Consider the following 57,671-nt stretch of genomic DNA (forward strand, 5'->3'; position numbering starts at 1 on the left):
GCGAGCGCGGCTTTGGTGCCGAGGACGGCCTCGGTCTTCTGGTAGCTGAGCAGTTCCCGCAGTTGGGGGGCCCAGCCCAGCTCGCCGAGTTCGACCTGGTGGGCGAGGTGTCGGGCGACCCGGACCACCCGGGCATCGATCCTCAGGGCCAGGGCGAGGTCATAGTCCGTGCCGATCTGGATCTGCACGCTGAACCGGCTCGCGAGCGCCTCCGTCAACACCGCGCCGTGGACGCCGGGATTGTGGCCCGCCACCACGTAGAAGCCCGGCTCGGCCTTGATGGTCTCGCCCTTGTGGGCCTTGACCTGGATCTGCCGGCGCCCGTCCATCGCGGGATACAGCGCCGCCAGGACCTTCGGTGAGATCAGGGTGGCATCGTCGATCAGCAGGGCGCGGCCCTCGGTCATCGCGGTGACCAGCGGACCGTACTGGAAGACGTAGGCTCCCGCGTCGTCCTGTGTGTACTCGCCGATCAAGTCGCCGACCGTGGTGTCGCCGTCACCGGCGACGGTGAGCAGGTCCTCGAACGCCGCCTCGACCAGACTCGTCTTGCCGGTGCCCGGAGGGCCGTAGAGCAGCACCGGCACGTCGGCGTCGCGCAGACGGTTCAGCGCCTCGACGTCGGGCAGATCGGCCAGCTCCCGGGGGTGGTAGAGCTGGCCCCCCGCGCGGCGGATAGGGCCGGTCTGCCTGGGCGTGGCTGTGGCGGGAATGGTCGTGCGGGCCGTGGCCGCCTGGGCGCGGGGAGCGTGGGTGCCCGGCGGGCTGATCACAGCCCTCTGCGCGGCTGCGGCGGTTTTCGCGTTCGCGCGGAACTCCGGTTGTCCGGTTCCGCCTTGGTCGGCCTCGCCGCGTCGCACCAGGGTGAGGGCGGCGTTGCGGACGGCGCCGTGGGAGTGGCCCAGCTGCCGGGCCATGTCCCCGATGGTGAGCGTGTCCGCAGGCCGGTCGGCCAGCAGTCGGGCCACCTTGGCCCGTAGTTCGCCGCCCTTGGTGCGCGCTGGAGGGGTAGGCGTTCCGGGTGTGGTCAAAACGAGGGTCCTTCAACAGGTGGGGGTGCGGGCGGGGTTGGCGATGCGCTTCAGAGGCTGGCTGTTCTCGGAGCGGATCACGGACTGTGCCGGCATCGGTGACCGGGCAGGCCGGGGCGTACCGTCGGCGCTCACCGGCCGGCCGAGGGCTCGGTCCAGGGGCAGGGGGTGAGCGGCGACGAGCAGCTCGCTGGCTGCCGAGCAGGCCCGTGCATCGGCTCCGTACCAGGCTCCGTCGCTCGGCAGGCGCAGCCCGGCGTCTCTTCGAAGCCGGCCTGGAGCAGGATCCGCCGGGCGGCGACGTTGTAGCCGGTGGTGGTGATCTCGCCGGTGACGGTGTGCCGGATCGTCATGAACGGCTCTGCTGGTGCTTCGGGCAAGGCGGATCTCCTATCGGTGGTGGCGGGAAAGCGGTGGGGTGTTGGGCGAAGGCGAGGCGGGCCCGGAGCTTCCAGCCCATCAACGGTGCGTGGCTGGCTCACGAACGACGGACAATGACTGCCGACATGCTCCAGGGCGGGCCTCACCGCCCGCAGCTACCTGACTCGCCTCTCCGCACGTTCCGATAGCCGGATCTACCAACAACGGCCATGGCCGGACTCCTACGTGGGATCGAGAGGAAGGTCAGCGCGTTCGACGGGGGCTGGACGGGGCAGCCGGTGAACGCGCTGCTTCGTCCAGCGAAGTGGGCTGCGCTGCCGGGCGGTTGGGGGAGGATGCGAGAGCGGCGCGGGCGCGGGCGGTGTGCGTGACCGACGGAAGCTCGTACCGGGGCAGCAGCGGTACGTCGGCCAGGGTCGGGGCGCCCTCCGGGGTCACGTCCGGCATGACCGCCAGGTCGAGTTGGGCGGTGACGAGCTGGTCACCGAGGAACGCGACGTGATGGGCGATGGTGCGCAGGTGCTGGCCCAGCTCGCGGCCGTTGGCGGTGCCCAGCCGGTTGCACCACGCGGCGGCCGTGTCGAGGAACTCCTCCAAGTCCCCGACAACGCCGTGGTGTTCGTCGAGGATCTGGTCCAGAACGTCGGCGACATCGGCCGAGCGGCGCAGTTCGTGCAGCTCCGCGGTCAGGGCGGTCAGCGACTGCCCCGGCAGCGCCTGACGTGCGGGCACGCTGTCCGGCGTCGGGATCGGCGGCGGCAGCATGATGCTCGGGTCGGCGGCGACCGAGAGGCCGACGTCCTGGAACTCGCGGCTGGCACGAGCCACGGCCCGCACCGCCGTGTTGTGCGGGGTGTCGTCGGCCAGCGTGTAGAGATCGAGGGTGCTGTTGTGGCGGAAGTGGTGCTTGCGCAGCACCTCGTCGAGGAACGGGTGATCGTCCGATACGGCGGCGACCACACCGAACTCCGGGTGGACACCGAAGGCGACGTCGGGCTCCAGTTGCAGTTTCATGCTGAAGGATTCCTTCGGGTTCGGATGGCCTAGCGGGCGCGGGCCGGCTGCCGGGGAGCCTGGGCCGGGCGGAAGGCGACGGTGACGTCGGGCCGCTGCGGCACCGAAGTGCTCGCGCGGGCCGGGGAGATGGCGGTGGCGGTCTGGACCCGGCGCTGCGAGGCCGCAGGAGTCGGATCGGGACGTCCGTTGCCGCGGATGTAGGAGAACGCGTCGAACGCGAGGGCCGTGCTGTCCAGCCGCGTCTCGACGTAGCGCAGATCACCCTCGCCGTGCAGCAGTACGCCTTCGCCGGTGCGGGCGTCGGTGCCGACCGCGCGCAACGTGCCGTCGGGATCGCGGACCTGGTCGTGCACGACGATCCGGGCGGCCCGGATATCGGCGTCGAGCGCGCGGGCGGAGGCGGAGACCGCCTCCCCAGCGCCGAGGAACTCCGGGACGGGGGTGTTCGCCTGCCCGTCGAAGAGACCTCGGCCAGGGCTGGGCCGGGAGACGGGCTTGAGGTCGTACACGGCGTCGGAGGTGACGCTGTACTGCGCGGCACGCAACGACTGAACGGCCTGCTGTCCGCGCCGCGTCAGATCACGGTCCGGCTCGGTCAGGGCGTACAGGCGGCTGCCGGGCAGCCGCTCGAAGCCGACCCGCCGCAGCATGTGATCGGCGACGTGGTTGTCGTGCGACATCGAGGCCACGACGCCGTACTGGGCGTGGTGGGCGACGGTGATGTGAGGGCGTATTTCCGCCACGAGAGGTGCACCTCGCAGAGGTCGGGGCCATGCGGAGGACGAGGATGTGGCCCGAAGACGGATTTGGCGGGGCCGGGGAATGTGCGCTAGCGCGATCGGCGCACGCGGTCGTGCGCGAGGAGGCCGGGCGGCGCCGCAGTGACGGACACCGCTGTCGTCGCGAGGCTCTGCTGGGCTGTATGAGGCGACCGGGCGCGGGCGGCCTGGACCTGCGTGGACTGCGGTGACCTGACCGGTCGGCCGCGCTCGGCCTGGGCCATCTCGACGAGCACGCCGCCGCTCTCGATCCAGGTCAAGGAGTAATGCCAGCCTTCGGCGTTGCGCTCGACGACGGCCTTCGCGAACGCGGCCCCGGCGCGCGGGTGATCCGGCAGGAGCGCGCCGGTGACGAACTCGAAGTCGGCCTGAACACGCGCGCCGCCCTCTAGGGCCTCGCGCAGCACCCGAAGCCGGTATGGCCACCGCCCCTCCGCACGATCCTGCGGATCCAGGAACAGGAACGGGAGCGCCTCCTCGGCGTGGGCGACCAGGGCAGGGCCGTGGTCGAGGAAGGGAGCGAACAGAGCCCACATATCCGCATCCCGTTGCTGCTGGCGCAGGTCGTAGCGCTCATCGAGGGGCCAGTGGTCGGCGTCGCACAGGCTGTCGGAGATCGCGTCCCACTCGGCAAGAACCCGTTCGCCGGCGGCTACCGCCACGGCGACCTCTTCAACGCGTGCCGCACGTACGGCCTGCTCGTAGCGGGGAAGCAGCCGGTCGGCCACCGCCGATGCCGCGCGCGCCGGGTCCGCGTCGACGACGATGCCGTCGGGTGCCTTGACCCGGTCCGCGACGTCGCTGCCGCTTGGCTGCAAGGCGGCGACCAGGAACTCCCGTGTGCGCCGCGGGCGGTCGACGACGACCAGCTCGCGACCGGTGCCGCTGGTGAGCACGGCGTGGCGGGACAGCACGAACTGCTCGAAAGCCCACTTCACATGACCGTCGTCCCAGAGCCGCTCCGCGAGCGGGGACTGATCGGCGTACGCGGCATGGTCCTGGGCGATGACGGTCCAGGAACCGGGCAGTCGGGCGGCGAGATCCTGGGCGAACGTCGCAAGGTCGGCACGCTCGTTGGCCTTGCGGGGAGCGAGGGAGGCCGGGTGGTCTGCGGAAGGAGACGCAGGAGAGCTGGCGGCGGGCGTCGGTATTCGTTCAGACATGACGGAAGCTCGATTCCTGCCCGGCGCCGAGCCGCCGGGATTCGTCGAGGGCGCCGAATGGGCCTGTGGCCAGGGGGATGTAGCCGTGAGAAGCGTTGGCCGCGGTGGCGCGGAGGTAGCGCTGGACGAGCCGATGCATCGCGTGGCGGATCTTGTACTGCTGAGACATGAAGGGGGGCTTCCTAGGAGCGCTCGGGGCGGGAAGACGCGGGGGCCGGGACGTGGCGCCGGCCCCCGCGCGGCAGGATTGATCAAGGACGAGTGATCGCGCCCATCCGGGCGTCCGTGTCGAACAACTCGCGCTCCCGTGGATGCAGAAGATGTTGAGTAATGAACGATCGGCCCGCTACTTTCCACAGGCCACGCCCCTTGGTGAGAGCGGAGACCGCCTGGGTCTCGACGCCGGTGAGCCCCAACAAGGCTGTGGCGGAGGCTAGTTGGTCGGCTTCCTGGCGGTAGATGATCCGGGTGGAGCAGTCGGTGAGCAGGCCCTCGGCCAGAGCTCGACCCCGGGAGCCGGCATCACCGGCGGCCAGCAGGTCGCTGAGGCGGTGGATGACCATCAGGTTCGCGATGCCCAGGCCGCGGGAGAGCTTCCACTGGCTCTGCATCCGCTCCAGCAGCGCGACGTGACGCATGACGCGCCAGGCCTCGTCGTAGATCACCCAGCGCCGCCCTCCGGCGGGGTCGGCGAGGGCAGACTCCATCCAGGCGGAGGCGCAGGTCATGGCCAGGACGAGCGCGGTGTCGTCGCCAGCGCCGCCGAGGCGGGACAGGTCGATGGACAGCATCGGCGCGCTCGGGTCGAAGGCCACGGTGCTCGGCGCGTCGAACATCCCGGCCAGGTCGCCGTGCACGAGTCGGCGCAGTGCGTGGGCGAGGTCCTCGGCGGCGTGCCCGAGACGGCCGGACAGCTCGCCGAGTGCGGCGTCGAGGCGCTCGGGGGAGCCGAGGACGTAGGCGACCTCGCCCAGCAGTGGCGTGGTGCCGTTGGCCTCGGCGTAGGCGACGACCTGGTCGAGCGCCACGTCAAGGGCGGTGTGCTCCATGGGGTGCAGCTCGCGCCCCAGGACCGTCTTCGCGAGCGAGCCGAGCAGCAGCAGGCGCCGCTTGCGGACCTCGGTGATCCAGTCTTCCTCGCTGACGCCGTACGGCCGGGCGGGCGCGTCCAGAGGGTTCAGGCGTCCCGGCAGGCCGGGGCCGAGGGCGATGGTCTGTCCGCCCAGCTCCTGGGCGACGACGGTCCACTCGCCCTTCGGGTCGCACGGCACGTAGATCCGGTAGCCGAAGGCCACGGCGCGCACCGCGAGGGACTTGGCCAGGGCGGACTTGCCCATGCCGATGATCCCGGCCAGCAGGATGTTGGGATTGGTGAAGCCGTCGAGGCGCCCGTACAGGGCGAACGGGTCGTAGGTGAACGCCGCTTCCGCGTGCACGTCGCGGCCGATGTAGATGCCCTGCGCGCCGAGACCGCCTTCCGCAAGGAAGGGGTAGGCCCCGGAGGCGGTGGCCGTCGTCATCCGGTGGGCGGGCAGCTTGAGACGGCCGCCGCGGGCGGAGGCCGGCCCGGGACGGCCGGCGGCCGGGTAGGTGGCCCGTAGCTCGGGGTCGAGACCGGGCGCGGTCGGGCGCGCTGCGGGGCGTGCGGCGTGCCGGGCCTGGTCGCGGGCAGCGGCGAACTGATGACGGGCGGCGCGTGCCGTACGGCGGTCGCTCTTGCGCGGGACGAACAACGGGCTGGCGCTGGCGCGGGTGGTGCGAGAGGCCATGAGGTGGTGCTCCTGATGGTCAGTGGCGGGTGAGGCCGGTGAAGGGGTCGCGCAGGTCGGCCGGGGTGTGGTCACGGCGGACGCGGGTGGCGGTGGCCAGGTGGCGCTGGCACACCGTGAGTTCGGGCGCTCCCTCGGGCCGCCGGGCCCGGCACGCCTCCCGGGTGGGGAGGCGGCCGGTGCCGGGGTGTGGGGCGGCGTGGAAGGCGGCGTGGAGGTGTTCGGCTGCCTGCCACAGCCGGATCCGGCACGCCCGCAGGTGGTCGCCCTCCGCCCTGGCCACCGGGGTGGTGCGGGCGGTGTGGGCGTCGAGCAACCCGTACAGCGCGACGACATGGGCGTGCAGGGAGTCGAGTTCGGCACGGCCGGCGGCGACGGGGGCGACCGGCATGTTGATCGCCTGGTGGAAGTCGAGCGCGGCGGTGGCGAACGGGACGAAGTCCGGAGCCAGTTCGGGCAGGGGCTCGGTCGGCATGGGGGTGCCCTTCGGTAGAGCGCGAGAGGGTGGTGCGGGTGCGCTACGGGCGGGCGAGGGGCAGGGCGGCGTTGGTGAAGGCCTCGGCCTGCTGCCAGGTCAGAAGGCGCAGGTCGACGAGTGCGGCGACGGCGGCCGTCTCGATCGCGGCGCAGGCGGCGTTGAGCTGCTCGTCGGTGTCGGCGCTCACGGTGAGCAGGCCGGTGAGGGCGACGTCGGCGTGTCCGGCGATCAGCTGGCGCTCGCGCTGCTTGATGTCGGCGTACTCGACCGAGTCCTCCTCGGAGTCGACCTGGCCCTTGCGCTGCCGCTCGGCGGCGTCCGCGATCACCGTGGCCTTGCGGCGCTGTACATCCTTGAGCGCGGAGTCCAGGCCCTTGGGCTCGTAGGTGAGCGAGAGCGTGCGGCGCACGCCGGAGGTGAACAGGAGCTGGTGCAGGAAGCCGGGTGAGGTCTCGATGCGGGGCCAGTTCTCGATCCAGAACGTGGCGTGGTGGGCCGAGTCGGTCTGGATCCGGTCGGCCTTCTCGACCAGGACGACGGGTCCGGCGGCAGCGGGTTCGGCCTGCGCTCGGCCCGAGGCCGACCACTGGTCCAGGGCGGCCGACGCCTTCGGGTCGTACGCGGTACGGATTACGGCGGCGATCTCGGACGCGTCCAGCCAGCCGCTGGGTGTGAGACCGGAGTTGCGGGCGGCCTGGTCGAAGGTGGCGGTGAGCTGGGCCAGGACCGCGAAGCTGCCGGTGAGTCCGCCGCCGGCCTGGTTGATCAGGCGGCGGGCGGCCTTGAGGTCGAGGGCGAGCGCGACGTACGCCTCGTGCGGGGCCGCAGCCGGGCCGGCGGCGGCCAGCAGGTCGCGGTAGATGGGGCCGGCGAGGTGGGTCTCGGCGTTGCCGTGCTCGTGCCAGTAGCGGTTGAGCGCGTCGCCGGAATCGGGCACCGTGCGCTCCAGGACCTGGACGCGGGCGATGTGCCCGGTGCGCGAGAGCGCCGCCAGCGTGCGCCCCCAGCCTGCGACGTTGCCGGTCTGGGTGGCCGGGTCGAGGAGAGCGAAGGCGCGTGAGGAGACCTTGACGACCGCGGTGAGCGTGCCGTGGTGCGGATCGTGCACCGCACCGAAGCGACCGCGCGGGGCGGTGACCACCCGCAGGGACGCCGCCGTGCCCGGGAGGTGGAGCAGGCCCTCGCGGCGCGGCCGGGTGGACGGCCGGGCGAGCCAGACCAGCTGGCCCCGGAAACGACGCAGCGCGTACCCCACGGCGACAGGCGCCCAGTCGGCGAGGGACCGCCCGCGATGACGGACGAACACCGCCGCCAGAATGACCACCCACAGCGGGATGAGCTTGAGCGCCCCGGGGACGCCGGAGGTCAGCAGTACCGCGAGCAGCAGCAGCCCGGCGAGGGTGACGACGATCAGCTGGGGAGCCGACAGGCCGAGCAGTACGCCGCGCCGCGAGCGGTGCGGGAACTTCACGGTGGCCGGACCGTCGGGCTGAGAGGTGTCGGAAAGCATGGTGAAGCCGTCCTTGGAACGTGGAGAGCAGGAGAAGAAGCGGGAGGAGACGGGGCGGGCGGTGCCGGAGGCGGCTGCTGCCGCCCGCCCGTCAGGCGAGTACTACGAGTCCGATCCGCCCGGCGGCTCGGGGTAGACCCACCGCTGCGGTGTGGCACCGCCCTGCGGAGACGGTCCGCTCACCGGCCCGGGACGCCGGGATGCTGGCGGATCCAGGTGCGTGATGCGCGGCTGCGCCACCGCCGCGCCCTGGGGTGTCGGCCCTGAAGAGACCGGCGCCGCGTCGGCCGCAGCCTCTTCGCCGGGACGCTGGATCAACGCCTGTCCGCGGTCACCACCGGTGGGAGGCCGCCGAATCAGAGCCCGCCCCTTGTCACCCGTCGCGTTCGGGCCTTCACCGAAGCGGAAGTGGGTCTGCTTCGGCTGGGCGCCGTCGGTGGAACCACCGGTCGGGTCGATGCCGGAGGCGACACCGCCCGAGCCCTGGCCCGGAACCGTCGACGGTCCCTGCGGAGCGCGCATGCCGGTGCCGGCCTGCATCGCGAGCTGGCCCGCGGTCTTCGCCGCACCGGCGGCCACCGCGACTCCGGCGACGCCGGTACGGTGCAGGTCGTCCTGGCCGCCGCCGTCGGCCGCCCAGTGCACGAACTTGTACGTGGCGTAGGGGCACAGCATCACCAGGACCATGACGACGATGCCCGCCATCGCGTCGGACAGGGCGGCGAGCCCGTCGGAGGCGTCGCTCTTGCCCATGGCCGAGACGCCCAGCAGGAACACGATCGTCATCAGCAGCTTGCTGACGATCAGAGTCGCGGTCGCCTCGATCCACCCGCGCCGCCAGCGCCGTGCCACTTCCCAGCCGCCGCCCGCGCCGGCGAACACCGCCAGCGTCACCAGGACCAGGATGCCGACCTTGCGGGCGACCATGACCGCCCAGTACAGGAACGCGCCGATGGCACACCCCAACCCGACCGTGGCGGGGATCATCCAGCCCATCGTGTACATCGGGCCGAGGTTGTTGACCTCGATCACGCGGCGGATCGCGTCACCGATGGACGTGTTCGCCGCCTTGAACAGCCCGGCGGACAGCGCGTCGACGACGGTCAGAGCGACGGTGCTGCAGGCGATCGCGGCGAACGCGAACAGGACGCCCGCCACGGTCCCGGTCACCGCCTGCGCCAGAGCACGCTCGTCACGGCGCCAGGCGGCCCGCATCAGCTGTAGGCAGAACGTGCCGACGGTCAGGACGAGACCGATGGGCAGCAACAACTCGTAGTTGTCGCGAAACCACCCGGCGTTGAGATCGACGGCCGTGGTCTTGTCGACGGCCGTCGAGGCGAGGTCCGCGGCGGACTGGGCCAGCTCGCCCATCGACTTGGCGATCCAGGCACCGATGCCGTCGGTGATCGCCTCGCCGGTCGAACCGACGACACCGCCGACGGTGTCGCACACCGTGTTCATCAGGGGAAGGTCACAAGCCCCCATGGGGGCACCTCCTTTCGGGAATCGGGGGCGTCAGGGCGCGACGGTCGGCAGCACGCCGACCAGGGCGCAGCCCATGTCGGGGCGGCACTGGACGGCGAGCGTGGTGGAGCGGGACTCGGCTCCGGACCCGGAGCCCTTCCAGGAGACGGACTGCTTGCCGGTGACCGTGACGGCGTAGACGTACGCCTCGGTGATTGCGCCAGGATCCTGGGCCAAGGCGGTCTTGAACGCCTGCGGGAAGTGACCCTCGCTGATTTCCGCGGTCGCGCGCTGCTGGTTGTCGTGCATCCGCGACCACAGCACCGGGCTGGGAATCTGGTCGGAGACGGAGTCCCAGTCGGCGTACTTCTTCTCACCGGTCATCCACCGCTTGAGGCCGGCGACGTGCTCGGCACGGGAGAGGGACCGGGTGTCGTACGTCCAGAGCACCTCGGTTGCCGCCTTGGCGAAGACGATCGGATCGCTCGTCTTGGGCGGCGTCGCAACTGCCGTACGTGCGCCCGGAGTTGCCTCGGGCGAAGCAGCGTGCTGCGTGGACGCCGGAGTCGGTGCGGGCTTCGCCGAGACGGGGCTGTCCGCGCGGGTCAGATACGCGAGCAGCCCGGCCACGGCCAGCAGCACGGCGAGGACGAGGCCGCCCAGCAGGGCACGCCGCAGGACCGAGGACGGCGCCCCGTAGGTGTGCTCATGGGCGGAGAGAGAACGTTTCTTCGGCATCAGTGAACCTGGGTCCCCATCGCCGAGAAGAACGCGACGATGCCGTTGGCCGCGCCGAGCAGCAGCGCGCACCCGGCGGCGATGACCGTGCCCTTCTTCCCGTTCGCCTCGGCCTGGTGGCCGCCGCTGTGGTGGCCCCAGGCCCAGACCATGGCGGAGATGGCCAGGGCGCCGACCACCGCGACGATCCCGAAGAGGTTGATCGAGGAGATGACGTTCTTCAGCACGCTGAGGCCGGGAAGACCGCCCTCCTTCGGAGTGATGCCGGGGTTGTACGCCAGATAGTGGGCGTGCTGCATGAGCTTCACTTGGAACTCCAGTTCGATTGTGGGCGGGCGAGGGCCCGAGAGGAGATGGAGTGAGGGGAGGGGGGCAGGGGCCGGTCAGACGACCCGGCGGGCGGCGACGATGTCGGCGCGCCAGTCGGCGAGGGTCGAGATCTTGACCACGTCACCGGTATGCGGAGCCTGCAGAATCAAGCCCTGGCCGATGAACATCCCGACGTGTTCGGGCGCTGCGGCCGTGCCGCGGGTGAACAGGAGGTCACCCGGCTCGAGGGTGTCGACGCTGACCGCCTCGCCCTCCTTGACCTGTGTGTACGTGGTTCGGGAGATCGAGACACCGCCGGCCTTGTACGACGCCTGCATCAGGGACGAGCAGTCGCACCGCCCCATCGGGTCCTGGCCGTGCGGAGCGGAACACGAACCGCCCCACTGGTACGGCGTACCGAGCTGACCAAGACCCCAACGGATCGCCGTACGCACCGACTTGGGTGCGCTGGCCGGGATCTCGTAGCCCTCGGGTACGGCCCCCGCGGGAATCGGGCCGAAGGAGGAACCGTCCTCGCCCGTGCCGCACGCGGTAGCCGTCAAGGAGTCCGTCTGCTCGTCCTCACCGCCCGTGTCGCTTTCTTTGCCGGAACTTCCGTTCTGACCAAGCGACTTGGCGATGGCCTTCTGGAGCGCCGTGGCCAGCGGCTCCCACTTCGCGTACGCGTCGGGATAGCCGCTCTTCTGAACCGCCTGCGCGGCCTGGGCGACGGTCATCGACTGCCAGTCCGCGACCTTGAGTAGGCCCTCGTAGAACTTCGTCGAGGCGTGCACCGGATCGCGAACCTCGGTAGCCGTACCCCAACCCTGGCTGGGACGCTGCTGGAAGAGACCGAGCGAATCCCGATCCCCGTAATCCAGGTTCCGCAGCCCCGACTCCTGCAGAGCCGTGGCCAGGGCAACGATCTGCCCCCGCGCCGGCACCTTCATCGCGACGCCGGTGGCCTGGATCGTCTCGGCGTTCGGTATCTGCTCCTCGGGGTCATCCAGCCCTGAAACGGACACGGATCCCTTGCTGCCGTCCTTGAGGATCGACTTCACCAGCTTCGCGACCGCCGCGCTGTCCACAGCCTGTGCGCCGCCTGCGGAACAGGCAGCCTGAGCACTGCTGGAACCAACGAGAGCGACAGCGACCGGCGCTATCAGCAACGTCGGGCCGAGCGCCACGGCCCCCGCTATGGCAATGGCCTTCTTCACGGACGCGGACCGAACGCCGTGCGGCAGGACAGGGAATCTGGCACCGGGGAGGGGTGTGCTTGGGCATGCTGCATCGGCAGCTCCTAACTCGTAGGCAGCGCGGTGCAGGCGTTCTCGTCGAAAAGGCCACCGGCACCGCGCCGGTTGTGAATTCGCAATCCCTGAGAGAGGCAGGAAACCAGGGCCGGGAGCTGCTGACTCCCGGCCGCTGGCCCCTTACTGGAACGCGGCAGCCAGCCGCGCTCGTAATCTCACTCGCCACATGGGGTTTCCCCCTTCGCTGATCAGGAAGGCGGCCGGTGGAGTGCCAGGCGCGCTGTTCTTTGGACGGATCGGCACGCATCGACACAGCTCAGCAAGTCCGGCGCCGGGTCCGGTCCTGCGAACACGGCGAGACTGTAGGGACGGAATCCGGCCGTACCAAACGGCCCGTGGTTCGGGCAGTTTCGGGGTGCTGAGCTGAGATCTGCCTCATTGGGTGCGGCCGGAATTCGGGGTTAACCTCCAGCGCATTGCTCGCGGCGGCGATTGCTTTCGCAGTTCCGCGGAGTGACTCACGCAGACGTGCGCAACTCTCCGCGAGCGGAGAAACAGGCGTACGACCGCCCCCTGAAAGAGAGAACCGCGCAATGCCGTACACCCTGCACCGAGGCGACGCGCTGACCGCCCTCGCCGGCATCCCCGACAACAGCGTCGATGCCGTCATCACCGACCCGCCCTACAACAGCGGCGGCCGAACGAGCGGCGAGCGCACCGGCCGCTCCGCGCGCGCGAAGTACACCTCGGCGGACGCCGAGCACGACCTCGCCAACTTCCCCGGCGAGAACCGAGACCAGCGCTCGTACGGCTTCTGGCTCACCCTCCTGCTCACCGAGTCCTATCGGGCGACCGTCGAGTCCGGCACCTCGCTCGTCTTCACCGACTGGCGGCAGTTGCCGACGACGACGGACGCGCTCCAGGCCGCCGGCTGGACCTGGCGGGGGATCGCCTCGTGGCACAAGCCGGTCTCGCGGCCGCAGAAGGGCCGACTCAAGCAGTCCTGCGAGTACATCGTGTGGGGCACCAAGGGGCCGGTCGACGCAAATCGGAATCCCGTCTACCTCCCGGGTCTCTACACGGCGAGTCAGCCCCGGAAGGACCGCGTGCACATCACGCAGAAGCCCGTGGAAGTGATGCAGGAGCTGGTGAAAATCTGCCCGCGGGGAGGAACCGTCCTCGACCCGTTCACGGGCTCGGGGACCACAGGGGTCGCCGCGCTGCGCGAGGGGCGCCAGTTCATAGGAGTCGAACTCTCCGAGCACTACGCCGACATCGCGGAAGCTCGGCTTCGAGCGGAGCTGACTCAGGACGACTTCGTCCTGGTGGGGCCGGAGGCATGAGTATGAGAGCGATCGGACCGGGCCCGACGGGCCGCAGACGCGGGGCGGCTGGTGCATCGAGAAACCGAGGCACCAGCCGCCCCCGTGTGTTTCGTCAGGCCACCTCGAACGCCCGCCGGATCAGCGGTCCCGCCTTCTCCAGGTCGGCTGCCGAGGCGATACGCACCTCCAGGTCGCCGGTCCCGAGGTGGCCGATGCCGCGCATGTCGCGTGAGAAGCCCTCGTCCAACTCGACCGTGTCCGGGTCGACCTTGAGGTAGACCAGGATCGCCTCGTGCTTCGGACGGAAGACGACGGAGGCGACGTTCACCATCCGGCGATAGGCGATGTAGTGCCGAAGCTGAGCCACCTCGACCTCGCCCAAAGCGGTGAGGGCCTCGTCCAGCTCGGTGTACAGGTCCTGCAGGCAGCCAGGAACCGCACCTGCGGCGGCAGTTGCCCGACGGGACGTCTTCCCGCCTTCGCGGACGGCACCAGCCGTAGCCTCCCGCTCGCGGCTCTGGCGCCGGTCCGAGACCGGTCTCGTGGATCCGGGCGTGGACTCGATCAGCAGCAGGCTCAGCAACCCACCCTCGAAGACGCGGTAGCGCACCAAATCGACCCGCTCGCGCAGACGGTGCACTGCGACTCGGTCGTGATGCGAGAAGCCAGCGGCGATGCAGACCATCCGCGGGTTCCGCCAGTCGATCGACTCGGCGGCCTCGGAGCCCAGCTTCTCCTTGACCAGTGCCTCGAACTCGTGGCGTGCTGAGTCCAACCACGACAGGTAGGAGACAGCCTGCGACAGGACGCCGCTGTCGGCGCCCTTCTTGTACTCGATCAGCGCAGGCGTGCCGTTCTCGTCCAGACCGAGCGAGTCGATCCGACCCCGGTGCCAAGGCCCCGTCGGGTACTCCGACGCCAGGAAGCGGATGCCGAGCATGGCCTCCATGCCTGCCTCCACTCGCCGCTGCAGCTCCACCTCCAGCGTCACGGTGGAGCCGAGCAGCTCGACGTCCCGGCCGTCGGCATCCAGCCGGAACAGCTTCAGGTCGGTCACCAGCGTCCCCCTCCCGCGATCATCACAGGAGAAGCAATCGAAATCGGCCTGCGGGTATTCCGGTTGATACCTGGACGTGATGCCTTGACGAGCGCTGCTCGTTGCTCTCGGCGGGTGGGACCTCCCGACGGCAAGGGTGAATCTGGCGAACCGATCGCCCAAACCCCTGAGCGCGAGTTGCGAGCGGGTTCGGCATGGCCGTGGACATGTCGGGTCCCTGACGGCGGCCCACATATCTGGCCACCACTGACAGTGCCGTCTCCGCACTATGCCTTGTCAAGCTGGAGGACACCCTTCACGGAGATCATCTAGGCCAGACAAGTCCCGTTCGGTACCATGCTCCGAACGGGGGATTTCGGCTGGCGTGGGACGAGTTGCAGTACGCCCACCACGCAAGACCCAAGAAGTCCTGCCACATGCCGCTCCGCGGAGCGCGCATACGAATCGACCACACAGGACTGACCGGGTACGGAGCGTGAAGATGGACTTTGACGTCGCCGCTCCTGACCCTGCCGGCATGGTGGCGTCGCTCAGTTCGCTCGGCTATTCGCTTCCCGCCGCCGTCGCAGACCTCGTGGACAACAGCGTCTCGGCAGAGGCCAAGAACATCGACGTCGACTTCACGTGGGACGGACAGAGTTCCTGGATCGCCGTGACTGACGACGGCCGGGGGATGACGGAGCCCGACCTGGTGACCGCCATGACGGTGGCGGCGCGCGGCCCGTCCGCCGAACGCAGTGCCACGGATCTCGGCCGATTCGGTGTGGGGCTGAAGTCCGCCTCATTCTCCCAGTGCCGCAAGCTCACTGTCGCCACGGTCAAGGACGGGACCTGGCACGTCCGGACGTGGGACCTCGGTGTCGTGGAGCACTACAAGGAGTGGCGGCTCCTCCGTGACCCGGGCGACACGACCATGACCCTCCTGCGTCGGGTCGCGGGAGGTATGCAGCACGGGACCGTCGTCCTGTGGGAGCAGCTCTCCGGCTACCACAACACCCCCGTGACCAGCGACGACGAAAAGACGCAGGCCCAGTTCTATGCGGAGGCGGAGCGTACCGAATCCCACCTGTCGATGGTCTTCGCCCGATTCCTGCAGCGTCCGGCCAGGTGCCGGATCCGAGTGCGTGGCTCCGATCTCTCCCCGTGGGACCCGTTCCTGTCCACGCACCCGTCGGTACAGCGAATCCCCTGGGAGCCTCTACCGCTGGGATCGCAGTCGGTGCGAGTGGAGCCCTTCGTCCTCCCGACGGCACAGCGACTCTCGGAGGCCGAGTACGAGTCGGCTGCAGGACAGACAGGATGGCTGGGGCAGCAGGGCTTCTACGTCTACCGCCGTGACCGCCTGATCCTGGCCGGTGACTGGCTGGGGATCCGCGGCCTGCGGCGCGAGGAGAAGTACAACCTCGCGCGGATCGCCGTGGACATCCCTGCGGAGACCGACGCCGACTGGGGCGTGGACGTGCGCAAGGCGAGCGTGGTTCCTCCCGTCTCCCTGCGTCGTCACCTGGAGAGGATCGCCAGGTACACCCGCGAGGCGGCCTCCCGTTCCGCACGACAGCGTGGGCAGGTCGTGTCCCGGGCACACGGCGATCCGCTGAAGTTCGCCTGGAACGTGAAGCGTCACGACGGCCGGATCGTTCTGCGTGTCAACAGAAAACACCCCTTGGTGAAGGCAGCGATGGACGACCACGGTGGCAACCCGGACGTCGTCCGCTCGATGATCCGCCTCCTTGAGGAGACGGTCCCGGTCACGGCGCTCCGCATGCTCCATGAGACCGACACGGTCGACGACCCCGAACCCTTCGGCGGTCCGGGGCCAGCCGCTCCGGAGACCGTCGACATCGCCCGCCAGGTGTACGAAGCGCTCCTTGGCCAGGGCCGCTCCCCTGAGGACGCCCGGGGCGTACTCAGCTCCATGTCCCCCTTCGACGAGCAACAAGGTTTCTGGAACTCCTGACACCTGGTAGTCCCCACTTCCAACCGACCCGGCCGCAGGAGGTCGCAGTGAGCACCACCCCCGAGGACAGTCTCGAGAAAGCCGAGCAGACAGCGGTGCTGCTCCTGCCCGGCGACCGGCAGGCAACGCCGGCCGAGGTCGACTTCGCCGTGAACACCGCGGTCAGCATCCTCGCTGCCCAGGGGATCACCGTGGAGCGGGACCAGGTGAGGAAGGTGCTCGAGGCCCGGGCCTCGGTGTTCCAGGCTGATTCCTCCGCAATGAAGAACGACGAGGGCCACGTGCCGTGGCTCGCCGACGCGAAGGCCGACCGGAAGTGGGAGTTCTGGGACCGTTACAGGCGCTACCTCCTGAGCGTCTCCAAGCTCCCGATGCAGGTCGTACGCCGTCTCGACCAGAGCACCGACGACGTTCTCGGCGAGCTGGAAGACCCTCAGCGGGAAGGCGCCTGGCGTCGGACAGGGCTCGTGATCGGACAGGTCCAGTCCGGCAAGACAGGGCAGTTCATCGGGCTTGCCGCGAAGGCAGCCGACGCCGGCTACCGACTCATCGTGGTGTTCGCCGGGATCCACAACGACCTGCGCAGCCAGACCCAGCTGCGTATTGACGAAGGACTCCTCGGGTTCGACACCCAGTACCAGTTCCGCTCGGACGATGACGCGCACCGTCATATCGGTGTTGGCGCGATGTCACATGACAAGCGCCTGAAGGCCGCGTCGCTCACCACCAGCCACGAGAAGGGGGACTTCGCCCGGAAGACGGCGGTCTCCGCGAACGTGCCGGTGGGCAGCGTGCCGGTGGTCCTCGTGGTCAAGAAGAACCGTCGGATCATCGACAACCTGCGTGACTGGGTGATCGACAACCACGGGGTGGAGGACCCGGAGACCGGCCGGATGGTCGTTCCCGACCTCCCCTTGTTCGTGATCGACGACGAAGCCGACAACGCCGGGGTGAACACCTCCAAGGACCCCGACACCAACCCGTCGGCGATCAACAAGGCCATCCGGCGGTTGGTCAACAGCTTCACCAAGGCGTCATACGTCGGCTACACCGCGACCCCCTTCGCGAACATCTACATCAACCCCGACACCGACCACGACGAGCTGGGCCCGGATCTCTTCCCGGAGAGCTTCATCCGCACCCTGCGTGCGCCGTCCAACTACCTTGGTCCCGAGCGTCTCTTCGGTCTGCAGACCGACGGCGACGAGGAGGACATCGAGCCGCTGCCGCTCATCAAGCACATCAAGGACACGGACCTCTGGGTGCCGGACAAGCACAAGTCCTACCATCAGGTTCCCGACTTCCTGCCCGAGTCGCTGCAGGGGGCCATCCGGTCCTTTGTCCTGACCTGCGCGGCGCGTCGAGCACGGGGGCAGGTCGCCGTGCACAACTCCATGCTGGTGCACGTCACCCGCTTTACCGCCGTTCAGCAGCAGGTCCGCGAGCAGATCGACGCCCACGTGCGTTTGCTCTTCGACGTTCTCCAAGACCGCTTCAGCAGCGCCCGCGAAGAACTCGAGGAAGAGCTGCGGCAGCTGTGGGACGAGGACTTCGTCCCCTGCACCGAGGACATGACCGGGGACAGGCTCGACTGGGAGGACGTCGAACCCCACCTCCACGCCGCCCTCGCGAAGATCACCGTCATGGCCGTCAACGGTGCGGCGAAAGACGCCCTCCAGTACTACGAGCGTCGGGAGACCGGCCTTTCGGTCATCGCCGTCGGCGGTGAGAAGCTCTCCCGCGGTCTGACCCTCGAAGGGCTGTCGGTCAGCTACTACCTGCGTGCCTCCAAGACGTACGACACCCTGCTCCAGATGGGGCGCTGGTTCGGCTACCGTCCCCGCTACGAAGACCTGTGCCGCCTGTACACGACACGTACGCTGCAGCGCCAGTACGCGGAGATCACTGCGGCTACCGACGAACTCAGGCGCGACGTCGAGGAGATGTCCGCGGTGGGACTCACACCCCGCGAGTACGGTCTCAAGGTCAGGACCTCGTCGCTCGGCCTCGGCATCACGGCCTCCAACAAGATGAGGCAGGGCACGCGTGTCCGCCTCAGCTACTCCGGCGAGCTTCCCGAGACGACCATCTTCGACCTTTCCGAGAAGTCGGTTCGCAACAACTACGAGACCCTCGAATCGTTCGTCGCGCGACTCGACGCCCACTCCGCGGGGGAGGTGGACGAGCGGAGCGGGAGCATCACCTGGAGCGGCGTCGCACCCTCGGACGTCACCGAGGGTTTCCTCGACTCCTATCTCACCGACCGGCAGGCCCAGCGGGTGCGGCCGGCGTTCATCGCGGAGTACGTACGCCAGTGCGCCAAGCAGGGCGAGCTGGGTAACTGGACGGTCCGCCTGGCCAGCCGACTGACCGAGGGAGCGCCAGCCGAGATCGCCGGCCATTCCGTCGGCCTCATCAAGCGTAGCCACTCCAAGTCCTCGGAGGTTGTCCCCGGTCGCTACACGATCAAGCGCGTGCTCAGCCCCGCCGACGAGCTCTGCGACCTGACTCCGGAACAGTACGACCGTGCGCTGAAGGCCACGCAGGAAGCGGCGAAGGGCAAGCTCAACAGGAAGGGCGAACCGCTCGATCCCGACACCCCCCGCGGTCGGCCCCTGCGTCACCAGCGTCGCGCTGACCAGCCGTTGCTGCTGCTGTACCCCCTCAGCCCTGCCGAGGTTGCCAAGTCGCCGGGGAACCCCGAGCCGGTCGCTCCGCTGGTCGGGTTCGCCATCAGCTTCCCGTTCTCCCGCCAGCAGTTGAAGACCGAGTACGTGGTGAACGACATCTGGTTCAAGCAGGACATGGAGTTCGACGACTTCGAGGACGAAGAGTGATCGACGAGAGCGTGTGGCAGGAGCTGGAAGCTCACCAGCAGACCCCGGGCAGGTCCACCCGGCGGCTCCACCCCGACTCCCCGCACGACATCCAGGTGTCGGTGACGCACCCTGCCCTCCGGCGGATGCTGCTGCTCGGCACGGACGCCAGGACCGCCGACACCGTTCGCCAGGAGATTCATGAACTGCCGGCCACTCGTGGCCTGCAGCTGAACCTGTCGTCGGTGTCCGGCAACCACTACGAGCTCCAGGTCATGCTCACCGACGACGAACTCACGGAGGTGTTCACCCCGCTCGTCTCCGACATCGCTGAAGTGGTGCGGGAAGCACCGACCACCGAGACGGCGGCGGAGGCCGCGGTTCGCCGCTACGTCCGGTGGCAGCAGCTGCTGCGCTCCGTGTCACGCGAGGGCCTGTCCCGACAGGCCCGGTGTGGCCTTTTCGGCGAACTCCACTTCCTCCTTGAGTACGTGCTACCGACTTTCGACCAGCACACCGCCGTCAGCTCTTGGACCGGACCGAGACAGACGAACCAGGACTTCCAGCTGCCCGGTGCTGCGGTCGAGGTGAAGGCGACCACGGCCCGCTCCCCCCGGACGGTTCAGATCGCGAGCGAGCGGCAGCTGGACACGGCCGACTCGACGCCCCTTGCACTGGCCCACGTCGTCCTCGACGACCGGCAGAGGGGGCTCGGCATGAGTCTGAACGCCTTGGTGGACGAAATACGGGTCCGTCTGACCTCACCGTCCGCCTCCCAGCGCTTCGAGAGCCTGCTGATCCAGGCCGGCTACCTGCCGAACCAACGGGATTTCTACGACCACGATCGCTACACCCTGCGGCGCAGCGAGTTCTGGACGGTCGGGGAGGGCTTCCCTCGCATCGTCGAGGCCGAACTGCCGCCCGGAGTCGGCAACTGCACCTACACCATCGACGTGTCGGCTCTGATCACCCACAGCATCACCGCCGAAGCACTGGTCGACATGATCCGAGGAACCCATGGCTGAGCACGACCTCCACGAGTACTCCCGCGCACTGGTCACCGACATCCAGGCGCTGGCGGACGCCGAGGGCGGCTCGATTCCGAACACGTTCACCCAGCACGTACTCGACATCCTCGACGAGGCCGGGGTCGTCACCGACGCGGCACTCGCCTACCACTCCTCTCGGGGACTGGAGATCTACGGCTACGGCCTGCCCGAGGACGGGTCCAGCCTCGACCTCTACACGACGGACTTCAACCTGACCCCGTCGAGCAGCAAGCTGACCAAGGCCGAGTCCGACAGGCTCTTCCGACGGCTGTTCGCGTTCCTGGGCAAGCACGGGGCCATCCGCCCCAACCAGGAGGACAACACCGACGTGCACGACATGTGCGTCGGCGTGGAGAAGGCGTTGTCGGACGTCCCGAGGATCCGCCTCTTCCTCCTCAGCAACCGGGTGAGCACGACGAGTGCCCCAGAGCCCACGGAGTTCCAGGGGATCCCCGTCACCTACGAACTCTGGGACCTCGCGCGGCTTCACCGGCACGAGACCTCCGGAAGCATCGGCGAGCCCATCAAGGTGACCTTCGAGCGCCCTCTTCCCTGCCTGGCGGCGCACAGCGACGAGCCGAACTACTCGGTCGTCCTGGCCGTCATTCCCGGTCGACAGCTGGCTGAACTGTACAAGGAGCACCGGACCCGGCTGCTCGAACTCAACGTCCGGTCCTTCCTCCAGACCCGTGGTGGCGTGAACAAGGGAATCCGCGACACCTTGCTCAAGGATCCGAGCCGCTTCCTCGCCTACAACAACGGCGTGACCGCCACCGCCTCGGACGTGGACTTCGAGACCGACGAGGACGGCAGTCCCGTCGCCATCAGGAGCATGACCGGCCTCCAGATCGTCAACGGCGGCCAGACCACCGCCTCGCTGCACCACGTCCTGACCCAGGACAAGCGGGACCTGGACGGGGTCCACGTGCAGATGAAACTCACCATCGTCGATCCGGCGTACCTCTCCGAGATCGTTCCGAAGATCTCCCAGTACTCCAACACACAGAACAAGGTGACGCTGGTCGACTTCAGCTCGAACCACGAGTTCCACGTCGCCTTCGAGCGTGTCTCCCGCAGCCTGTGGGCTCCTGCAACCGACGGCAGCGGTCAGGAGACACGGTGGTTCTACGAGCGGGCACGGGGCCAGTACACCGACAAGTCCGCTGAGTACGAGACCCGCGCTGCCCAACGCAAGTTCAAGCTGATCACGCCGACACGGCAGAGATTCAGCAAGTCCGACCTGGCCACCTTCGTTCACTCCTGGGAACAACTCCCGTACTGGGTGAGCCGCGGAGCCCAGAAGAACTTCGCCCACTTCATGGAGCGGATCGAGAAGTCCGACCCCACCGTGGACGTGCAGTACTGCAAGCGCGCCATCGCCACCGCCCTCCTCTTCCAGGCCGCCGACCGCATCGCCCGTACACACTCGGCCGGCAGCCACAAACGGCTGATCACGACCTACACGGTCGCCCGGCTCTCACTCGCCGCCGGGAAACGGATCGACCTCGACAGGATCTGGAACGAGCAGGGCACCACGGACGCCCTGCAGGACGCCCTCGACGAGCTCACTCCCCTGATCATGGAAACGGTGATCTCCGGCGACCGGCACGTGTCGGAGTGGGCGAAGAAGCCCGACTGCTGGGACGAGGTGTCCCGTATCCCGTGGACGCTCCCCGACGCCCTGGCCGCCGAGCTCACAGCCGAGCCCTTCGAGATCGCCTCCCCCGACAGCACCGAGTCCGACGAGGCCGAAGCCGCCGTTGAGGACATCCCCAGTGAGGAGTGGCAGGCGCTCGCGGACTGGGCCCGTGAAGGCCGGGCCCTGCGTGCTGTCGACAGACAGCTCGCCGAACGTGTCGCGCAACGTCTGTCCCAGGGACGACGGGTCACCGGGACCCAGGCCAGGCAGGCGATGGAGGTCTACGAAGAGTCCCTGAGGCATGGTTTCCAACCCGCCTCGGTCGGTCTCGACCACGAGATGGCGTGAGCGTGACAGACCCGGAGGATCGGCCCACCTACAGGGTTCCTCTGCCCAACAGGTCGTCGATCGCGTCTTCTGCACGCCTCAGCACGATGCGCCCGTCCCCGTCACTGAATGCCAGCAACCGGGTACCCGGGTTGATGCCTGCTTCGGCGAGGATCCCGAGCGGGAGTTCCACACGGCCTGCCTCGTCGATGTCGAGTTCTGCGGGTTCTCGGATCACGCAGGTCAGTCTGCCATCCGGAGCACGCCCACAGACGTGGCCGCCCAAGGTGGAAGCATGGCCTCGTGAGCACAGACGAAGGATGGGTAAGCACGCCCTGGAGTGCACAGCTCCGAGGCCGCCGCATACGGGACACCGCACCGGAAAAGACTCTCAGGAGCGCCGTCCACGCCCTCGGGCTCCGCTTTCGACTGCATCGTACGGTCGCTCCTCGCTGCACGGCCGACTTCGTACTGCCCCGGCACTCCGTCGCGGTATTCGTCGACGGCTGTTTCTGGCACGGCTGCCCCTCCCACGGCACACGGCACTTCCGTGGGCCGAACGCCTCGCGCTGGGAAGCCAAGATCACGGCCAATGTGGAGAGGGACGCCAGGAACACCCAGGCGGCAACGGACGCCGGATGGACCGTGGTGCGCATCTGGGAGTGCGAGGTCAAGGCTGACGCCGGGCGGGCAGCCCAGCGCATCGCCGACGCCGCACACCACAGCGTCCCTGCTCTCCCGGGGGCGGTCTGTCAGCCTGCGGTCAGGGCGACGTCGAAGGTGGCCTCGGTTCCCTCGTCCTCCTGCGGACGGGTCGGGCAGTAGTCGCTCAGCGGGCAGCTTCCGCAAACGGGCTGCTTGTCCCGACACAGGTTGTCGCCGATGAACCTGATGGCGGCCATGCGTACGGGTGCATCACGGCCGGCGCCGAGAAGCTTGATGAGGTTGAGCCGCCCTTCGGTCAGTCGGTTGGTCAGGTGCGACTCGTTCTGCTGCACCCTCGCAGCCACCCGCAACGCACTCTGGCTGACCAGCATGATGTCGCCGCCGGCCAGCAGCCTGAACAACGCGAGCTCAGCGGGCTTGAGCCCCATCTCCTTGCTGTGATCAAGAACCGAATCCGCGTTCACCCAGACTTCGGGCTTGTCGACAACGGGGCCGAGTCGGTCTTCCAGACGCTTGCGGAGCGCTGCTGTAGACGCCGCGTTCACGAGTGCGAGGTAGACGTCCCGCGTCAGTACCTTGTGACCGGCGACATCGTCCATCACGTTGGCGAGTTGCTTCGGGTGCAGCTTGCTTCCCGAGAGCACCGCCATCACGAGAGCCCCGAGCGGCTTCATCTTCCGGCCGTTGGGGAACTGGTACCACTGCTCACCCGCGCGCTGCTCCTTGGCCCAGCGGGTCAGCTCCTCACGTGCCTTCGGCCACTTGTCCGCGGCCTCGTCACCCGTGGGAGCATCCTGCGGCAGAAGAACCCGTGCGGCGGCTTCGCCCAACAGCGGGGGGACCGCGTTGCCGATCTGCCGGAAGGCGTCGCTCCGCGTACCTGCGAACCGAAAGCGGTCCGGGAAGGTCTGGATCCTCGCAGCTTCACGCACGGTCAGCGTACGGGACTCTTCAGGATGGATGTACCAGTAACCGTCCTTGGCGATGTGCGCGGTGATGGTGCGGCTGAGCTCGTTCCAGTCCAGCTTCTTGTACTTGTCGGTGAACTGCTCCGCGTCGTACCTCTGGAATTCCTTCTCGTCGTCTTCCAGCTTCTCGTCAAGCTCGGAGTAGAGGGTTTTGGAATCCATGACCGTGAAGATCCTGAAGTCGTCCTGGCGAACCCGTCGGGTCATGTGGTCATGAATTACACCCTTGGCTGCCCTCTTGCGCATCTCCTTGGCGAAGGCAGAGAGACTTGACTCCTGTTGCTCGTCGTATTCGACAACTCGGGCGCCTACCGCTTCCAGAGGCTCCGGGTTGAGCGGGGGAAGGTCGCCGATGGCATCCCGAAGGGTGGTCTGTTTCTTCGGCTTACCCCATGGGAAGCCGCCACCGTCCCTCCGCGCGAGCAGGATCAGACGCTTCCTGTGCTGCGGCACGCGGTAGTTCCAGGCATCGACGAGGCGTACCTGGGTCACGTACCCGAGACTCTCCAGCTTTGCCTCGATGATGCGGATCACGCTGAAATCATCGCCGAGCCCCATGTCGGGGACGTTCTCCATGAGCACGACACGTGGAAGAAGTCGCTCCACCACGTCGACATAGGCCCGCCAGAGTTCCTTTCGGAGATCGTGTGGGTCACGGTTGTGGTACTCGACCAAGTGCCGGATCTTGCTGCGTCCGGCACGACTGAACGGCTGGCAGGGGGGGCCTCCCGCCACGAGGTCGATTTCTGCGCCGGAGTCAAGGATTCGCTGGACGAATTCGCCTCGCTGGTTGTCGTCCCCGAGGTCGACACAAAGGCTCATTCCAGGGAAGTTCGCTGCATGTGTCTCGCGAGCCCGCTCGTCGAAGTCCACGGCCGCAGCGGTGGTCCACCCGGCCCGCTGAAGGCCCAGGCTCAGCCCACCGGCGCCCGAGAAGAGGTCGACAGCCAGGCGTTTGTCTTTTCCGTAACCGGACTGAACCCATTTCCTGAAATCATCCGGCTCACAGTGGTGCCTGTGCTTATCTAGTTTGAGGCAGTCGCTTCGCTCCAGGGGCACGCCATACGTGTTTGATGCCCCCTTCTCCTTCGCCACGACCCACTCCTCCGTACTGTCGACCTGAACGACCTCCAGGAGATCACGCACGACACTGCGGAGGCAAGGCTCCCGGCCGGTTTCCGCCGCAGTAAAGCGTCGTCTGTCCCGCGGGTGACCTGCCCAGTGAACACTGCTGTTCACTCACCGTGTCCGATTGGTAACTTTAAGCAGTGCTCTCCTCTTGATCCACCCCATGTTAGAGGACACGTCTCGGTCATTCCTCGCGATCGCCCGGTTCTGAAGGCGGCAGGTCCGTGAACGCCACCTGCTCAACGAGCCCCCGAACCAGAAGGCACGTTCGATCACGAGGCTGCGTCTCCGTCACGAGGCCGCAACTGCCGCAAACCGCCGCCCCGTTACGCGTACTGCCCAAATCTCCTGAGCACCGCTTCCAGCGCCCTCTCCGCCGTTAAGATCGCAGCTGGTACCCCTCGGGCTGGGGTGCGGGCACGAAGCAACCAGAGGGGGAGCGTGGACTCCGAGAACACGCAGGCGTTCCTACGTCCCCGTGCGCGCCTGATGAGCACCCTCGGCGAGGAACTGATCAGTAACGAGCGGGTGGCGCTCACCGAGCTGGTCAAGAACGCCTACGACGCCGATGCGAGCCTGGTAGTGATCAGGTTCAACGGGCCGCTGGAGGAGGGCTACGGTTCCATCGAGGTGTGGGACGACGGGCATGGCATGTCTCCCGAGACCGTCCGGGACACCTGGATGGAGATCGCCACCCCGTTCCGGCACCGTGATCCGCGCAGCGAGCGGTTCGGGCGGCGCGTTCTTGGCGCGAAGGGGATCGGGCGCTTCTCGGCGGCACGTCTCGGCGCCGTGACCGCGATCACGAGTCGCCGGGCTGGCGGCCCCGAGGTGAACATCCGGCTCGACTGGAGCGACTTCGCCGCCGAGGACGCCTATCTCGACCAGGTGCCGGTCCAGTGGAACGTGGGCGCTCCCGAGGTATTCGCCGACAACGGCCAGGCGCGACGACTCTTCGACGAGGTGACAACTGCTTTCCGCACCGGAGAGAGGCAGCCCGCCTGGACGGGCTCCCACGGCACTCTCGTCCGGCTCGAAGGACTTCGGCAGGACTGGGTGGCCGAGTCGGTGGAGAGCCTGAAACGGTCCTTGTCCCGGCTACTCCCTCCTTCCCCTCCTGCGGAACTGGACGTACACGACCAGCCGGAGTTCGCGATCTACCTAACCTTTCCGACTGGGCCGTTGGACCACCACACCGGTTTCGTCGGTGCCAGTGAGGCTCTGGCGCACCCGCACTACCGCCTCATAGGGACCATCGACGGAAACGGTCTGGCTGACCTGACCATGACCAACCTGACGTCCGGACAGTCGGAGACCCTGAACCAGTACCTCTTCCCGCCACATGGGAAGGCGCCCAAGTGCGGGCCCCTGAAGCTTGACCTCCGTACCTGGGACCTCGACTCTGCGTCCCTCAAGGAGATGCTCAACATCGATCTCGGAGCCCGCAACATCACCGAGGTCCGTAAGCTGATCAAGGACAACAGCGGTGTCACCCTCTACCGGGACGGCTTCCGGGTGCAGCCCTTCGGCGAGGTCGACTTTGACTGGCTGCGCTTCGACCTCCGCCGCGTGAACAACCCCACCATGCGGTTTTCCAACAACCAGGTCGCGGGTTTCGTCTACATTTCTGCGGACGGTAACCCCGGGCTCAGGGACCGGTCGCACCGGGAGGGGCTCATCGACTCTCCCGAATACGAGGACCTGAAGGGCGTCCTGACCCAGGCTGTGAGCCGACTTGAGACTTGGCGCTACGGGCTGCGCCGTCCAAAGGACCGCGAGTCGGGGCCGATCGCGGTGGACACCCCTTCCGGTGCTGGAAGCGACCGCCACGGCCTGTTCCAGAACTTCACCCTCTCGCCCGTCCGGGACGTTCTCAACGCGAAGTACCCAGATGACACCGAGTTGAGCCGCGCGCTGGAGGAGGCTCAGGAAACGATCGACGAGAGCGTCGAGAAGGTCCAGGAGGTCCTCTCGCAGTTCTCCCGCCTCGCGACTCTCGGAGCGCTGGTCGACGTCGTACTGCACGACGGTCGAACAGCACTGACGCGGATCGCCTATGTCCTCCGTCGGTTGAACAAGCTGGCAGGCCGCAAGCGCGACGAGGACGAACAGCTCGCCTCCGCTCTCACAAAGATGCACGTGGACCTCACCGCGCAGGAACAGGCCCTGGACCGGCTCTTCACCCGCGTCGAGCCGCTGAGCGGCCGGCGGCGAGGCCGCCCCCGCGCCCTGTCCCTTCAAGCCGCGATCGACGAGGCCGTCGCGGTCCACGAGGGCACGCTAGAGAAGCACGGCATCACCGTCACCGTCAGCGGCGAGGACGTGACAGTGACGGCCGACCCCGGTGACATCTCTCAGGTGGTCCACAACCTCGTGGGGAACTCGATCTACTGGCTCTCCACCCTGCCCGAGGGGAAGGAGCGCGCCATCCTCATCGAGACGAGGCGGACGCCCGAGGATGAGGTCGACATCGACGTGAGCGACAGCGGCCCCGGAGTACGTGAGGAGATCCAAGAGATGATCTTCGACACGTACTTCAGCGACAAGGAGGACGGCATTGGGCTCGGCCTCAGTATCGCCGGCAGCGTCGTGAAGGACTTCTACGACGGCGAACTGTCCCTGGTGACGCCAGGGCCCCTTGCCGGAGCCACGTTCAGGGCGAGATTGAGAAGGAGAGTTGGGTGACGGACGGGGGTGCGGTGTACCGGGTCTTGATCGTCGAGGACGAGGTGGACATCGCGGAGGAACTGTCCGAGATGCTGATGGAGGAGCTCTCGGACCTCGGAACGCTCGAAATCCACGTCGAGAACGATTTCGACGAAGCTGAACGCCTTCTGGAAACCCAGGCGTTCGATTTGGTCGTGCTGGACGTCAGGGACGCGACACGTGGTGGCTCTCCCGCGCACCCGAACCTGCAGGGCCGTGAACTGTACGACCGGATTGCCAAGACCCGCTGGGTGCCGGTTGTGTTCTGCACCGGCCTCGCGGAGCAGGTGAGCGACCTGGCCCAGCCACCCCTCATCCAGGTGGTGCCCAAGAACCGGCTGGACGACGCCGTCGCCGCGATCCGGGACGGCCTTGAATCCGGTGTCCCGGTCCTCACCCGGCACATCACCGCACTCGTGGACGAGCACGTGCGCGGATTCCTGCGGGACGAGATCGCCCCGAACTGGGACCGGCTCGCGGCTGCCGACCGTAGCCAGATCGCCCCTGCCCTCGTACACCGCCTCGCAGCCTGGCTGAAGGAGAACGCGGTCGAGGCCCTCGGAGCAGCGCTCGGTTCCTCCGAGCACCGCGTGATGGGGCACGCGTCGACCGCCCGGATGTACTTGATGCCGCCGGTCACGAAGCACGTGACCGCGGCAGACCTTCTGCGGGACCCCCAGGACGGCTGGTGGATGGTCCTTACGCCTGCCTGCGACCTCTACGAGGACGTGCCCGGCGCCGGCAATCGCGTGGCCAAGGCCGAGTATGTGCGTCTTGCCAAGGCGGTTCCGCTGAGCGAAGCGCCCTTGATCATGCGTTGGATCGAGGCTGGATCCCCCGTCAAGGGGAGCCAGGAGCGGAACGCGGCGCTGGAGATGTTCCGCGACAACAACGCCCGTTACCGGATTCTGCCCAAGTACCTCGACATCCCGGACCTATTGGTCGACTTCGAGATCGTGCAGTCTGTTCTCTTGGAAGACGTCCGCCCGTGGACCCGCGTCGCCACCCTGGACAGCCCGTTCGCCGAGGCCATGCTGACCTCGCACGGGCACACCGTGGCCAGGATCGGCACTCCGGTCGTCGACTTCGAGAACATCAAGCAGTCCCTGGGGTTGGGCGGAAAGGGGAAGGCCGCGGACCAGAACTCGGTTCCGAACCCCCGTACCACGACGAAGGACGCCAAGCAGCCCTGATTCCTGGGCTGGATGACCAGTGCGTCGGTCCTCGTCTCTGAACGGTTTGTTCCCGGGCTGCGCAGCGCGCTCATGAGGTGGACAACGTCACGAGCGAATGAAGCAATGACGTCAAGCCCCTGCTCGGGTTGTCCAATAATGACAACCAGGCTCCAGGTAGGGAGTTGGGGGCGCTGTCCGGGACTGGAGTGTCACCGGCGGCGAGCAGGGGAGCGCAAGGGGAGCGCGGACGCCTTTGGACGGTGCAATACGGGGTAGGAACAGCGGGACCGCGACATGTGCTCTGATCTGGGAAAACGGGATCTGGTACGACCACGGAGCACAACCCGACACGATCCCTATCGGGCTCGTAATGCGTAGGTCTCGGGTTCGAATCCCGAAGGCGGCTCTTTTGGTGGCCCAGGTCAGATGTTGCTGACCTGGGTTTTCTCTTGGTCTGGGGTGCTGCTGGGGGCTCAGCTGTTCCTTCGGTGCGAGGAGTGGCGTGGCGGTTGGGCAGGCGGATGGGGGAGTTCGGCTTCGGCGACGAGCCGTGCCGTCCCCACCCTGTACGCGGTCCTCTCGGTCGTGAGCTCGTGCTCCCCGCTTTCTCCGCCGGGGCTCAGTGGGCCGGTGTGGTGAGGAGGGTCAGGGTTTCTTGTAGGCGGGTGCATGCCCAGTTGTACTGGTCCGTGTTGGTGTGGGCGCGGAAGGTTGTTTCGATGGTCTGGATCAGGGCCAGGTGGAGGTTGTAGAGGCGTCGGCGGGTTCGCTCGGTGGGGGTGGACGGTCCTTGGCCGTAGCCGCGGATGAAGGCCGTGGCGTCTCCGAACGCGTCCGACTCGCTGCCGGTGAAGCCGAACTCCATCAGCGGGTCGCCGTAGAACGCCCGTTCGTGGTCGAGGATCGACACGATCCGGCCGTCGCGGACCATGCAGTTGCCCGGCCACAGGTCCCACTCGACGAACCGCGGCTCGGTCACCTCGTCCAGCGCGTCGGCGTGGGCGGCGACGGCCTCGCGGATCGCGTCGTAGCCGCCGGGCAGGACGACGCCGCGTCGCTCGCCGTCGCCCAGCAACTCCTCGACCATGCGCAGGAAGGCCGCCCGCCACGTGCTCTCGCCCGGTCCGGACAGTGGGCCGAAGGCGGTGCCGGGGATGGTGTTGAGCTCGCGGGTGATCGCGCCGAGCGCCTCGTCGTACGCGCTGATCTCCGCCTGGCTCAGGGTGTCCCTGATGACGTGGAGGTTGTCCGCGTCGACGTACGTCATGAAGAAGTAGTCGGCGTCGCACACCTCGTGGGTCCGGTCGGCGAAGTGGACCTCCGGCACGGGGACCTTCGTGTGCTCCCGGACCAGCCGCAGCGCCTCCAGTTCGGTGGCCATCGCGTCGCGCTCGTAGGTCATGACCTCGACGTCCGGCGGCGGAGCGATCTTGAGGACGACGTGGGTGCCGGATCGCAGCCGGATCCGGTAGGCCACGTTGAACCAGCCCTCGCTCAGCTCGTCGACCCAGTCCTCGCCCGCGCCGCACACCTCGTCCGGGCCGTAGGCGCGGGCGACCATGGTGCGAAGCGCCTCGACGGACTGCCGGTTCTTCGTGATGCTCTCCATCAATCCTCCGCCCCAAGCATGATCGGACGGTAGCACCGGACGATGTTGTGCACCTCGGGTCTCTTGCTAACGTGACGACGGTGCGGGCGCGCGTTATGAGAGATTTGCGCGATTTATTCGATCCTTGGCGTCAGACAACTGACGGGGGAAACCGTGGACTTCAGCCTGTTCTACTTCGCCGACGACGGAGAGGCCGAGGGCGATCGCTACCGGCTGCTGATGGAGGGCGCCCGCTTCGCGGACGAGCACGGGCTCACCGCCGTCTGGACTCCCGAGCGGCACTTCCACCGCTTCGGCGGCCTGTTCCCGAACCCGTCGGTGACGGCCGCGGCGGTGGCCGCCGTGACCTCCCGGGTGCAGGTGCGGGCGGGCAGTGTGGTGCTGCCGCTGCACCATCCGGTGCGGGTGGCCGAGGAGTGGGCCATGGTGGACAACCTCTCGCACGGCCGGGCCGGCGTCGCGCTCGCCTCGGGCTGGAACCCCCGGGACTTCCTCTTCGACCGGTACGCGTACGCGGATCGCCGGGAGCGCACCGTGGCCGCCGTCGAGACGCTGCGCGGGCTGTGGCGGGGCGAGGCCTTCGACGGCGAACCCGAGTACCGGGTCTACCCGCCGCCGGTGCAGGCGGAGATCCCGCTGTGGCTCACCAGCAGCGGCAACCCGGGCACGTTCGAGACCGCCGGGCACGTCGGTGCCGGTGTGCTGACGAACCTGCTCACGCAGAGCATGGACGTACTGGCGGAGAACGTCGCCGCGTATCGGCGCGCCTATGCGGCCTCGGGGCGCGACGGCGGCGGACACGTCGTCCTGATGCTGCACACCTGCCTCGGTGAGGATCTCCCGTCGGTGGAGCGCCTCGTCCGGGAGCCGCTGCGGCGCTATCTGATGTCCGCGCTGGATCTGAACCTGCGCTCGGCCGAGCCGTCCGCGGGCAAGACTTCCTCCGCGGGCGAGGCATCCGCCGCGGGCAAGACCTCCGCCACGGGCGAGGCCTCCTCCAAGCGCCGTCCGTCCGCGGAGGAGCGGGCGCGCGCCTGGGCCCGCTCCACCTTCGCCCCGGCCGCCGTCGACGGCGCCTACCAGCGCTATCTCACCTCGGACGGCCTGTTCGGCGCGGTCTCGGACGTGCTTCCCGTCGTGGAGCGCGTGCGCGAGGCGGGCGTGGACGAGATCGCGTGTCTCATCGACTTCGGCGTGCCCGTCGACGCGGCGCTGAACGGACTGGTGCGGCTGGCGGAGTTGAGCGGTGTCGTGGGCGGGAAAGAGGCTCAGCGGTCCGTGGAGGCGAGCAGCCGGTAGTCGTAGTCGTCCTCAAGGCGTTCGATGTCGTCCTCGTCGAAGAAGCCGAGGGACAGTTCGAGGAACCTGCGCGGCACCCCGCCCGGGTTGTGGATGCGGTGGGCGAGGCCGCGCGGGATCCAGATCCGCTCACCGGTGGCCGCCGTCCACGCGCGATCGTCGATCCGCACCTCCAGCGGGCCGTCCACCACGGTCCACCACTCGTCGCGTTGCGCGTGCCGGTGCAGCCGCACCCGCTGCCCCGGATCGATGGTGATGAACTTGACGGTCGACTCGGTGTTCAGCGTCAGCCGCTCCTGAACGCCGTAGGGCCGCGGGTAGTAGTGGATCTCCGGCTCGGTGGCTTCGTTGCGCATGCTGTTGGCTCCTAGCTCGTGCTCGAACCGCTCGGTCGCCGTCGGTTCAGGTTTCCAGGGCCTCGGTGACGAGGAGGTGCTCCAGCGCGGCGAGCGCCGAGGCGGCGTCGGCCGGCGCGATCCGCGTGTCGTCGCAGGCCACTTGCAGGATCAGCTCGTCGCCGTCGCTGCCGAGGTCGGCGAAGAGGGTGGCGTCGCCCATGTCGCGCCGGCCGACGGTGGTGACGGACGACTCCTCGCGCAGGGCCTTGATTTCCGGCAGCCTGCTCGCCATGCCCGCCCATACACCGCGATCGCTCCGCACGTCGTTGAAGTAGTACGAGAAGTCGGTCGCGAGCCCCTTCGCCGTCAACTCGGTGAGCGCTGCACGCCACTTGAGGCAGTCGTATCGCGCCCGGCTGTAGGTGGTGATCGTGCGGGCGTAGAGGCTTCTCGTGTACGCGGCGAACCCGGCGCCGGGCTTCTCGTCCGGCAGGACGAGCAGGCCGTTCCCGATCGTCTGGCCGACGAAGTCCGTGAGCTGCGGATGCGACCGGTTGTTGCAGACGAGCAGGAAGGCGGAGAGCCGGCGGTCGACGTGCCGGCGGACGGTCGTCGTCAGCGCGGAGACGACCACGCCGCTCGCGCTCACCCCGTGCCGCAGGGCGAGCGCCTCGACGGCCACCGCGGCCGCCCGGGACCGGAGAATCGTCACCGAGAACGCTTCCGGAGTCATCGACATCAGGCCGCGGCCGGGAGGCAGCCTCGCGGCCGCGGCCAGCCAGCCGTCGATCACGGCGTCGCTTCTGCGGACCTGGTCGGCCGACTGCTCGTGGGCGACCAGGTCCGCGGTCTGCAGGGGGTGCGCGCGGTCCGCGGTCCGTGGGGGACGCGCGTCGTCCGCGCCGGGGCGAGCCCCCGCGACCGCGTCGCGGATCAGGCGCTCCAGCGGACGGCAGGCGCCGCCGTCGAACGCGAGATGAGACATTGCTACGTCGATCTGCGTGACGATTCCGCCGACGTGCTGCAGCCCGAGACGGATCTGGGGTTCGTCCATGCCGAACGCCCCGCTCGCCAACTCCGCGCAGGCCGGGTCCTTTTGCGTGTTGTAGCCGTGCCGCACGGGAACCGCCTCGGCCGGGGCCTCGGTCACGCGGACCTCTATATGGACCTCGTCCCGAAAGGTCTGGCGTACGCGCTCCGTGTCGAAGGACGCGCGGAAGATGTCGAGGCGGGACAGCAGTCCCCGGAGCCGGGCGAGCGCCTCGGACACGCCGACGCCGTCCGCCGGCGAGGCGATGGGCCACGACATGTTGAGCCGGTCCGACAACGGACCGAGGGCGGCCATGCTGTCCCACATGTTCCCCTGCCCCCAGGTGAGGGGCATCGGGCCCTGCTCGGTCCCCCGGATGGCGAGGCTGTGCCCTTCACTGTCGCCGACGGCCATCGATTCCCCCTCCGCGCTCGCGGAACATCAGCGGTCTCGCCGCCCGAAGCCCTGTCCGAAGCCCTGCTCGAAGCCCTCCCCGAAGCCCTCCCCGGCGCCCCGCCCGGCCCCCCGCCCGAACCCCTCCGCGACGATGCGCTCCGGATAGGACGCGGCCTCGTCGGCGGCCGCGCGAAGACGCTCGTGCATGGCCTGGAGCAGCGCCGGATCACGCCTGTCCAGCCACTCCGACAGGCGCATCCCGAACCCGAGCGCGCACCAGACCCGCTCGTTGGCGAGCTCCCAGCCGCCCAGCGGGTCCGTGAACAGCACGGGCGTCGCGGCGTTGAGCGAGTCGAGGAGCGTGCCCGCGCCCGGCTTGCTGACCACCGCGCGGCTGCGCCGGGTCAGCTCGAAGGTGTCGGCCCAGTGCTCCCGGTCGTCGAACGCGGGAGCGACGGTGCCGGCCCCCGCGACCAGGCGCGGAAAGCCCGTTCCCCGTCCGGGCTCCCAGCCGGGGTCCTGGTGGTAGGCGCTCAGCCCGGCCGGCGGATCGCTCCAGGGCTCCGGCAGGATCAGGCTCACCGGCACCCCCGCCTCGACCAGCCGCGCGGCCGCGGCCGGGTGGGTTCCCATGCCCCAGCCGCCGCCGTGGGCGAGGAAACCGTCCGACCGTGACTTCCAGGGCAGCCGCGCCCCGGGCCTGGTCACCGGGATCGTCTCGGTCAGCGTGTTCGTCCGGGCGTCGAGCAGCCAGGTGTGCGTGCTGCCGGGGATCTCCGCCGCGTGGCGATGCGACGGCGACGGCACCGCGTCCACATGGCACACGTCGACGCGGATGTCCGGACGCCGGTCGGCGTACGCCGCGACGACGTCCGTCCAGAACCCGGAGAAGACGGTGACGGAGCCGACTCCGGCCGCGTCCCACTCCTCGAAGAGCGCGGTGAGCGTCTGCGGCGGGATCAGCTCCGCGTGGTCGGTGGCCAGCGCGTGGGCCGCCTTCGCCAGCCGGTAGTCGCGGCTGTAGCGGCCCTTCGCGATCTGGATGCGCTGCCTGACCTCGTCGGGGAAGTACTTCTCCAGCACGTACACCCTGCTCGGCACTCCCCGGGCCGACAGGGCACGGTCGAGCAGCAGACCGGGTATGTGCGTGCCCAGTGCCACTCCGGACGTCAACGCGATATTCATGGCCCTCGTCGCTTCGCCCTTGTCACACCGGGTGGGTTTCCAGCGAGTAGTACCGCGTGCAGGTGGGGCAGATGGGCCACAGCGAGGAGCGCAGGTGCTTGCGGATCTTCGTGGCCTGCTCTCCCTGCCAGATATCCAGCAGCGAGGTCTCGTTGATGTTCCCGAGCGGGATGTCGTAGAACGTGTGGCAGGTCGTGACCTCGCCGCGCGCGGAGATCTCCGCGTAGCGCCACGGAACGGCGCAGCGCTCGTGGAAGTCCTTCATCGCGGTCCAGTCGGCGCGCAGATAGGCCCCGACGGTCTCGGTCTCCAACGCCGCCGGCCGGGAGAAGAACTTCACGCCGGCCTGCTCGCAGGCGTCCCGCGCGTCGGTCATCTGCCGGACGAGGTCCTCGACGTCGATCGACTCGAAGAACTGGGGGCTGCGGATGTACGGGGCGGAGTGCCGGACCGCCGGGATCCCGAAGCTGTCCCGGGCCACGCGTCCGTAGTGCCGGTGCATCTCGGCCGTCGCGAAACTCTGCAACTCCAGGCTCACGGCGCCGAGTTTGCTCAGGTCGATCTCCTTGAAGAACTCCGAGATGTGCGCGGCGTTGTCCGGCGTGACCAGGTACGTGACGCCGATCTCGGGGAACCGCACGCCGCGCCGGCGCTTGAGGCTGTCGATCGCGTCGATCCCGGCCATCGCCTTGTCGTAGACCCCGGCGCCGCGCTGCACGTCGTTGACCTCGCGCGGCCCGTCGACCGACACCCACACCCTGATGTGACGGTCGGCCACCAGCCGGTCCGCGTGGCTGCGCAGCGTCGTCCCGTTGGTGGGGAAGACGAGCTGGCTTCCGCCGGCGTGGATCGCGTCGATGACCTTCCAGACACCCTTGTACAGCAGCGGCTCCCCGCCGAAGAGTTCGACGTACGGCCGGATCGGCCGGCACTCCTCAAGGGTGCGCAGCACCACGTCGAGGTCGAGTTCGGCGAGCTCCGGCAGGATGTGGAAGGAGCCTCCGTCACCCCACTCGTAGCACATGTGGCAGCGCAGGTTGCATCGTTCGAGGAGTTGGAGCACCAGCCAGGACGGGCCCGCTTTGGGGGAGCGGATGAGCGTGTTGGACATGGGCGTATCTCTCCAGGTGGGGTGGACGGCCGAGGGTCGTCATCGCTCCGGGGCGTCGGCGGGCCGTGCGTGGCAGGGGTGGCGCTGGTCCTCCGGGTGGATTCCGCACGCGCACGCGACCCCGACGGCCTCCCGCAGGACGTGCGCCGCGCCACCGGGCGGGTGGAACACGCCGAGGACGAGGCGGCCGCGGTCGCCCCGGGTGAGCGTGTTGGCCGTGAGGGGCACGACACCCGGTCCCTGCCGCCGGTACAGCAGGCCCGCGTCGTCCAGCCGGTGCACCAGTGACGGGAAGGGGCGCGCCCCGGCGTCCAGTCGTACGTTGATGAACTCGAGCGTCGCGTGCAGGCCGAGCCGCGCGGCGTGGCGCGCCAGTGCCAGCGCGACGGTGCCCATGGACACGCGGGCGTTGACCTCCAGGCAGGGCACGACGGTCCCGTCCGTCGTGACGAGCCCGTCGATGTCCACCGGGCCGAAGTATCCGGCCGCGAAGAGTTCCTTGCACAGCGTCCTGCCCGCCGCCTCGATGTGCTCCAGCTGCTCCTCGCGGAAGGAGTCCGGATCCGCCGGGGACGAGCCCCGGTAACGGAAGCCCTCCACGTCGTTCTCCAGCAGTCCGGCGCTCCGCACGGAGCCGTCCGGGGCGATGTGCCAGTGCGACGAGAAGTCCCGGTGTTTGTCGAACAGGGGCTGGACGAGCAGTTCGAGCCGCTTGCCCCGGTCGACCTGCCGGGCGAGGTGCTGGACCACGGAGCGGTAGGCGCTCTTCGAGCGGATCGCCAGGGTTCCCTGGCCGGACACACCGTACGGGTCCTTCAGCAGGATCACGGAGCCCGCCTGCTCGGCCCGGCGCTCCAGTTCGGCGAGTGACGAGACGGGCCACATGGCTCCGTTCCATCCGTGCGCCAGGACGACCTCGTTGGACCAGGTCTTCGAGTTGACCCGCGTCGCGCACGCGGCGGTGGGCGACGGGTAGGCCAGCTCCAGCGCGGCGGCGAGATCCTCGTACTCCGGGCGCGCGGCGTACGGCCGCAGGGTCATTCCGGCGACCTGGGGACGGATCGTGTCCGCCCGGGCCAGCGTCCGCCCGACGACGTCGCCGTCGCCGTCCTCGGTGTGCGGCACGGGATCCACCGGGAAGCCCGCTGCGCGCATCGCCTCGACGAAGGCGGGCGGAAGCCCGAAAGCCGTGATCAGCCGGTCCCCTTCCTCGCTCAGCGCGGAGAGGACCTCGTCCAGGGCCTGCGCGATGGCGGATCCGTGGGCGGACCCGACGCGGGGCAGCAGGGCGAGGTCGGCGGGGCGCCAGGAATCCTCCGCCCCCACCGGGCCGATACGCAGGGAGCTCTTCCGCGGTTCCACGGCTCGCATCCGTTTCCCCGGTCCCTCAGCCCCTGGTGGACACGAAGCGGCAGAACGCGTCCACGGACTCCAGGCAGTCCATGTCCATGGTCTCGAAGTCCAGCTCGACCTGGAGCGCGTCCTCGACCGTGAGCAGGAACTCGATCATCTGCAGGGAGTCGAGGCCGAGATCGGAGATGATGCTCGTCTCCGGCGCCACGGGGACCTCACGCGCCAGAACCTTGTGCAGGCACGTCACTACGGTGCTGAAATTCGGGTCCATGCCTAGACTCCATTCAGATACAGAAGGACGCACTTCGAACACACCGGCATGAGGCCCCTGCTCCGCAGAATTTCCCGCACGCGTCGGAAACGCTCGCTGTGCCAGAGATCGAGAACGTCCGTCTCATGGAGATTTCCCACCACGAACTCGGGAAAGAACTTGCAGGAGCTGACGTTTCCGTCGGCGTGGACCTCCATGCGGTTCGACACCGCGAGGCAACGCCGCCGCCCCTGGGCCGGTTTCGAGGTGCCCCGGATGAAGTCGTCCACTTCGTCCATTCCGACCTGCGGCTGATATCGGATCCGCGACTTCCAGCGCCGCCCGGCCAGCCTGGTCATCGAATCCCGCAGGGTGGGAATGGACTCCGGCTTGAGCCGGTACGTGTACGAGTGCCAGGTCGCGGGTTTCCCCTCCTTCAGCGGATTGAGCCAGGAGAACTCCTCGCGGTACAGCTCGTCCATCTCGGTGGCGACGTCCTCGTTGATGTACCAGGGGAACTGGAAGTAGACGCTGTCGACGCCCAGTTCCTCGGCCCATTCCATGAACTCGTACATCTGCCCGACGGTCTCGTTGCTGACCATGCAGGACAGCGAGATGGTGCCCTCGAAGCGGCCGGAGCGCTGGAGGTCGATCATGTGCTGGATGTTGCGCATCGTGCGGTCGAAGCTGCGCGGCCCGCGCAGCGCCTCGTGGTGCTCCTTGAGCCCGTCGAGGCTGATCAGGAGGCTGAGGTTCTTCCCGATCCGCAGCAGGTCGTCGGTGTGGCGTTGCATGAGCAGGCCGTTGGTGCACATCGTGACGGGCCGTGGATCGGCGGCCAGTTGCTCGGCGAACTCGCCGAACTTCGAGTACATGAGCGGCTCGCCGCCCCAGACGAAGAGCTTCGACTTCCGTCCGGAGGTGGCCGCGAGCACCCGCCGCACGATGTCGATGCCGAGTTCGGTCTTCTGCTCGGCGACGCTGAATTCATGGAAGAAACCCTGGTCGTTCCACTGATAGCAGTGCAGACAGCGGAGATTGCACTTGTAGGTGAGCTGAAGGCTTACCTCGTCCGGCACTTCCGACGCATAGTGCGGGTCTTCCTCTAGCGCGTGCAGCGTCTTCGACCGGACCGCGACGGTTCTGCGCAGATCGAGGAACTCGCGGTCGTCGAGTTTGCGTGAAGTCTGGGGTCCGGACGCCCCCGTGCCGGGTTCTGCCATGCCGCGACCTACTCTTCCCTGCGCTATTGACCGAGAAGTACGGGATCTTCACTGTGGCCGACGCCCCGCCGGGCGTCAAACAGTTCCAACCCGGCCGCTTCGAGCACGAGTTGGGTTCTGTGAGCAGCCACCCGAACCCGTCGAATTGCCCACCTGCATGGTGAACCGATCAGGCGCGTGGTTTCCTGCTGGGCGTGAAGAGCCCCTCGAAGCGCTCGAAAACGCCGGCGTCCGCGCCGGCCGCGGCCGAGGACGCCGTGGGCCGGATGGCGACCCGCCCGGTGGGCAGGCTGCTGTGGGAGAACTGCGTACAGACCATCGCGTCCGTCGGCATGTTCGGCTTCTACGCCCTGACGAACGCCTGGTTCGTCAGCCACGGGGCCGGCGACCAGGCGATGGCCGCGGTCAACCTCGTGGCCCCGCTGCTGTTGTTGCTCGGGGCCGTGTCCACCACCGTGGGCGCCGGCGGCGCGACCCTGGTCTCCCGTGCGCTGGGCGCCGACGACGAGCATGCGGCCGCCCGCGCGGCGGGCAACGCCTTCACGCTGTTCTGGGTGACCGCCGCCGTCACCACGGTGGCCGGGCTGGTCTTCATGGACCCGCTCCTCGACGTGCTCGGCGCGACCGGCCCGCTGCGTGAGGACGCCCGGCAGTACGCGGTGATCCTGCTGTGCGGGTCGCTGTCGTACACCGGGTTCTCCAGTCTGGTGCGCGCCGAGGGCAGGGTCGGGTTCTCCACCCGGATGTGGATCGGCGCCATCGTGGTGCAGATCGTCCTCGACCCCCTGCTGATCTTCGGCTTCGACCTCGGGGTGCGCGGTGCCGCCCTGGGCACGGTCGGCGGGCAGACCGTGTCCGCCGTGATGAGCTGGTGGTTCTTCTTCGGGCGGCGCGAACGGCCGTACCGCGTCCGTCTCTTCGATCTGCGCCCGCACGCCGGGACCCTGCGCACCCTGGTGGGCATCGGGCTGCCCTCGTTCCTGGCCAACATCGGCCTCACCGTGCTCGCCGTGCTGGTCAACGCCACCCTCGCGGTGGCGGGCGGAGCGGTGGCGCTGACCGCGTACGTCGTCTGCTCCCGCCTGCAGACCTTCGCCGTGATGCCGCACACCGGTATGAGCCAGGGGTTGCAGCCCATCGTCAGCTACAACGCGGGGCGCGGCCTGGACGCCCGGGTGGCGCGGACGCGGATGCTCGCGCTGCGCGCCTCGCTCGTCTACGGCATGGCGACCGCGGTCCTGCTGACCCTGCTCGCGGAACCTCTCGTCGGCCTCTTCGTCAGCGGCGGGGCGGCCGCCGAGGAGGCCAGGTTCGCGCTCTGCGTCATCGCCGTCGGCGGGATCGTCATCGGTGTCGCCCCGCTGGTCGCGGGCTATTTCCAGGCCCTGGGGCGCCCGCTGCCCGCCTACGTCCTGACCATCGGGTCCCTGGTCCTGCTGAAGGCGCCCCTCGTGGTGGTCTGCGGCCTGGTCTGGGGCACGCGCGGCGTCTGGTTCGGCCTCGCCGCCGGGGAGTTCGCCACCGCGGCGAGCGCGCTGCTGCTGTTGCACCGCGTCGACCGGCGCACGCCGCGTGGGGTCCCGGAGCCCTCGCCCGCGACTTGAGACGTCCGCCGGCGCGGCGGGCGAAGGGGTTGCGGACGGGCGTCGCGGTGGCGAAAGGGGTGCGGACGGGCGTCGCGGTGGCGAAAGGGGTGCGGACGGGCGTCGCGGCGGCGAAAGGGTTGCGGACGGGCGTCGCGGCGGCGCAAGGGTTCCTGGCGGGCATCTCGGCGGCGAAGGAGGACTCCGGGCGGGCAGCACGCCCCGGCGCGGCCGGCTCGGTTCAGCCCAGGCCGTCGGCCGGACCGGGCTCCGGGCCTTCGAGGCGCTGCGCGAGCTGCCCCCAGGCCTGCGCGCACTCCCGTGCCAGCAACGCGACGTTCTGCGAGCAGTGACTCGGCACCGACGGGGCGATCTGCGCGACGGAGGAGTGCGCCCGGAGCAGGCGCAGCAGTTCGCGGCCGTGACTGGTGTACCGCAGCGAGGGGTCGCGGGTGAGCTGCCGCCAGGAGGCCGTCAGGTCGACCCTCGCGGCGGAGGCGCTCGCTCCGGGCGGGTCCGCCGCGGCCGCGGGTCCCGACTGGCCGGACGGGACCGGGGAGTCGCCGCGCAGCACGCGGCGTCGTACGTCGGCGACGGTGCCGAGCGAGAGTCCGGTCTCCTTGGCGAGCTCGCGCAGGGTGGCCCCGGGCCGTGCCGCCATCAGTTCCGCTGCCTTCAGGCGTCCGTCCACGGTGCTGACGGGCCGCACCCGGCCGTCCCTGCCCACGCGGCCGTTCAACTGCGCAGTCTGTCCAGTCGAACAGCGCACGGCGGCGACGGTGCGCGCGGAGACGCCCACGATCGCGGCGATCGCACGGTCCGAGGAGTCCGGGCGCAGCGCGAGCAGCCGGCCGGCCGCCGCGCGTCTGTCCGCGGCGGTCAGCGGCAGGCCGTGCGCGTTGTTGGCCGTCACCGAGAGGATGAACGCCGCTTCCGGGGTGCCGTCGAACCACGTGACCCGAATGCTGTCCTCCCCTCGGAGGATCGCCGCTCTCAGCCGGTGCATACCGTCGATCACGCGCATCGTGGCCTTGTGCACGACGATGGGGGGCATGCACAGTTCGGAATCGGCGATGAGAGCCACGTGCTCCTCGCTGATGCCGTCGAGCCGGATCAGGTCGGAGGGAAGAAGCCGACCGATTTCCACCGTCGCGACCTGACCGGTGAAGTCGTCCCCTAAGACCCGGCCGCTCTCGTGGGATACGGAAAGCACTGACACCATCGCACCTCTCGACTCCGTGATCAGCAGCTCAATAGCGGCGCGTCTGAAATTTCGAACGTTAGCGGTGTTGTCAACGCAAATTAGTATGCGCTTTCTCTCGCTGAGATCAACGGCCGGTTTGACCGATACACATGCCTTGCGCCAACGTTCGACCCCGCGGTTGACATGCGCCCAGGCTCCGGGGCGGTTGCCCGATCGACCCGGAGGCTCCGATTCCACCCGTGCTGATCTGCTGTTTTGCTTCCAACGCCCACAGGTTCGCCGCTTGGCCGATTCTGGTCACCCCGCGGCGACGGTGCGTGATCGGGGTGTTGACGATGGCAACAGAAAGCGCATACTGTGCGCGGCCTCAGAAGGATCTCCATCCACCGTCTGCGGGAGTCAGTGAATGGACCGGCGCACCTTTGAATTCTCTGGAGATCGCTCGGCCACCGGACCCCTGACATGGGGGCAGTGCGAACAATGGATGACCATTCGGAGAATCGCTCCCGAAGACGCGAGGTTCAATCTCCCGTTCGCCTGGAGGGTCGCGGACGGATTCTCCCTGTCGGACGTGGTGGAGAGTTTGGGAAGGCTCGTCGAACGGCACGAGGCGCTGCGTACCTCCCTCGCCTCCGAGACCGAGGAGAGGCCGTCGCAGATCGTGCACAGGACGGGTGAGGCGACCGTCTCCCTGTGTGAGGCGGGCGATGACGACGAACCGGTCTCGCCAGCCTCGCACCGCGTGCAGGAACTGGCCGCCAGGAGGTTCGAACTCTCCCGTGAGTGGCCGGTCCGTTTCCGGATCCTGCTGGGGCGCGACGACCGGCCGCTGTGGGTGTGCGGCGCCGTTTCCCACATCGCGGCGGACGCCACCGCGCTGACGATCATGGAGCGCGACTGGAACGTACTCCTGGGGGCCGACAAGGAGACCGCCCTGACACCGCGTCCGCTCCAGCCGTTGGACCGGGCGGCCTACGAGAACTCCCCGGCCGGCCAGGACGCGCTGGACGGGGCGGTGGGCCACTGGCAGGAGACCCTGCACGGTGTGCCACGTCTGCGGTTCGCCGAACGGCGCCCTCCCGAGGGCGACATCAGGTTTCCGAGGATGACCCTGCACTCGAAGTCGCTCGGCGAGATCGCTCGCCGGGTCGCCGCCGACCTGGGCGTCTGGGAGTCGGCCGTCCTCATGTCGAGCGCCGCCCACGCCTTCCTGGAGATGACCGGAGCGAAGGCGTTCCCGATGGTCGTGACGTGCTCGAACAGACTGGGGAGGACGGCTCGCGAATACGTCGGGACCATCGCCCAGCAGGGCGTCGTACCGATGACCGGTGACGTCGAATTCCCGCGCACGGTCAGGAAACTCTGGGCTGCCCTGGTCAGGATGCCCCGGCACAGCATGTACGACCCGGCCCCCGTCGGGGAGACGGTCGAGAAGTCCAGTGGCGGGGAGTTCTTCTGGCTCGATCACTTCGTCAATCATGTCGGTCATCCCCTCACGGAGGACGCGGCGAAGGTGTCCCGGGGGATCGAGGGAGTCCGCGGTTTCCTGGCCGAGGGAAAGGTGGAGTCCAGTTTTCTGCGCTTCGGCCTCATGCTCCGCACCTATGGACCGGACGCGCAGTTCAGGCTCTTCGCCGACAACCGCTGTATAGGCCGGGAATCGATGCGGGCCGCGCTCGTACGGATGGACGAGCTGATCCGGGAGCAGGGGGCTCGGAGCTGAGGCTCCGCACGACCGTCGGGCTCTGTAGGACCGTCGGCGCTGAGGCTCCGTATCACCGTCGTCCGCGCCGGTTCCGCGACGATCACCGGTGTTGAACACACCGGCCGCTTCGTACGCTTCCGACGGCGCTCTGCCGCCGCCGCAGCACCGCGGAGGAAGGACCGGACGCACCATGCCACCGATGCTGAGCATCGTCGTGCCCGTATTCGATGTCGAGCTGTACCTCTCCACCTGCCTGGAGTCGTTGGCCGGCCAGCACCCGGCCGACACGGAGATCATCGTCGTCGACGACGGCTCGGTGGACGGCAGTCGCCCGATCGCCGACGCGTGGGCGCGCGAGGACCCCCGGATCCGGATCCTCGCGCAGCCCAACTCCGGCTTGAGCGCCGCCCGCAACACCGGTATACGGGCGGCGCGCGGGACGTACCTCGCCTTCTGCGACGGCGACGACATCGTGCCGCCCGGCGCCTACGCCGCCCACATCGCCTCGCTCGAAGACTCCGGATCCGACTTCTCGACCGGCGACGTGCGGCGGATCGACAGCACCGGGGTCCGTCCCCACCCCGGATACCAGGACGTGTTCGCGCGGCACCGGCGCCGTACCCACATCCGTCGCCACCCCGCGCTGGTACGCGACCGCATGGTGTGGAACAAGGTGTTCCGCCGCTCGTTCTGGACCTCGCGCCACCTGGCCTTCGCGCTGCCGGCGTACGAGGACGCGCCGGTCATGTTGCGCGCGCACATCGAGGCCGCGGCGGTCGACGTCCTGCCGGAGGTCGTCTACCACTGGCGGATCCGCGAGGCCGGCGCGCCCTCGATCACCCAGCGGCGCCACGAGCCCGCGAACCTCGCCGCCTGTATGCGGATGGTGGTCGACACCTTCGCCGTCATCACGGAGCTGGCCGAGGACCTGATTCCCGCGTACGCGGACGACATGTGCCGCGGCGACATCCGGGACGCGCTCGACGGCCTGAAGCTGCATGACGAGCACGTCCTGGACGAGGCGCTGTCGCTGGCGCGGTCGTTCGTCGTACAGGTGCCCGCCGACGTCGTCAGGGCCCTGCCCGCCACGGACAGACGGCTGCTGGACCTCCTGGTCCGCGGCGAGCGGGCCGAGATCCGCCGGCTCGTGAACCCCGTCAACGAGACACCCCAGCACATCGCCGCCGACGCGGAGGAACCAGCACGGTGAACGACCTCGACTGGTCCGAACTCGACGACAAGGCGATCGCGGTCAGCCGCGTCCTCGCCGCCGACGCCGTCCAGCGGGCGGGCGGCGGCCACTCCGGCGCGGCGATGGCCCTCGCCCCCGCGACGTACCTCCTCTTCCAGCACCTGATGCGGCACGACCCTCAGGACCCGGCGTGGCTCGGCCGCGACCGGTTCGTCCTCTCGTGCGGACACACCAGCCTGGCGCTCTACGTCCAACTGATCCTCTCGGGCTACGAGTTGTCCGTCGAGGATCTCGCGCGGCTGCGGCAGTGGGGGTCACCGACGCCCTCGCATCCGGAGTACGGCCGCACACCCGGCGTCGAGATGACGACCGGGCCCCTCGGACAGGGCCTCGCGACGGCGGTCGGCATGGCGATGGCGGCGCGCAGGCAGCGCGGCCTGTTCGATCCGCAGAGCCCGCCCGGCCGCTCCGTGTTCGACCACACCGTCTGGGTCGTCGCGTCGGACGGCGACCTCCAGGAGGGGGTGGCCGCCGAGGCGTCCTCCCTCGCCGGCCACCAACGGCTCGGCGACCTCGTCCTCCTCTACGACGACAACCACATCTCCACCGAGGGCGACACCGATCTGGCGTTCAGCGAGGACGTGCTCGCGCGCTACGACGCCTACGGCTGGCACACGCAGCGGGTCCGGGACATCAACGACCTCCCGGCGCTGCACGGCGCGCTGACCGCGGCGCGCGACGAGAGGGACCGCCCCTCGATCGTCGCGCTCGAATCCGTCATCGCCTGGCCGGCGCCGAACGCCCGGGGCACCGCGGCATCGCACGGCGGGCCGCTGGGCGCCGACGAGGTGGCGGCGACCAAACGCCTGCTGGGACTCCCCGACGACCGGACCCTCCACGTCCCCGACGACGTCCTCCGGCACACCCGGCAACGCACCGAGCGGCGCCGGGAGGCCCGCGCGGACTGGAACGTCCGGTTCGACAAGTGGCGGGCCGGCGACCCCCGGGCCGCGGACCTCCTCGACCGCATGACGAACCGGGGCCTGCCGGACGGATGGTGGGCCGATCTCCCGGCCTTCCCGGCCGGAACGCGCATGGCGACCCGCGCGGCCTCCGGCGCGGTGCTCAACGCGCTCGCCCCGACGCTGCCCGAGCTGTGGGGCGGCTCCGCCGACCTCGGCGGGAACAACTGCACCGTGATCCACGGCGCCGACAGCTTCCTGCCCGAGCCCAGGGGCGGCTCGCCCTACGGCCGCAACCTGCACTTCGGCGTCCGCGAGCACGCCATGGGCGCGATCCTCAACGGCCTCGCGCTCTACGGGTTCCGGCCCTACGGGGGTACGTTCCTCGTCTTCTCGGACTACATGCGCCCGGCGGTGCGACTCGCGGCCCTGATGGGACTGCCGGTGACCTACGTCTGGTCGCACGATTCGATCGGCCTCGGCGAGGACGGCCCCACGCACCAGCCCGTCGAACACCTGGCCGCGTTGCGCGCGATCCCCGGGCTCGACGTGGTGCGCCCGGCGGACGCGAACGAGACCGTGGCCGCGTGGCGCGCCATGCTCGGACACGACGACCGTCCCGCCGGCCTGCTCCTGTCGCGGCAGGACCTGCCGGTGCTCGACGGGACCGCCGACGCCCAGGTCGCCAGGGGCGGTTACGTGCTCGTGGAGTCCTCGGCGCCGACGCCCCGGGTCATCCTGATCGGCACCGGATCCGAGGTGCAGCTCGCGGTACGGGCGGCCGAGCGGCTCGAAGCGATGGCGATCGCGACCCGGGTGGTGTCGATGCCGTGTGTGGAGTGGTTCGCCGAGCAGGACCCCGCCTACCGCCGCGGCGTCCTGCCGCCCGACGTCCGCGCACGGGTCTCGGTGGAGGCCGGAATCGCCCTCGGCTGGCGTGACTTCGTCGGTGAGCACGGGGAGATCGTCGCGCTGTCGCACTACGGCGCCAGCGCACCCTACGACGTCCTCTACGAGAAGTTCGGCCTCACCGTGGACCGGGTCGTGGCCTGCGCCCGGATCAGCCTCGCGAGAGCGGAGGCGGACGCGGGTTCCTGATCAGTCCGGCCCGGTGCGGTTCACCGGATCACCGGCTCACCGCCCGGGACGCCTGCTGCTTCGACTTCAGCAGCGACATCGTCGCGTCGACGACGTTCGCCCGGCCCGGTATGCACAGTTCCGCTCCGCGCTCCAGCGCGTCCACCGCGACGGCCGCCACCTCGTCGGCGGACTTCCACATGATCGCCGGGACCGCCGCGACCTCCTCGTCGGTGAATCCCGCGCGCCGGTCGAAATCGGTGGGCACCGGGCCGGGGCACAGCGCGGTCACGGTCACCGCGGATTCCGCGAGTTCGAGCCCGAGCGTACGGGTGAAGGACAGCACGAACGCCTTCGATGCCGCGTAAGTGCCCTGTCCGCCCATGGGTTTGAACGCCGCCGTCGAGGCGATGTTGAGGATCGCGCCGGAATTCCGGGCGACCATTCCGTCGACGAATGTGCGGCACAGCTCCACGACGCTGACCACGTTCAGCTCCATGTGCGCGAGCTCCGCGTCGAGATCGCACTCCGCGATGCTGCCGCGGGTGGCCGCACCGGCGCCGTTGACCAGTATGTCGACGTCCAGCCCGGTCCGCCCGACGCGCGCCGCGAGCTCCGCCCGCTCCGCCCGGCTGGTGAGGTCGGCTTCGACGGTCTCGACCCGGACACCGTGCACTCTCAACTCCTCGGCGACGCGCCGCAATCTGTCGCCGTCGCGCGCCACCAAGGTGGTGCCATGCCCGCGCGACGCGAGCACGCGCGCCATGGCCGCGCCGATGCCCGACGACGCTCCGGTGATCAGCGCGGTCCCGCGCGGAGACGGTGGTGGAAGCGACATGACACCCAACCCATCGTGACGGCCCGACAAGCACTGCGAACGCGCGACACCATCGACGACTGATCGACGACCACTGGAACGGGAGAACAACGCCCAGCCGATACTGCCATCGAATCCCCGCACCGCATAGGGGACTTGGATCTCACGAAAGTGGACTAGTGAGACACCAGGCTGCTGCCGCCGCGCTCACGGGTCAGTGCTGGGTGTCCGCCGACCAGAGCGTGGTGTCCTGGTAGACCACGCTGACGTTTCCGTCGGTGCTGAAGTAGAGGTAGGCGCCGTCGTGGCCGGAGGTGACGGTGCTCCAGACGCCCCAGGTGTCCTTGTCGTAGACGACGAGGTTGCCGTCGGCCTGCATGATGGCGCGGTAGCCGGTGCCCGCGGTGCCCGAGGACCAGCGCCGGTGGTGGTCCTCGTCGTAGATGACGAGGTTGCCGTCGGTCTGCATCGTCATGGTGGTCCGGTTGGTCTGCCAGGACTCGCCCGGCATCAACTGCTGGTCACGTCGTACGGTCAACGTCGTCCATCGGGGCGAGGCCGATGCCGTCTCGCTCGGGTCCGGGGCCGCTGCCTTCCCCGTAGGGGCCGTCGTCTTCTTCGTCCCGGTGCCGAGTCCGGCCGTAGGGCTTGATGAAGGCGAGGCGGACGCCGCGCGTGGAGCCGACGAAGACGCTGCGGGGGGCTGTGATGCCGAGGCCGCGATGGTCGGGTACGGCTCGGTGATCGCTGTGCTGCCCGCCGCCGCGCGGGGCTCCGCGTCGGCGGCGGCGTCCGGTCCGAGGGCCGCGCGGGTGGCCAGCCCCGCGGTCACGAGGACGGCGGTCCCGGCGAGGACGGCTCCCGCTCTCCGCACGCCGGTGAACAGGCGGCTGCGGTGGGTCGTGGCGCCGGCGGCCGAGAGCGCGTCGGCGAACTCGGCGGCATCCGCCCAGCGCCGCTCCCGCTCGGGCTCCAGGGCGCGCCGCGTCACGCGCCGGACCGCCGACGGCACGCGGGGGCGCGGCGGCCCCGGCCAGTCGAGCGGTTCCGTCGAGTCCGGCAGGCCCCCGGTCAGCAGCTCGTAGGTGAGTACGCCCAGGCCGTAGACGTCGGCCCGCTCGTCGACGTCGACCAAGCGGTCCTCCGGGACCTGCTCCGGAGCCATGTAACCGGGCGATCCCACGCCCTGCGTCAGTCCCGAGGCGCGCGCCAGGCTCTTGGCCAGGCCGAGATCCGCCACCAGCAGCCGCTCGCCGCCGCCCGACACCGTCTGGAGCAGGATGTTGGACGGCTTGACGTCACGGTGGACGATGCCGGCCGCGTGCAGATCGGCCACGCCCCGTGCGGCCTGCACCGCGAACCGCACCGCCTGCTCGACGGTGAGCGGCCCCTGGGCCAGCCGCTCGGCCAGCGTGCCGCCGTCGGCGTAGGTCATGACGAAGTACGGTCGCCCGTCCGGCAGTTCACCGATGTCGTGCACCTGGACCACGCGGTCCGACGCGGCCTGGCGCAGCAGCCGGGCCTCGTCCAGGAAGCGCTCCCGCAGGTCCGGCCGGTGAACCCACTTCTCCGCCATGACCTTCACCGCGATCGGGGCTTCGAGCAGGTCGTCGTAGGCGAGCCAGACCATGCCGAAGCCTCCGCAGCCCAGGAGGCGCTGCAGGCGGTGACGTCCGACGGTGACGAGTGGTGACATGAGGGCGGAACTCCAGCGCAGTTGCCGTTCGACATTCGACCGGACCGGACCGGGAGGTGGCGGGCCCGGCGCCCGGCCGCCTCCGCCGTGTCAGTGTCGACGCCTCACATGGCCGGGCACAACGTGCACAGGACCAACACGATCACCGTTCTTTGGGCACCGGCACAACGGCCCCGCCGACCCCGCTGCCCAGCGTCAGTCCGGGCCCGGGCCGAGCATGCGGCGCGAGAGCTCGGCGAACTGGAGCAGTTCGGGCATGGTGCGGTGCTTGGAGTAGGCGAGGGCGACCATGCGCGGAGCGACGCCCTCCAGCGTCAGGTAGACCACGTCGTCACGGTGGTAGAAGCCGGCCATGCCGGCCGGCATGACATAGCACCCGGACCCGAGGGCGACGGCCTGCAGGCACTCCTCGATCGTCGCCGGGAACCGTCCGGTCTCCCCGGCCGACGGCACGGGATCACGCGGGACCCGCCCCCGCCATTCGGGCACGTCTCGTACGTCCTGCAGCAGGGTCATGTCGTGCAGGTCCTCGACGTGCACCGCCTTGCGGTCCGCGAACGGATGCTCGCCGGCCAGCGCCACCACACGGGGCTCGGGGAAGAGGGGGACCACCTCGAACATGCCCTCGGGCAGCGGCAGTCGGACGTAGCAGACGTCGACGCGCCCGTCGAGCAGGTAGTCGACCTGGTCGGTGATCGAGGTGTGGACGACATCGATGTCGAGTTGCGGTGCCATCCGGGCGAACTCCCGCACGATGGGGGTGACGATGACGCCCGGCATGAAGCCGATGGTGAACTGGTTCACCTCCCGGCCCGCCGTCCGCACCCGCTGCTGCACCGCCTGCGCCATCGCCAGCAGCGGGCGGGCGTCCTCCAGCAACTGGTGTCCCGCCCGCGTCAGCGCGGTGCCGTGCCGGTCGCGGTGGAAGAGGACCACGTCCAGGTCCTCCTCCAGTGCCCGGATCTGACGGCTGAGCGCCGGCTGGGTCATGTAGAGCCGGCTCGCCGCCCGCACGAAGCTGCACTCCTCCGCCACGGCCACGAAGTAGCGAACCCTGCGTAATTCGAGGTCCATGAGGGGCATCGTAGCCACACCCATCACGGCATATGCCGGAACGGCCTCGGAATCGAACAGATAGGCATTGGCGCGGTCCCCCGCGGCCGGTCCACCATGGCCGGACCGAGGGGAGACGCCGTAACGCCCGTCGATGTCACAGCAGTTGCGCGGGACGCGAAAGGAATCACGACCATGGCAGCGCCCCGACGCCCACGTCTCTCCCCGGTCCGCGCCCTTCCGTCATGACCGGCAGATCCGAGCGCGCCGCCGCGGCGGCACTGCGCGCTGTCCTCGAACGTACCGACGTCGACGCCGTGGCCCGGCGCATGGAACGCCTGCTCCGCCACTCGCCCGAATGCGTGCGCTGGGCGCGCGACTGCGGGACCTCCGCTCTGCGTCGGCACGCCGGTCTGCTCCTGCACTGGATGGCGAGGGGCACGCCGCCGGACTCGTACGCCCTGTCCGAGCTGTACGAACGGGCGCGGGAGTGCGCCGCCGCCGGACAGCCGCTGGACGGCGGCCTCCTCTTCCACCGGCGGGCCGCGCGCGTCTTCTGGGACGCCGTGCTCGGCCTGGCCACTGAGGAGGAACGCGTACACCTGGACGGCTGGAACGGCCAGGGGCAGCGGCACCTCGACAGCTACCTCGACATGGTCGTCCGGATGTTCACGCGGGCCTACGCCGACCACGCCGACCTGCCGTCCGCACAGGGCGACCGCCGGGCGTCCACCCTCTTCGACCGTCTCTGCGCCCAGCTGCCCCTCACGGTGGAGGACCAGGAGCGGGCCGCCCGGCTCGGCTTCGATCCGGCGGTTCCGTACGTGCCGTTCGTCGTGCTCCTCGACACGTCCGCCCCTGCCGAGCGCGCCGGCCTGGCGGCCCGCCTGCGCTCCGCCGGAGCCCTGGCCTTCGTCGAGGACGTCCGCGTCACCGGACTCACCGGCCCCGCGTTCGACTGGTCCGCGTTCCTGGCCGACCGGCGCCTGACCCTGGCAGAGGGCCTGCCGACCGGGCGGACCGGCCTTCAGGCCGCCGTGGACAATCTGCGTCTGCTGGTCGCCGTCGCCTCGCGGTCCCCTCGGCGTGGACGGGTCCGGGTCGAGGATTTCCTGCCCCAGCTGCTCCTGGCGCGCTCTCCCGAACTGGCCGACGCGGTGGCCGACCGGGTCTTCGGTCCGCTGACCGGCGGGGACCGCGGGGAACTGACGGCCACTCTCGTCTGTCTGGCCGAGAACGAGTTCGACAGCGCTTCCACCACGGCCGCGCTGCATCTGCACCGCAACACCCTGCTGTACCGGATCAGACAGATCGAGAAGCTCACGGGTCTCGACCTGCGACGGCACGGCGATCGCACGCTGGTGTGGCTCGCGGCCGGCTGGGCGCGGGTCTCCTCGGCGACGGGCACGTTCCGCATGCCGACGTGACCGGACGGTTCCCCACGGCCCCTCATCGCGGGACTGCGGTTGCGCTTTCCGGCTGCTCGGCAAGAAGCCAGAGGCAGGAGAGGGTTCCGCCGATCGCGCCGGCCCACAGCACCGCGGGGATTCCCGCCGTCGCCGCGATGAGGGCGCCGGCGACCGAGCCCAGCGGACGGAGGCCGAAACTCACGGTCTGGTACGCGCCCCGGGTCTGCGACCGCAGGTGCGCGGGCACCACCAGCGCGAACACCGAGCCGACCGAGATGTCCTGGACGGACTCACCGACGGCGGGGATCACGAGGAGCGGAGCGTGCGAGAGCACGCACCCGACCAGGAGCATCCGGCCCAGACCGATGCGGCGGGCGAGCCGGGATGCCAGGGCCGCACCGGCGAGTCCGCCGATGGCCTGCACGGTGAACACGAACCCGATGAAGTTGCCGGTGGCGGTGACCGCGAGGGCCGTCCTGATCAGAGGACTGCGCCGGATGAAGGCCGGCCCCGGCCGACGGTCGCGGCTCCCCGGGGAACAGGCCTGGTGGAGACGCTCGACCGGGCGGAGCCGCAGGAGGAACCGGGCGGCCGTCACGGCGGTGGCCGCGTCCACCCCGACCGCCGCCGGTACACCGGCGAGTTGGACCAGAAGTCCACCGATGGCGGGTCCGGCCAGGATCGCGACGGTCTGGCCCGGGTAGGAGGCCGCCTGTCCGGCCACGTAGAGCTCGGACGGCAGGGTGGTGGCGAACAGGCCGCTCTCGCTGACGTTCGACAGCACCGAGCACAGGCCGATGACGGCCAGGAACAGGCTCGGGAGCCAGATCACGGCGGACAGGACGGCACTCTGGACGGCGTCGGCGCCCAGGACCTGGATCGCGGCCGGCGGCAGGGCCACCGAGCGCAGCGGCGCCGGCACCGAAGGACGTGTGGCCCGCACGATGATGGGTCCTGTTTCTCGCGATGACGGACAGGGCGTGGAATGTGGAGGATGGGCATCGGCTTTTCAGAGGACCAGGTAGAGAATGAGCAGCGTGGCGCCCGTGGCCACGACGTAGACCTCGAAAGCGCCGCGGAGGGCTGCCGGGGCGTCGCGCAACTCCATGAAGTGCAGGCCGACCAGGCGTACCTTGATCAGCGCGATCGCCACGACCGCGCAGCCGACCAGAGTCGACGTGCTGTCCTCTATGCCCAGCAGCCAACTCGACAGCGTGGCCAGGACGAGTACCGGAAAGACCCACATGTCTCACGCCACCAGGTAGAAGAGCGGGAAGAGGAGGAGCCAGAGCAGGTCCACCATGTGCCAGTACGCGGCCGCCCCCTCGGCGACCAGCAGGCGGCCCCGGCTCGGAGCCGGCCGACGGGACAGGACGATGAGGACCGTCAACGCGCCGATGCCGATCGCGAGATGGGCCAGGTGGATGCCGGTGAACACGAAGTAGTACATGAAGAATTCGTTGCTGCCCGGTGTGTGTCCGTCCCGTATCACGAGCGCGTATTCGCAGCCCTTGACGACGGCGAACCCGAGCGCACACAGCAGCGCCCACGGCAGTGTCCGTGCCGGCCCGCCGCCTCGCAGCTGCCGCAGCCCGCGGGCCACCAGCGCGGACGCGGTCAGCAGGAGCAGGGTGTTCAGGAGTCCGAGGTCCGGATGGAGGGCCTGCTGAGAGGCCCGGAACATCCTCGGGTGCCGGCCGTGCAGGACCGCGACGAACCCGAAGAACACCGAGAACATGATCATGTCGCCGAGGAGGAAGACCCAGAGACCGGGCTCGCCGGGGATGTGGCGCTGGCGCTCGGGTGCCGGGTGCTCGGCCGCGGTGACGGTCATACGGCGGGCTCGAGGACGGCAGGGGCACGGTCGTCGTCCATCCGGGCCGCGGCCCGCACCAACAGGTACGTCATGACGAGGAACCAGGCGCCGAAGGCGCCGGCCGCGACCCAGAACGAGAGGACGCCGTTCCAGGCGAAGGGGCCGGTCTTGAAGAAGGTCAGCAGGATGCTGGGCAGGAAGAGGAAGGCCATCCAGAAGTTCAGGTACGCCGACCAGCGGGGCAGCAGCGGTGTGGAGCGCTTGTCGGCCAGGATCGCCACTCCGACGACGACGGCCTGCCCGATCGCCGGAAAGGCGTTCATGACCAGAGTGATCCAGCCCAGGTCGTTGAGCGCCATCGTGATGTCGGGCGAGCGGTCCGGCCGGTAGGCCGTCGCGGTGAAGATCAGGACCGGTACGAAGATCGCGGCCACGTTCGCGGCGCCGCAGACGAGTTGTACGGCGGCCAGCGGCGCGAGCCGTGCGTCGATACGCCGGATCAGGCTCGCCAGCGCCGCGACGAAGGGCGCGGTCACCACCGCGCCGACGAGCATGATCACGAGTCCGGCGCGGATCGAGTTGGCGTGGTCCGTATAGAAAGCCGCCACCCGCTCCGCCGACCAGCTCGGTGCCATCGGCGGTATCCAGTGGGCGGTCAACAGGGCGGCGAAGAACAGCGCGATGAAAAGGTAACCGAAGCTCGCGCAGACGATCTGGATTCGGCGGGACATTGAGGGACCTTCTGTGAGAGATGAGAGCAGGGCAGAGCGATGGAAAGGTTCGTTTCTACGAATCAGGTGGGCCGCTGCGGTATCAGCGCACTTTGCGTGCGCGTGACGGGGCCGACGAGGGGCGTGCATTACCGGGCAAGCCGCGGGGCAGCTTGCAGGTGAGTGCGTGGATCAGCGCGCCGACGAGCGTTTCGTCGACCATGCGCCACAAGAACTTCACTGTCACCGTTCCTTCGTGTTCGGGGGCCGCTGTGCTCAGGGCCGTCGCGCATCGCGTCGGACGGCTTCGGCAGCCCGTTCGGCGACGGCCAGGACCGTCGCGTTGACCCCGGTGTTGGGGATGGAGGGCATGACCGACGCGTCCGCGACACGCAGACCGTCGACGCCGTGCACGCGCAGCTCCGGGTCGACGACGGCGAGGTCGTCCATCCCGATCCGGCACGTGCCGACGGGGTTGTGGAAGGTCGCCGCGTTCCTGCGGACGTAGGTGACGAGGTCGTACGACTGTCCCGGCGCGGTCTCCCGGGCACCCCACTGGCGCCAGGCGGGCATACGGCCGACCTCGCGCGCGATGCCGAGGGCCGCGAGCATGGCGGACACGTCGCCGCTGTCGGCGAGGTAGTTCGGGTCGACCAACGGCAGCCGGCCCGGGTTCGGGCTCCTGAGCCGCACGGTTCCCCGGCTCGCGGGCGCCGTGTGGGCGAAGGCGACCGTGTGGCCGTACTCGGGCGTCCCGACGTCCGTGATGTCCGCCGGAGCGTCGAGCAGCATCAGCTGTACGTCCGGAACGGCCGACGCGCCACTGTGCACCAGGGCGCCGACCGTGCTGAAGCCATGGCTGGTGGTCAGTTGCCGCTCCGCCTCGTAGACCACGGCGCACTGCAGGTGGTCGTGGAGATTGGCGCCGACGCCGGGGAGGTCGGCCAGCACCGGGACGCCGACGTCACGCAGGTGGGCCGCGGGGCCGATACCGGAGAGCAGCAGCAGGTGCGCGGAGCCCACCGTCCCGGCCGTCACGATCACCTCGTGACGCGCCGTGGCACGTTCCACCGTGCCGAAGGACGTGTACTCCACGCCGGTGCAGCGTCCGCGCTCGATCAGCAGGCGGCTCGCGCCCGCCTCCGTGGCCAGGTGCAGGTTGGGCCGGTCGAGCACCGGGAGGAGATAGGCGTCCGCGGCGCTCTGCCTGCGGCCGCCCGCCCCCGCCAGGTCGCACCAGAAGGCGCCGTGCCGGCGCTGACCGTTGATGTCGTCGGTGAGCTCGTGACCGGCCTCGGTGAGTGCGTCGAGGAAGGTGAACGACCCGGCGTCGAGCCGCGTCGTCGGCGCCGCCCATACCGGCCCGACGACTCCGCGCAGGGCGGGGTCGCGGCCCATCGCCGTCTCCGTCCGGCGAAAGTACGGCAGCAGTTCGGCGTGACTCCAGCCCTTCGCGCCGCCGTCCGCCCACCCGTCGTAGACGGCGGGATGTCCGCGCACGTGCATCATCGCGTTGATCGCGCTCGATCCTCCGAGGACCCGTCCGCTGGGCCAGTGGTGGCTGCGTGACAGCGTGCCGGGCTGCGGCGCCGTCCACCGTGACCAGAGGATCTCCTTGGCCGCGATGAGCGGGAACCCGACCGGACGGTGCATGGCCGGCGGACCGATCGCCGCGCCCGCCTCCACGAGGAGCACCTCCGCCGCCGCGTCCTCGGACAGCCGCGCGGCGAGGACACAGCCCGCTGTCCCGCCACCGACGACCACATAGTCGTAGACGGTCATCTCTTCCCGTCTTCCGCCCGGTGGGCGGGCAAGCCGAGGGAGCCGTTGTGACACATCGTCAAAACCTTTTCTGCCAGGTCGATTTCGTTCTGGCACTGAGCTTCGCGGGCCACGGCTCGGCACGCCAATGCCGATTTCCCGGAGGGCCATGCCGGTCGGACATGACGCCAGGACGGCGCGGTTCTGCCGTCCGCTTCTAGGCCGAACCGAGCGCCGCGATCACGATCCTGGCGAACTGGTCGATGGACGGCATCTTCCGGTTCCTGGCGTAGGCCAGCGCCACCATGCGCGGGGCTACCCCCGTGAGCTGGACGTAGCGGATGTCGGGACGACGGTAGAAATCGGCGAGGCCCGCCGGGACGACGATGAACCCGGTGCCGGACGCGACGGCCTCCAGGCTCTCCTCGATCGAGGTGGGCCGGTCGTCCTCCGGACGGTTGCGCGACGCCGCGGCGTCGAAGCCGGTGCCACGCCACTCCGGTACGTCAGCGGGGTCCTGCAGCAGGCGGTACGGCGTCAGCTCCGTGATGTGGACGGTCTGCGCCCGCGCCAGCGGATGTTCGTCGGAGAGCGCCGCGACGCGCGGTTCGGGGAAGAGGGGAACGATCTCGAAGGTGTCGACCGGCAGCGGCAGCCGGACGAAGCAGACGTCGACGCGACCGTCGAGCAGGTACTCGACCTGGTCGGTGGGTGCCGTGTGCAGCACCTGCACAGTGACCTCGGGGGCCAGCGCCCGGAACCGTCTGACGATCGGGGTGACTATGACTCCCGGCATGAAGCCGATGGTGAAGTGGTGCCCCTCGCGGCCCGCGAGACGGACTCGCCGCTGCAGGGCCAGCGACGCGGCGAGCAGCGGCCGTGCGTCCTCCAACAGCTGACCGCCGGCCGGTGTGAGCGCCGTACCCAGAGGGCCACGCTGGAGCAACGACGCTCCAAGATCGTCCTCAAGGGCACGGATCTGTCGGCTCAGCGCGGGCTGCGTCATCTTCAGCCGCTCGGCACCCCGCACAAAACTGAGCTCTTCGGCAACCGTCACGAAATAGCGGAGACGTCGGAGGTCGATATCCATGGCGCCATGTTAGCCACGGAATTTTTCCTGTCGAACGGCGATCCGGGAAATCACCCCGGGCTTTGGTGATGCCCAATCGGCATGGCTTCTGCGCGAATCGGCATTGGCGTCGTCGGGCGTCCGTGACCATGATTGAGCCCGCCCGGATATGTTCTGCTCACGGCCGATGAATTCAGCACTCGGCGGACTCCCGAGGCTCATGCCGGGTCGACATGGAAAGAGGCGGGATTGGCATTAGCCTTCCGCCGGAGCGGCCGCCATAGTCGATTCTGCGAAGCGCCGCGGGCCGCAACAAATACGGTTTCCGTATCCGCGCGGTCCACGCCGCTTCCCTGCCGATTCGGATCGAAAACCCGAGAGGAACAACACCCCATGAATTCCACCGCTCGAATCAAGACGCTGGCGGCTGCCGGACTGGTGAGCGGCGCGGTCGTGGCCTCGCTGGCCGTGACGACCGCGAGCGCCGTCACGGACACGGCGAACGACCACGCGGCCACCTCGCAGCCGGCGCACCGCGCGAAGCCGACCGTGGTCCTGGTCCACGGCGCGTTCGCCGACTCCTCCAGCTGGAGCAGCGAGATCGGATACCTGCGGCGCCACGGCTACCCGGTCCTCGCGATCGACACCCCGCTGCGCGGCCTCGCCTTCGACAGCGCCTACGTCGAGGCACAGGTCAAGGCCGTCGAGGGTCCCGTCGTACTGGTCGGCCACTCCTACGCGGGCGAGGTCGTCAGCCAGGTCGCCGCGAAGACGTCGAAGGTCAGGGCCCTCGTGTACGTGGCGGCTCTCATCCCGAAGGCGGGAGAAACCGCCGGCTCCCTGATCGGACAGTTCCCGGGGTCGCAGCTCGTCGCGCAGAACTTCCGAACCGTTCCGCTGCCCGACGGTGACACCGACGTGTACCTGAAGGCCGACAAGTTCGGGACCGTGTACGGCAACGGGCTGTCGAAGTCGGCCCTCTCCGCCGCCTCGGTGACGCAGGAGCCGGTCGCCCTGTCGGCGTTCACCGACAAGGCCACGGTGAATCCGCCGGCGAAGACGCCGAAGTGGGCGGTCATATCGACCGAGGACCACGCCGTCCCGACGGCCGCCCAGAA

At 69.2% G+C, this 57,671-nt stretch carries 50 protein-coding genes (1 of these 50 running past the window's edge); 16 read left to right on the top strand and 34 right to left on the bottom strand.

Annotation, left to right across the window (positions count from 1 at the left end):
- The 9 genes from ABZ896_RS02620 to ABZ896_RS02660 all read right to left on the bottom strand — a co-directional run.
- On the bottom strand, nt 1-968 hold a 968-nt coding region (locus ABZ896_RS02620), incomplete at its 3' end, for an AAA family ATPase (RefSeq protein ID WP_360921080.1).
- 194 nt (nt 969-1,162) lie between these two features.
- Nucleotides 1,163-1,384 (bottom strand): hypothetical protein, encoded by a 222-nt coding sequence (locus tag ABZ896_RS02625; protein WP_360921083.1) that lies wholly within the window; start codon nt 1,382-1,384, stop codon nt 1,163-1,165.
- A gap of 271 nt (nt 1,385-1,655) precedes the next feature.
- Nucleotides 1,656-2,426 carry a hypothetical protein gene (locus tag ABZ896_RS02630; RefSeq protein ID WP_360920727.1) on the bottom strand — a complete coding sequence of 257 codons (771 nt, stop codon included), beginning with the start codon at nt 2,424-2,426 and terminating at the stop codon, nt 1,656-1,658.
- A gap of 29 nt (nt 2,427-2,455) precedes the next feature.
- Nucleotides 2,456-3,172: a hypothetical protein gene (locus ABZ896_RS02635; RefSeq protein ID WP_360920730.1), complete on the bottom strand. Its 717-nt coding sequence runs from the start codon at nt 3,170-3,172 to the stop codon at nt 2,456-2,458.
- Nucleotides 3,173-3,258: 86 nt separating this feature from the next.
- On the bottom strand, nt 3,259-4,371 hold the full coding sequence (locus ABZ896_RS02640; RefSeq protein WP_360920733.1) for a hypothetical protein: 1,113 nt from the start codon (nt 4,369-4,371) through the stop codon (nt 3,259-3,261).
- The gene (locus ABZ896_RS02645; RefSeq protein ID WP_360920736.1) at nt 4,364-4,540 is read right to left on the bottom strand and encodes a hypothetical protein; all 177 of its coding nucleotides are present in this window, start codon (nt 4,538-4,540) and stop codon (nt 4,364-4,366) included. The genes ABZ896_RS02640 and ABZ896_RS02645 overlap by 8 nt, the downstream gene beginning before the upstream one ends.
- 82 nt (nt 4,541-4,622) lie before the next feature.
- Nucleotides 4,623-6,140 (bottom strand): ATP-binding protein, encoded by a 1,518-nt coding sequence (locus ABZ896_RS02650; RefSeq protein WP_360920739.1) that lies wholly within the window; start codon nt 6,138-6,140, stop codon nt 4,623-4,625.
- 19 nt (nt 6,141-6,159) lie between these two features.
- Entirely contained in the window at nt 6,160-6,615 is a 456-nt protein-coding gene (locus ABZ896_RS02655) for a DUF6238 family protein (RefSeq protein ID WP_360920742.1), read from the bottom strand.
- A 43-nt stretch (nt 6,616-6,658) separates the two neighbouring features.
- Entirely contained in the window at nt 6,659-8,128 is a 1,470-nt protein-coding gene (locus ABZ896_RS02660; RefSeq protein WP_360920745.1) for an SCO6880 family protein, read from the bottom strand.
- Here ABZ896_RS02660 and ABZ896_RS02665 point away from each other — a divergent pair.
- Complete coding sequence (locus tag ABZ896_RS02665; protein WP_360920748.1) at nt 8,127-8,264, top strand: hypothetical protein; 138 nt, start codon at nt 8,127-8,129, stop codon at nt 8,262-8,264. The genes ABZ896_RS02660 and ABZ896_RS02665 overlap by 2 nt on opposite strands.
- Here the strand turns inward: ABZ896_RS02665 and ABZ896_RS02670 are convergent.
- The 4 genes from ABZ896_RS02670 to ABZ896_RS02685 all read right to left on the bottom strand — a co-directional run bounded on the left by ABZ896_RS02670 (nt 8,231) and on the right by ABZ896_RS02685 (nt 11,856).
- On the bottom strand, nt 8,231-9,613 hold the full coding sequence (locus tag ABZ896_RS02670) for an ATP-binding protein (RefSeq protein ID WP_360920751.1): 1,383 nt from the start codon (nt 9,611-9,613) through the stop codon (nt 8,231-8,233). The two genes, ABZ896_RS02665 and ABZ896_RS02670, sit on opposite strands and share 34 nt — an antisense overlap.
- 30 nt (nt 9,614-9,643) lie before the next feature.
- Nucleotides 9,644-10,330 (bottom strand): hypothetical protein, encoded by a 687-nt coding sequence (locus ABZ896_RS02675; RefSeq protein WP_360920754.1) that lies wholly within the window; start codon nt 10,328-10,330, stop codon nt 9,644-9,646.
- A complete protein-coding gene (locus tag ABZ896_RS02680) occupies nt 10,330-10,629 on the bottom strand; it encodes a DUF6112 family protein (protein ID WP_360921086.1) in 300 nt (99 codons plus the stop codon). The genes ABZ896_RS02675 and ABZ896_RS02680 overlap by 1 nt, the downstream gene beginning before the upstream one ends.
- Before the next feature lie 84 nt (nt 10,630-10,713).
- Nucleotides 10,714-11,856: a C40 family peptidase gene (locus ABZ896_RS02685; RefSeq protein WP_360920757.1), complete on the bottom strand. Its 1,143-nt coding sequence runs from the start codon at nt 11,854-11,856 to the stop codon at nt 10,714-10,716.
- Nucleotides 11,857-12,485: 629 nt separating this feature from the next.
- Here ABZ896_RS02685 and ABZ896_RS02690 point away from each other — a divergent pair.
- Complete coding sequence (locus ABZ896_RS02690) at nt 12,486-13,235, top strand: site-specific DNA-methyltransferase (protein ID WP_360920759.1); 750 nt, start codon at nt 12,486-12,488, stop codon at nt 13,233-13,235.
- 94 nt (nt 13,236-13,329) lie between these two features.
- Here the strand turns inward: ABZ896_RS02690 and ABZ896_RS02695 are convergent, their stop codons facing one another.
- Complete coding sequence (locus tag ABZ896_RS02695; RefSeq protein WP_360920761.1) at nt 13,330-14,274, bottom strand: DUF5655 domain-containing protein; 945 nt, start codon at nt 14,272-14,274, stop codon at nt 13,330-13,332.
- Nucleotides 14,275-14,755: 481 nt separating this feature from the next.
- Here ABZ896_RS02695 and ABZ896_RS02700 point away from each other — a divergent pair, with 481 nt between their 5' ends.
- The 4 genes from ABZ896_RS02700 to ABZ896_RS02715 are packed head-to-tail and all read left to right on the top strand — an operon-like array spanning nt 14,756 to nt 22,083.
- Nucleotides 14,756-16,231 (top strand): ATP-binding protein, encoded by a 1,476-nt coding sequence (locus ABZ896_RS02700; protein WP_360920764.1) that lies wholly within the window; start codon nt 14,756-14,758, stop codon nt 16,229-16,231.
- A 47-nt stretch (nt 16,232-16,278) separates the two neighbouring features.
- The gene (locus tag ABZ896_RS02705) at nt 16,279-19,068 is read left to right on the top strand and encodes a Z1 domain-containing protein (protein WP_360920767.1); all 2,790 of its coding nucleotides are present in this window, start codon (nt 16,279-16,281) and stop codon (nt 19,066-19,068) included.
- Nucleotides 19,065-20,072: a PD-(D/E)XK motif protein gene (locus ABZ896_RS02710; RefSeq protein ID WP_360920770.1), complete on the top strand. Its 1,008-nt coding sequence runs from the start codon at nt 19,065-19,067 to the stop codon at nt 20,070-20,072. Before ABZ896_RS02705 ends, ABZ896_RS02710 begins: the two co-directional genes overlap by 4 nt.
- Nucleotides 20,065-22,083 (top strand): AIPR family protein, encoded by a 2,019-nt coding sequence (locus ABZ896_RS02715; protein WP_360920773.1) that lies wholly within the window; start codon nt 20,065-20,067, stop codon nt 22,081-22,083. The genes ABZ896_RS02710 and ABZ896_RS02715 overlap by 8 nt, the downstream gene beginning before the upstream one ends.
- 28 nt (nt 22,084-22,111) lie before the next feature.
- On the opposite strand, the gene ABZ896_RS02720 is transcribed toward ABZ896_RS02715, so the two are convergent.
- On the bottom strand, nt 22,112-22,300 hold the full coding sequence (locus ABZ896_RS02720) for a hypothetical protein (RefSeq protein WP_360920775.1): 189 nt from the start codon (nt 22,298-22,300) through the stop codon (nt 22,112-22,114).
- A gap of 65 nt (nt 22,301-22,365) precedes the next feature.
- On the opposite strand from ABZ896_RS02720, the gene ABZ896_RS02725 reads away from it, so the two are divergent.
- Nucleotides 22,366-22,887 carry a very short patch repair endonuclease gene (locus ABZ896_RS02725; protein ID WP_360920776.1) on the top strand — a complete coding sequence of 174 codons (522 nt, stop codon included), beginning with the start codon at nt 22,366-22,368 and terminating at the stop codon, nt 22,885-22,887.
- On the opposite strand, the gene ABZ896_RS02730 is transcribed toward ABZ896_RS02725, so the two are convergent.
- The gene (locus tag ABZ896_RS02730; RefSeq protein ID WP_360920778.1) at nt 22,815-24,791 is read right to left on the bottom strand and encodes a DNA cytosine methyltransferase; all 1,977 of its coding nucleotides are present in this window, start codon (nt 24,789-24,791) and stop codon (nt 22,815-22,817) included. The two genes, ABZ896_RS02725 and ABZ896_RS02730, sit on opposite strands and share 73 nt — an antisense overlap.
- A gap of 474 nt (nt 24,792-25,265) precedes the next feature.
- Here ABZ896_RS02730 and ABZ896_RS02735 point away from each other — a divergent pair, with 474 nt between their 5' ends.
- Both ABZ896_RS02735 and ABZ896_RS02740 read left to right on the top strand, forming a co-directional pair.
- Nucleotides 25,266-27,509, top strand: a complete 2,244-nt coding sequence (locus tag ABZ896_RS02735) for a sensor histidine kinase (RefSeq protein WP_360920780.1) — start codon at nt 25,266-25,268, stop codon at nt 27,507-27,509.
- Nucleotides 27,506-28,723: a hypothetical protein gene (locus tag ABZ896_RS02740; RefSeq protein WP_360920782.1), complete on the top strand. Its 1,218-nt coding sequence runs from the start codon at nt 27,506-27,508 to the stop codon at nt 28,721-28,723. The genes ABZ896_RS02735 and ABZ896_RS02740 overlap by 4 nt, the downstream gene beginning before the upstream one ends.
- 601 nt (nt 28,724-29,324) lie before the next feature.
- On the opposite strand, the gene ABZ896_RS02745 is transcribed toward ABZ896_RS02740, so the two are convergent.
- Nucleotides 29,325-30,314: an aminoglycoside phosphotransferase family protein gene (locus ABZ896_RS02745; RefSeq protein ID WP_360920784.1), complete on the bottom strand. Its 990-nt coding sequence runs from the start codon at nt 30,312-30,314 to the stop codon at nt 29,325-29,327.
- Between the two features lie 153 nt (nt 30,315-30,467).
- Between ABZ896_RS02745 and ABZ896_RS02750 the strand changes: the two genes are divergently transcribed.
- A complete protein-coding gene (locus ABZ896_RS02750) occupies nt 30,468-31,613 on the top strand; it encodes a MupA/Atu3671 family FMN-dependent luciferase-like monooxygenase (protein ID WP_360920786.1) in 1,146 nt (381 codons plus the stop codon).
- Here ABZ896_RS02750 and ABZ896_RS02755 read toward each other — a convergent pair.
- From ABZ896_RS02755 to ABZ896_RS02785, 7 genes are read right to left on the bottom strand one after another with little or no spacing between them, the layout of a single operon-like run.
- Nucleotides 31,583-31,969, bottom strand: a complete 387-nt coding sequence (locus tag ABZ896_RS02755) for a phosphomannose isomerase type II C-terminal cupin domain (RefSeq protein WP_360920788.1) — start codon at nt 31,967-31,969, stop codon at nt 31,583-31,585. The two genes, ABZ896_RS02750 and ABZ896_RS02755, sit on opposite strands and share 31 nt — an antisense overlap.
- A gap of 46 nt (nt 31,970-32,015) precedes the next feature.
- Entirely contained in the window at nt 32,016-33,395 is a 1,380-nt protein-coding gene (locus ABZ896_RS02760; protein ID WP_360920791.1) for a hypothetical protein, read from the bottom strand.
- Nucleotides 33,396-33,422: 27 nt separating this feature from the next.
- Nucleotides 33,423-34,562, bottom strand: a complete 1,140-nt coding sequence (locus tag ABZ896_RS02765; protein ID WP_360920794.1) for a hypothetical protein — start codon at nt 34,560-34,562, stop codon at nt 33,423-33,425.
- A 22-nt stretch (nt 34,563-34,584) separates the two neighbouring features.
- A complete protein-coding gene (locus ABZ896_RS02770; protein WP_360920797.1) occupies nt 34,585-35,673 on the bottom strand; it encodes an SPASM domain-containing protein in 1,089 nt (362 codons plus the stop codon).
- Between the two features lie 39 nt (nt 35,674-35,712).
- A complete protein-coding gene (locus tag ABZ896_RS02775; protein ID WP_360920799.1) occupies nt 35,713-37,035 on the bottom strand; it encodes a hypothetical protein in 1,323 nt (440 codons plus the stop codon).
- A 25-nt stretch (nt 37,036-37,060) separates the two neighbouring features.
- Nucleotides 37,061-37,297: an acyl carrier protein gene (locus ABZ896_RS02780; RefSeq protein WP_360920802.1), complete on the bottom strand. Its 237-nt coding sequence runs from the start codon at nt 37,295-37,297 to the stop codon at nt 37,061-37,063.
- A gap of 2 nt (nt 37,298-37,299) precedes the next feature.
- Nucleotides 37,300-38,499 carry a radical SAM protein gene (locus tag ABZ896_RS02785; RefSeq protein WP_360920804.1) on the bottom strand — a complete coding sequence of 400 codons (1,200 nt, stop codon included), beginning with the start codon at nt 38,497-38,499 and terminating at the stop codon, nt 37,300-37,302.
- A gap of 194 nt (nt 38,500-38,693) precedes the next feature.
- Between ABZ896_RS02785 and ABZ896_RS02790 the strand changes: the two genes are divergently transcribed.
- On the top strand, nt 38,694-40,103 hold the full coding sequence (locus ABZ896_RS02790; protein WP_360920807.1) for an MATE family efflux transporter: 1,410 nt from the start codon (nt 38,694-38,696) through the stop codon (nt 40,101-40,103).
- 220 nt (nt 40,104-40,323) lie between these two features.
- Here the strand turns inward: ABZ896_RS02790 and ABZ896_RS02795 are convergent, their stop codons facing one another.
- A complete protein-coding gene (locus ABZ896_RS02795) occupies nt 40,324-41,295 on the bottom strand; it encodes a ParB/RepB/Spo0J family partition protein (protein WP_360920809.1) in 972 nt (323 codons plus the stop codon).
- Nucleotides 41,296-41,692: 397 nt separating this feature from the next.
- Here ABZ896_RS02795 and ABZ896_RS02800 point away from each other — a divergent pair, with 397 nt between their 5' ends.
- The 3 genes from ABZ896_RS02800 to tkt all read left to right on the top strand — a co-directional run bounded on the left by ABZ896_RS02800 (nt 41,693) and on the right by tkt (nt 46,243).
- Entirely contained in the window at nt 41,693-43,009 is a 1,317-nt protein-coding gene (locus ABZ896_RS02800; RefSeq protein WP_360920812.1) for a condensation domain-containing protein, read from the top strand.
- 181 nt (nt 43,010-43,190) lie between these two features.
- Nucleotides 43,191-44,201 (top strand): glycosyltransferase family 2 protein, encoded by a 1,011-nt coding sequence (locus ABZ896_RS02805; RefSeq protein WP_360920815.1) that lies wholly within the window; start codon nt 43,191-43,193, stop codon nt 44,199-44,201.
- A complete protein-coding gene (gene tkt, locus ABZ896_RS02810; RefSeq protein ID WP_360920818.1) occupies nt 44,198-46,243 on the top strand; it encodes a transketolase in 2,046 nt (681 codons plus the stop codon). The genes ABZ896_RS02805 and tkt overlap by 4 nt, the downstream gene beginning before the upstream one ends.
- Nucleotides 46,244-46,271: 28 nt before the next feature.
- Here the strand turns inward: tkt and ABZ896_RS02815 are convergent, their stop codons facing one another.
- The 3 genes from ABZ896_RS02815 to ABZ896_RS02825 form a co-directional block, all read right to left on the bottom strand.
- Nucleotides 46,272-47,060, bottom strand: coding sequence for an SDR family oxidoreductase (locus tag ABZ896_RS02815; RefSeq protein ID WP_360920821.1), 789 nt, complete (start codon nt 47,058-47,060; stop codon nt 46,272-46,274).
- A gap of 193 nt (nt 47,061-47,253) precedes the next feature.
- Nucleotides 47,254-48,735: a protein kinase gene (locus ABZ896_RS02820; protein WP_360920824.1), complete on the bottom strand. Its 1,482-nt coding sequence runs from the start codon at nt 48,733-48,735 to the stop codon at nt 47,254-47,256.
- A 195-nt stretch (nt 48,736-48,930) separates the two neighbouring features.
- Nucleotides 48,931-49,809 (bottom strand): LysR substrate-binding domain-containing protein, encoded by an 879-nt coding sequence (locus tag ABZ896_RS02825; RefSeq protein ID WP_360920827.1) that lies wholly within the window; start codon nt 49,807-49,809, stop codon nt 48,931-48,933.
- Nucleotides 49,810-50,033: 224 nt separating this feature from the next.
- Here ABZ896_RS02825 and ABZ896_RS02830 point away from each other — a divergent pair, with 224 nt between their 5' ends.
- Nucleotides 50,034-51,215 carry a helix-turn-helix domain-containing protein gene (locus ABZ896_RS02830; RefSeq protein WP_360920830.1) on the top strand — a complete coding sequence of 394 codons (1,182 nt, stop codon included), beginning with the start codon at nt 50,034-50,036 and terminating at the stop codon, nt 51,213-51,215.
- A 22-nt stretch (nt 51,216-51,237) separates the two neighbouring features.
- Here ABZ896_RS02830 and ABZ896_RS02835 read toward each other — a convergent pair whose 3' ends face one another.
- The 6 genes from ABZ896_RS02835 to ABZ896_RS02860 all read right to left on the bottom strand — a co-directional run bounded on the left by ABZ896_RS02835 (nt 51,238) and on the right by ABZ896_RS02860 (nt 56,574).
- A complete protein-coding gene (locus tag ABZ896_RS02835) occupies nt 51,238-52,140 on the bottom strand; it encodes a hypothetical protein (RefSeq protein ID WP_360920833.1) in 903 nt (300 codons plus the stop codon).
- 66 nt (nt 52,141-52,206) lie between these two features.
- Nucleotides 52,207-52,443: a cytochrome C oxidase subunit IV family protein gene (locus tag ABZ896_RS02840; protein ID WP_360920836.1), complete on the bottom strand. Its 237-nt coding sequence runs from the start codon at nt 52,441-52,443 to the stop codon at nt 52,207-52,209.
- Nucleotides 52,444-52,446: 3 nt separating this feature from the next.
- Complete coding sequence (locus ABZ896_RS02845) at nt 52,447-53,031, bottom strand: cytochrome c oxidase subunit 3 (RefSeq protein ID WP_360920838.1); 585 nt, start codon at nt 53,029-53,031, stop codon at nt 52,447-52,449.
- Nucleotides 53,028-53,744 (bottom strand): hypothetical protein, encoded by a 717-nt coding sequence (locus ABZ896_RS02850; protein WP_360920841.1) that lies wholly within the window; start codon nt 53,742-53,744, stop codon nt 53,028-53,030. Before ABZ896_RS02850 ends, ABZ896_RS02845 begins: the two co-directional genes overlap by 4 nt.
- Nucleotides 53,745-53,999: 255 nt before the next feature.
- Entirely contained in the window at nt 54,000-55,505 is a 1,506-nt protein-coding gene (locus tag ABZ896_RS02855; RefSeq protein ID WP_360920844.1) for a GMC family oxidoreductase N-terminal domain-containing protein, read from the bottom strand.
- A 196-nt stretch (nt 55,506-55,701) separates the two neighbouring features.
- Nucleotides 55,702-56,574 (bottom strand): LysR substrate-binding domain-containing protein, encoded by an 873-nt coding sequence (locus ABZ896_RS02860; RefSeq protein WP_360920847.1) that lies wholly within the window; start codon nt 56,572-56,574, stop codon nt 55,702-55,704.
- 372 nt (nt 56,575-56,946) lie between these two features.
- Here ABZ896_RS02860 and ABZ896_RS02865 point away from each other — a divergent pair, with 372 nt between their 5' ends.
- A protein-coding gene (locus tag ABZ896_RS02865) for an alpha/beta hydrolase (RefSeq protein ID WP_360920849.1) crosses the window boundary here: on the top strand, nt 56,947-57,671 show its 5' portion. Its footprint extends 121 nt past the window's final position; the window shows 725 of its 846 coding nt (coding positions 1-725); the start codon lies at nt 56,947-56,949; its stop codon lies beyond the right edge, outside the window.

Source organism: Streptomyces sp. NPDC047072 (assembly GCF_040643855.1).
Classification (GTDB): Bacteria; Actinomycetota; Actinomycetes; order Streptomycetales; family Streptomycetaceae; genus Streptomyces.

Bases quoted from the DNA above. Each gene is read 5' to 3' on its own strand.
- ABZ896_RS02625 (WP_360921083.1), bottom strand. From the start codon at position 1,384: ATGACGATCCGGCACACCGTCACCGGCGAGATCACCACCACCGGCTAC.
- ABZ896_RS02630 (WP_360920727.1), bottom strand. From the start codon at position 2,426: ATGAAACTGCAACTGGAGCCCGACGTCGCCTTCGGTGTCCACCCGGAG.
- ABZ896_RS02640 (WP_360920733.1), bottom strand. From the start codon at position 4,371: ATGTCTGAACGAATACCGACGCCCGCCGCCAGCTCTCCTGCGTCTCCT.
- ABZ896_RS02645 (WP_360920736.1), bottom strand. From the start codon at position 4,540: ATGTCTCAGCAGTACAAGATCCGCCACGCGATGCATCGGCTCGTCCAG.
- ABZ896_RS02650 (WP_360920739.1), bottom strand. From the start codon at position 6,140: ATGGCCTCTCGCACCACCCGCGCCAGCGCCAGCCCGTTGTTCGTCCCG.
- ABZ896_RS02655 (WP_360920742.1), bottom strand. From the start codon at position 6,615: ATGCCGACCGAGCCCCTGCCCGAACTGGCTCCGGACTTCGTCCCGTTC.
- ABZ896_RS02665 (WP_360920748.1), top strand. From the start codon at position 8,127: ATGGTGAAGCCGTCCTTGGAACGTGGAGAGCAGGAGAAGAAGCGGGAG.
- ABZ896_RS02660 (WP_360920745.1), bottom strand. From the start codon at position 8,128: ATGCTTTCCGACACCTCTCAGCCCGACGGTCCGGCCACCGTGAAGTTC.
- ABZ896_RS02670 (WP_360920751.1), bottom strand. From the start codon at position 9,613: ATGGGGGCTTGTGACCTTCCCCTGATGAACACGGTGTGCGACACCGTC.
- ABZ896_RS02675 (WP_360920754.1), bottom strand. From the start codon at position 10,330: ATGCCGAAGAAACGTTCTCTCTCCGCCCATGAGCACACCTACGGGGCG.
- ABZ896_RS02680 (WP_360921086.1), bottom strand. From the start codon at position 10,629: ATGCAGCACGCCCACTATCTGGCGTACAACCCCGGCATCACTCCGAAG.
- ABZ896_RS02690 (WP_360920759.1), top strand. From the start codon at position 12,486: ATGCCGTACACCCTGCACCGAGGCGACGCGCTGACCGCCCTCGCCGGC.
- ABZ896_RS02700 (WP_360920764.1), top strand. From the start codon at position 14,756: ATGGACTTTGACGTCGCCGCTCCTGACCCTGCCGGCATGGTGGCGTCG.
- ABZ896_RS02715 (WP_360920773.1), top strand. From the start codon at position 20,065: ATGGCTGAGCACGACCTCCACGAGTACTCCCGCGCACTGGTCACCGAC.
- ABZ896_RS02745 (WP_360920784.1), bottom strand. From the start codon at position 30,314: ATGGAGAGCATCACGAAGAACCGGCAGTCCGTCGAGGCGCTTCGCACC.
- ABZ896_RS02755 (WP_360920788.1), bottom strand. From the start codon at position 31,969: ATGCGCAACGAAGCCACCGAGCCGGAGATCCACTACTACCCGCGGCCC.
- ABZ896_RS02760 (WP_360920791.1), bottom strand. From the start codon at position 33,395: ATGGCCGTCGGCGACAGTGAAGGGCACAGCCTCGCCATCCGGGGGACC.
- ABZ896_RS02765 (WP_360920794.1), bottom strand. From the start codon at position 34,562: ATGAATATCGCGTTGACGTCCGGAGTGGCACTGGGCACGCACATACCC.
- ABZ896_RS02770 (WP_360920797.1), bottom strand. From the start codon at position 35,673: ATGTCCAACACGCTCATCCGCTCCCCCAAAGCGGGCCCGTCCTGGCTG.
- ABZ896_RS02780 (WP_360920802.1), bottom strand. From the start codon at position 37,297: ATGGACCCGAATTTCAGCACCGTAGTGACGTGCCTGCACAAGGTTCTG.
- ABZ896_RS02785 (WP_360920804.1), bottom strand. From the start codon at position 38,499: ATGGCAGAACCCGGCACGGGGGCGTCCGGACCCCAGACTTCACGCAAA.
- ABZ896_RS02800 (WP_360920812.1), top strand. From the start codon at position 41,693: ATGGACCGGCGCACCTTTGAATTCTCTGGAGATCGCTCGGCCACCGGA.
- ABZ896_RS02805 (WP_360920815.1), top strand. From the start codon at position 43,191: ATGCTGAGCATCGTCGTGCCCGTATTCGATGTCGAGCTGTACCTCTCC.
- ABZ896_RS02815 (WP_360920821.1), bottom strand. From the start codon at position 47,060: ATGTCGCTTCCACCACCGTCTCCGCGCGGGACCGCGCTGATCACCGGA.
- ABZ896_RS02820 (WP_360920824.1), bottom strand. From the start codon at position 48,735: ATGTCACCACTCGTCACCGTCGGACGTCACCGCCTGCAGCGCCTCCTG.
- ABZ896_RS02825 (WP_360920827.1), bottom strand. From the start codon at position 49,809: ATGGACCTCGAATTACGCAGGGTTCGCTACTTCGTGGCCGTGGCGGAG.
- ABZ896_RS02830 (WP_360920830.1), top strand. From the start codon at position 50,034: ATGACCGGCAGATCCGAGCGCGCCGCCGCGGCGGCACTGCGCGCTGTC.
- ABZ896_RS02840 (WP_360920836.1), bottom strand. From the start codon at position 52,443: ATGTGGGTCTTTCCGGTACTCGTCCTGGCCACGCTGTCGAGTTGGCTG.
- ABZ896_RS02845 (WP_360920838.1), bottom strand. From the start codon at position 53,031: ATGACCGTCACCGCGGCCGAGCACCCGGCACCCGAGCGCCAGCGCCAC.
- ABZ896_RS02850 (WP_360920841.1), bottom strand. From the start codon at position 53,744: ATGTCCCGCCGAATCCAGATCGTCTGCGCGAGCTTCGGTTACCTTTTC.
- ABZ896_RS02855 (WP_360920844.1), bottom strand. From the start codon at position 55,505: ATGACCGTCTACGACTATGTGGTCGTCGGTGGCGGGACAGCGGGCTGT.
- ABZ896_RS02860 (WP_360920847.1), bottom strand. From the start codon at position 56,574: ATGGATATCGACCTCCGACGTCTCCGCTATTTCGTGACGGTTGCCGAA.